Here is a 56752-nt window from a genome sequence, read left to right as displayed (position 1 = left end):
AATATGGCCTTCATCGGCGAGGCGCTGCTCGAGGCCACCGATCCACCGATCCGGGCGGTGTATGTCTACAACGCCAACCCGGTGGCAGTGGCGCCCGACAGTAACCGGGTGAAGGCCGGCTTCGCGCGCGAGGACCTGTTCTGCGTCGTTCACGAGCTGTTCCAGACCGATACTGCCGACTATGCCGATATCCTGCTGCCGGCGACGAGCCAGCTGGAGCATCGCGATGTCCATACCAGCTACGGCCATCTCAACGTGGTGGCGAACATGCCGGCGATTGCACCTCTGGGCGAGGCCAAGCCCAACACCGAGGTCTTCCGCCTGTTGGCGGCGCGCCTCGGGCTTGCCCATCCAGCTCTGTTCGAGTCCGACGACAGCATCGCCGCCAGGGCTTTCCGGCAAGACGATGAGCGTGCCCGCGGCCTCGCACCCGAACAGCTCGCCGAACACGGCTGGGCGAGACTGAACCTTGCGAGCCCCTTCGTGCCGTTCGCCAATGGCGGCTTTCGTACGCCGTCGGGGCGCTGCGAGTTCCATTCCGGCTTGCTTGCCGGCCTCGGGCTCGACCCCTTGCCGGCCTGGCATCCACCTGCCGAATCAGTGGTCAGCAATCCCGCGCTGGCGGCGCGCTACCCGCTGGCCCTGATCACGCCACCGGCACGCAACTTTCTCAACAGCAGCTTCGCCAACCTGCCGCGCTTCCGCGACGAGCAGGGCGGTCCCGTCCTCCAGATCCACCCCGATGATGCCGCCGGGCGCGGAATCGGCGACGGTCAGCGCTTACGCATCCATAATGACCGCGGCGAATTCCATGCGCGCGCCGTGGTGACGACCGGGGTCAGGCCGGGGGTCGTGGTCAGTCCCTCGGTGTGGTGGCACAAGCTGTCCGGCGACGGCAACAACGCCAACGCGGTGACGGCGTCCACGGCCACCGACATGGGCGGCGGGCCGATCTTCTACGATTGCCTGGTGGAGGTGTCTTGCGCATGAGGTCACATGAGGACGCGCTCGATGCCGTCGCCGGCTGCCTTGCCGAAGCGCAGCGCGTGCTCTTCATCACCGGTGCCGGGATCTCGGCAGATTCGGGGCTGCCGACCTATCGCGGCATCGGCGGTCTCTACCACGAGCGCCTTACCGAGGATGGCCTGAGCATCGAGCAGGCGCTGTCGGGCCAGATGATGGCTGCCCGACCGGCGCTGACCTGGAAATACCTGGCCGAGATCGAGGCCAGTTGCCGTGGCGCGCGGCCCAACGTCGCCCATGACATCATTGCCGCGCTCGAGCGCGAGCGTGGCGGGGTATGGGTGCTGACCCAGAACGTCGATGGCTTTCATCGCCTGGCGGGTTCGCGCAACCTGATCGAGATCCACGGCAACCTGCACCGCCTGCGCTGCACCGAGTGCCCGCACGCGCGCAGCCTGCCTGATTTCGAGGGCATGCAGATTCCACCCGCCTGCCCGGTTTGTGGCGGCGTGATGCGGCCCGATGTCGTGCTCTTCGGCGAGGCGCTGCCGACAGGCGCGGTGCAGCGGCTTGAGGCCCTGGTGATGCATGGGCTCGATCTGGTGGTGTCGATCGGTACGACCAGCGTCTTCCCCTACATCGCGGGGCCGGTGGTGCACGCCTGGCGCATGGGCGTGCCTACGGTGGAGATCAATCCGGGCGACACCGAGGTCAGCGCCATCGTTACCCATCGCCTGCGCATGCGGGCCGCGGAAGCCCTGCCGGAACTGTGGCGGCGCATGCGCCCGTGCGAGCCCGCCGAGGGCTGAGCCAGGACGCGGAACGGGCCGGGAGGCTCGCGCCCACCCGGCCCGTCCCTTCCTTTCCTGGTTTGTCCTAGAGCAGCACGCGCTCGATCCCGCCGTTGTTGGCCTTGGCGACGTAGTCGGGCAACCAGTTCTCGCCCAGCAAGTGTTTGGCCAACTCCACCACGATGTAGTCGGGTTCGATGCCGCCCGCATCGTTGGCGTAGCGGTGCATGCCCTGCAGGCAGCTCGGGCAGGAGGTCAGCATCTTCACCTTTGCGTTCGGGTCGTCACCACGCAGCTTGGCGGCGCCCTTCTCGATCTCCTCCTGCTTGCGGAAGCGCACCTGGGTCGAGATGTCCGGCCGTGCCACCGCCAGGGTGCCGGACTCACCGCAGCAGCGGTCGGACAGGTCGACACGCGTGCCCATCAGTTCGTTGGCGACCTTGATGCCGGAATGCACCTTCATCGGCGTGTGGCAGGGCTCGTGGTACATGTACTTCACGCCACTCACGCCTTCGAGCCTGACGCCCTTTTCCATCAGGTACTCGTGGATGTCGAGCAGGCGGCAGCCGGGGAAGATCTTCTCGAATTCGTATTTCTGCAGCTGGTCCATGCAGGTGCCGCAGGACACGATCACGGTCTTGATGTCGAGGTAGTTCAGCGTGTTGGCGACGCGGTGGAAGAGCACGCGGTTGTCGGTGGTGATCTTCTGGCCCTTGTCCTCTTCGCCGGCCGCGGTCTGCGGATACCCGCAGCACAGGTAGCCCGGCGGCAGCACGGTGTGCGCGCCGACGTGGTAGAGCATGGCCTGGGTCGCGAGACCCACCTGGCTGAACAGGCGCTCCGAGCCACAGCCCGGGAAGTAGAACACGGCCTCGGAGTCGCCATTGGCCTTCTGCGGGTCGCGGATCACCGGGATGACCTTGTCGTCCTCGATGTCGAGCAGCGCGCGGCTGGTCTTCTTGGGCAGGTTGCCGGGCATCGGCTTGTTGATGAAATGGATCACCTGGGCCTTGATCGGCGCCTTGCCGAGCGTGGCCGGCGGCGTCTTCACCTGCGGCTGGATGAGGCCGAACTTCTTGCCCATCTCATGCGCCCAGCGCTGCGCCTTGTAGCCCCAGTCCATCATGCCGACGCGCATCGCCTTGATGGTCGCCGGATCCTTGATGGTGAGGAAGGCCATCGCCGCGGCCTTGCCCGGGTTGAAGGACTTCTTGCCCTGCTTGCGCAGCAGGTTGCGCATCTTGATCGACACGTCGCCGAAGTCGATGTCCACCGGACAGGGTTTCTCGCACTTGTGGCAGATCGTGCAATGGTCGGCCACGTCCTCGAACTCGGCCCAGTGCGCGAGCGATACGCCACGGCGGGTCTGTTCCTCGTAAAGGAAGGCTTCGATCAGCAGCGAGGTGGACAGGATCTTGTTGCGCGGGGAGTAAAGCAGGTTGGCCCGCGGCACGTGGGTCGAGCACACCGGCTTGCACTTGCCGCAGCGCAGACAGTCCTTGATGTCGTGGGCGATGTCGCCAACGTCGGTCTGCTCCATGATGATGGACTCATGGCCCATCAGGTTGAAGCTGGGGGTGTAGGCGTTGTCGAGGTTGCCCTTGATCGGGCCCTTGCGCATGAGCTTGCCGCGGTTGAATCGACCGTCCGGGTCGACCTTGGCCTTGTAGTCCCAGAAGCTCGCCATCTCCTCGTCGGTGAGGTAGTCGAGCTTGGTGATGCCGATGCCGTGCTCGCCGGAGATCACGCCGTCCAGGCTGCGTGCCAGCGCCATGATGCGGTCGACCGCGCGGTTGGCGGTCTGCAGCATCTCGTAGTGGTCGGAGTTGACCGGCAGGTTGGTATGCACGTTGCCGTCGCCGGCATGCATGTGCAGGGCGACGAAGACGCGACCGCGCAGGATTTCGCGGTGGATCCCGGTGATGCGCGCGAGGATACGGGCGAACAGGGCGCCGTCGAAGATCTGCTCGAGCAGCGGGCGCAGTTCGGTCTTCCACGACACGCGAATCGAGTAGTCCTGGAGGCGGTGGAACAGCACAGGGTTGGCGGCGCGATTCGATAGCTCGGCGGCTTCGATGCCATAGGCCTCGAAGTGGCGCTCGGCCTCGGCCAGCGGCATGTCGAGGTTGTCGAGCAGCCACTGCCAGCGCTGGCGCACCTTGGCGACCTGTTCCAGCGCCTGGGCGCGGTGGTCGGCGATCAGGGTGTCGCTGTCGACCTCCGCGTCCTTCACGTCAAGCGGCAGTTCGCCGCCGAGGAACTCGGTGAGAGCGTCGCAGAGCTGGATCTTGTTCTGCGTCGACAGTTCGATGTTGATGCGCTCGATGCCGTCGCAGTACTCGCCCATGCGCGGCAGCGGGATCACCACGTCTTCGTTGATCTTGAACGCGTTGGTGTGGCGCGAGATGGCCGCGGTACGGCTGCGTTCCAGCCAGAAACGCTTGCGCTGCTCGGGGCTGACGGCGATGAAGCCTTCGGCGCCGCGGCTGTTGGTCATGCGCACGACCTCGGAGGCGGCGCTCATCACCGCGTTCTCGTCGAAGCCGACGATGTCGCCGATCAGCACCATCTTCGGACGGCCATGGCGCTTGGCCTTGGTGGCGTAACCGACGGCCTTGACGTAGCGTTCGTCGAGGTGCTCGAGGCCGGCCAGCAGCACGCCGGCAGCGTTGCCGGCGCCGCCCGGCTTGAAGTAGTCGGTGATTTCGACGATGGCCGGCACCGCCTCGCGCACCTGGCCGAAGAACTCCAGGCACACGGTGCGGGTGACAGGTGGCATCTTGTGCAGTACCCAGCGGGCGGCGACGATCAGACCGTCCGTGCCTTCCTTCTGCACCCCGGGAATGCCGCCCAGGAACTTGTCGGTGACGTCCTTGCCCAGGCCGTCCTTGCGGCAGTGCGCGCCTGGCATCGAAAGCAGCTCTTCGCCCAGCGGCCTGTAGCTGAGACCGTCGAAGCGGCGCAGGCGAAAGCGCGCGGTGTGCTGCTCGTGGATCTTGCCGAAATTGTGATCGAGGCGTTCGACTTCAAGCCAGTTGCCGTCGGGCGTGACCATCTTCCACCACGCCAGGTTGTCGAGCGCAGTGCCCCACAGCACGGCCTTCTTGCCGCCGGCGTTCATGGCGATGTTGCCGCCCACACAGGACGCGCTGGCCGAGGTCGGGTCGACCGCGAACACGCGGCCCGCCAGCCCCGCGGCTTCGGAGACGCGCTCGGTGACCACGCCGGCGCCGGTACGGATGGTGGCGTAGGGCGTGGCCATCGGCTGACCGTCGGCATCGGGCAGGGTCAGCTCCTCGACCGTGCCGATGGAAATCAGCTTCTCGGTGTTGATGACCACCGAGTTGGCGTCGAGCGGCACTGCGCCGCCGGTGTAGCCGGTGCCGCCCCCGCGCGGGATGATGGTCAGGCCCTGGGCGATGCATTCGCGCACCAGCGGCGCCATTTCCTCTTCGGTGTCGGGGTAGAGCACCACAAAGGGGTACTCGACGCGCCAGTCGGTGGCATCGGTGACATGCGAGACACGGGCGTGGCCGTCGAAGCAGATGTTGTCGCGCCGGGTGTGCCTGGACAGCGCCTTGAGCACGGCCTTGCGCCGGCGTGCGGTATCGTCGAACCAGCGCTCGAAGTCGGCCACGGCTTCACGGCCGCGCGCGATCAGCATCGCCACGCGGTCGTTGCCCTGGCGGCGCTTGTCGACCTCGGTCAGGCGATGGTTGAGCGCGCCGATGAGTGCTTCGCGCCGCTCCCGGCTGGTGAGCAGGTCGTCTTCGAGATAGGGGTTGCGACGAACGACCCAGATGTCACCCAGGACCTCGTAGAGCATTCGCGCCGAGCGGCCCGTGACGCGCTCGGCACGCAGTTCGTCGAGCACGGCCCAGGCATCGGTGCCGAGCAGCCGGATGATGATCTCGCGGTCGGAGAACGAGGTGTAGTTATAGGGGATTTCGCGCAGGCGTTGGGTCATGGGGCTACCGGAGGGGCTGCTGCAGGGGACCTTAGATTCTAGCGAACCGCAGTGCACCATGCAGCAAAAAACAAGACCTTATCGCCGAAGTGGCTTAGCGGCACGCGGGTGGACAAGCCCGTCGCGCCCCGCGGCTCGGGATCGTGGTGGCTGTTTCAAGGCTTGCGCGCAGCACTGAGTGCGATCTCGATGCGCCAGCCCGGATCGACCAGGCCCGCGACCCTGACGCATGCGCGCGAGGGTGCTGAGCCTGCTGGAAGCCAGGCCTCCCACACAGCGTTCATGCCTGCTACGTCCGCAAGGTCGGTGATGTAGATCGTTGCCGTCAGGATGCGCGAGCGGTCGCTGCCATGTGCGCTGAGCTGGCGCTCCAGACTGTCGAGGATCTCCCGGGTCTGCTGTTCGATCGGCCCGGTACTGCTCGGGACCTCGACGAGGTGGATCACGTCGCCGTAGATGACGGCGTCGGCATAGCGGGCGGTGACGCCGTGGCGTTCGATGTCGGACATGGGGCTCCCGGCTGAGTTGGCCAAACTCAAAGTATATGCGAGCCCGGGTGAGGGCGCTTGCTGAGCGCCGATATTGACATGGGCATATGACAAACGCAGAATCGTGGCACGCATTTCGCGTACAACTATGGAGCGTTGTCCATGAAGACTCTTCTCTCTGCCGGCCTGGTTGCCCTGGCCCTGACGTCCCTGAGTGTCGGTGAGGCAATGGCCAATCCGCAGCACGAACGCATGAAACGGTGCAATGCCGAGGCCAAGGAGCAGGCGCTCAAGGGTGATGAGCGCAAGGCCTTCATGAGCACTTGCCTGAAGGGTCGGCACGGTCCGGCCGCTGAGGATGCCGAGTCCGCCGCGGCGCCGGCTGCCAAGCCGGCGCTTGGTGATGAGGCGGCCGTGGAGCGCTCGGGCGCGCCCCTGGCTGCAACGGGTGAGGCGGTGGATGAAAAAGCGCGCACCCAGGCCTGCAATCAGGCCGCAACCGAGCAATCGCTCAAGGGGGCCAAGCGCAAGGCCTTCGTCAGCGAGTGCATGAAGGGGTGAGCGCGGGGCGCCGGCCTTGCGCCGGCGCAGTGCCGCCAGGGCGACGCTTCAGACGATGTCGAAGAAGACGAGGTCACGTTCGACCTCGTTGGCGGAGAAACCGCAGCCGATGCGGCCCTGTCCGTTGAGGACGATGCGGTCCTGCTTGATGCAGCGCTCGGCTTCGTTGTCGAGGGTGATGAAGGTGCCATTCGTGCTCTGGTCGAACAGCACGAACCCCTCTCTTCTGCGCTCGATGCGCGCATGCTGCCTGGAGGCGCGCGGGTCCATTATGGTGATGTCGTTACCGAGTTCGCGCCCGAGCAGCAGCACCGGGCGATGCTCCTCTACGAACAGCACGTCCTGCTGGTGACGCAGGCGCAGGCGCTGGGAGACGCGTGCGGCCGCCGGGATGGAGGTGATCAGCGGGCTGCGCAGGCCGATGCTGAAAACCTGGACGCCGAGCCGTGCAAAGGCGGGCCCGCCAAGCGCGCGCGTGCCGAGCAGCGCACGCGCGGCGCCGCCGAGCAGCATTGTGACGGCGGCAGAGGCGAGGGCTTGCTCGGGTTCGCACAGGTTGCCGATCTGGGTGGCGAGCGTAATGCCTTCGCCTGCCGTGCGCCCGCCGTCAAGGTCCACCACGCCGTAGTGCAGGCCGATCCGCACCGGTTGTCGCGCGCCGCGCAGTGGCGGCAGCCCATGTATGCGCTGCAAGGCGTCGCTGGCCGCCAGTACCGCCGAATCGCAGCGTTCGAAGACCGCGACCGTGGTGTCGGTCTCGGCGACCAGGATCTGCCCACTGTGAGCCGCGAGTGCGCGCTCGATGCGGTTCGCACAGCGTTCGGCCGCGTGCAAGGCCTCCTGCTCGCCCAGTTGGGCTGCCAGTTGCCCATCGCTTGGATGAAGGGCAACGAAGACGCAGAGGTTCTTGCGCTCCGACATCAGTCGTCGGCCCCGGGCATCATCAGGCGGATCGTTGCGCTTGCTGGCTGGGGCAGTTCAAGGGGGTCGAATGCGGTGTCGCCTTCCTCGACCACGGTCTGGCGGGTGAGACCGACGAAGTCGAACAGCCTCGAGTCGGCCAGGTGCGAGGGCACGACGTTCTTGAGTGCGGTCGCCAGCGATTCGATGCGCCCGGGATGCTCGCGTGCCCAGCCCTGCAGCATGGTCTTGATCTGCTTGCGCTGCGCGTTCTCCTGCGAGCCGCACAGGTTGCAGGGGATGATGGGGAAGTCCATTGCGCGCGCGAAGCGGGCGATGTCGGCCTCGGTGCAGTAGGCAAGTGGGCGGATCACGACATGGTTGCCGTCGTCGCTGACCAGCTTGGGTGGCATGGCCTTGATCTTGCCGCCGAAGAACATGTTGAGGAACAGGGTCTCGAGCATGTCATCGCGGTGGTGGCCAAGTGCGATGCGGGTCGCGCCGATCTCTTTCGCCGTGCGGTAGATGATGCCGCGGCGCAGGCGCGAGCACAGCGAACAGGTGGTCTTGCCTTCGGGGATCTTGTCCTTGACGATCGAATAGGTGTCCTCGGTGACGATGCGGTACTCGACGCCGATCGACTCGAAGTACTGCGGCAGGACGTGGTCCGGGAAGCCGGGCTGCTTCTGGTCGAGGTTCATCGCCACGATGCGGAAATCCACCGGGGCGCGCTCGCGCAGCGCGAGCAGGCATGACAGCAGGGTGTAGGAGTCCTTGCCGCCGGAAACGCACACCATCACGGTGTCACCGTTGCCGATCATGTTGTAGTCGCCAATGGCCTCGCCCACACCGCGCTCGAGCTTCTTCTTGAGACGCAGGAAGGTATTGGAGTGGCGGGTGTCTGTCTCGCCGGTGCTGGCAGGGCGGGATTCGACGGGGGCAAGGGCAGCGGTCACGGCAGAAGCTCGATCAAGGTTCAGGATCGCGAAATTATACCCTTGTCAAGAAGTTCTGCCTCAAAGATGTGCACTCCGCCCGCCGTCAACGGCGATGATCTGTCCGGTGATGTAGGGCGCATCGAAAAGCAGGAAGCGCACCGTGCGGGCGATGTCCGCGGCGCTGCCTACGCGCTTGAGCAGGGTGTGATCGATGATCTGCTGGCGTTCCGCAGGCGAGAACTGTTCGTCCTCCGGCCAGTCGATGGGCCCCGGCGAGACGCCGTTGACGCGCACCTGCGGTGCGAGCTCGATCGCCAGCGCGCGCGTCAGCGCGGCCAGCCCGGCCTTGGCCGCGCAGTACAGCGGGTAACGCTGCAATGGACGCTCTGCATGGATGTCCACGATGTTGACGATCGCGCCCGATGTCGCTCGCAACGCTGGAGCGAGCGCCTGGGACAGGAATAGCGGGCCCATCAGGTTGGAACCCATCAGTTCGTCCCATGCCGCGCGGTCGATGCTGCCAAGCGGTGTTGGGAAAAAGCTCGAAGCGTTGTTGACCAGGCCATCCACCCTCGTGCCGCGTGCAAGCACTTGCGCGGCGATGTCCTCGGCGGCGCCGAAACGGGCAAGGTCGCCGCCGACCGTGAATGCGGAGTCGGGGCGCGCAGCGTTGAGCGCAGCCGCGAGGGTTTCTGCAGCGTCCGCGCTGTGGCGGTAGTGCAGCGCCACGTTCGCGCCTGCAGCGTGCAACTGGCGGGCGATCTCGGCGCCGACGCGGCGTGCAGCGCCAGTGACGAGGATGAGGGGTGTCTCTGCGGCGTGGCGGGGGGCGTGTTGTGGTGGGGTCATCGCTCGGTCAACTGGGTTGTGCGGGCAGCGCTTACAATCGCGAACTTTAGTCGCACCGGATCAAGCCTGTCATGTCATCCCTGCCCGAACCGTCCGCCGAGGCGCGTGCCCAGAGTGCGCGCCTGCTCGAACTGATTGCCGCCGAGATCGGCCGCAGCGGGGGCTGGGTGCCCTTTTCGCGCTACATGGAACTGGCCTTGTATGCGCCGGGCCAGGGTTATTACAGCGGCGGCGCGAGAAAGTTCGGGCCCGGGGGAGATTTCATCACCGCTCCCGAGCTGACCCCGCTGTTTGGCCAGGCGCTCGCGACCCAGGTCGAGCAGGGCATGCGTGCGAGCGCGATGGCGCTGATCGAGGTCGGAGCGGGCACAGGCTTGCTCGCCGCGGACATGCTGCTCGAGCTCGAGCGCCGCGCTTGCCTGCCCGACACCTACGAGATCCTCGAGCTGTCGGGTGAGCTGCGTGAACGCCAGTTCGATACCCTGGCCACGCGGGTGCCCCACCTGGCCGGCCGCGTGCGCTGGCTGGACGCGCTGCCCGACCGCTTTGCAGGCGTGGTCGTGGCCAACGAGGTGCTCGATGTGATGCCGGTGCATCTGGTCGTCTCGCGCGCGCAAGGCCTGTTCGAGCGTGGCGTGGCGCTCGCCGCCGACGTCCCGGGTGCGAGCAGGCTGTGCTGGGCGGACCGCCCCGCCCGTGGCGCCGTGCTCGCAGGTGCGCAGGCGCTGGACCTGCCGGTGCCGGAGCAGGGCGAGTACGTGACCGAACTCAACCTGGCCGGCAACGCATGGGTGGCGGCCTGGGCCGAGCGCATCGAGCGTGGCCTGATGCTGCTGATCGATTACGGCTATCCGCGCGCCGAGTACTATCTGCCCTCACGCTCGGGCGGCACGCTGCTGTGCTATTACCGCCACCACGCCCACGGCGACCCCTTCCTGTGGCCCGGGCTCAATGACATCACCGCCTTCGTCGACTTCACCGCAGTCGCCGAGGCAGCGTATGGGGCCGGCCTGGATGTGCTCGGCTATGCCAATCAGGCGCAGTTCCTGTTCAACTGCGGTGTGCTCGATTGCCTCGAGCGACGCGGTGCGCGCGAGAGCGCGGACTACATCCGCGCCGCACGTGCGGCGCAGCGGCTGACGGCGCCGCATGAGATGGGCGAGCTGTTCAAGGTGCTCGCGCTCGGGCGCGGCGTCGAGCCGCCACTGCAGGGGTTTGTCCGCGGCGATCGCCTGCACACGCTGTGAGTGTGCGCAGGCGTTAAAGGCTGCGCTCGATCAACCAGGCTTCGACGCGGCGCGCGACCTGCTCCCAATCCTGCTCCAGCATCATGCCGTGGCCCATGTCGGGGAAGATCTCTGCCTGGCGGCCGTAGGTGGATGCCGTCATGTGCACCTGGTCGGGTGGGATGAGTGCATCGTGGCGGGCGCCCAGGATGAGCATCGGCGGCTGGTGCATGCGCGCGGGTTGGGGCAGGTTGAACAGCGACATGTCCCAGATCGCGCGGTGGGACTCTGGCTGGCTGAGCGTGTAGTAGCGGCGCAGGTCGGCCGCATCCACCGGCTGGTGGAAGAGGGCTTCGCGCAGGCTGTCGATGTTGACGTCGTTGCCGGTCATGATGGCGTTGAGGTCGGAGAGCAGCGTCGGACGCTTGAGCATGAGGCCGAAGGCCGAGCCCATCAGGCCCTGGGGCGGAACAGAGGCCATCAGTACGGTCGCGGGCGCGTCGTATTGCTCCAGGTACTTCTGCACCACCATGCCGCCCATCGAGTGGCCGATCAGCACGGGTGCAGCGGGCAGGCGGGCGACGACCTCGGCGACGTCGCGCACGTAGTCGTCTATCGAGTACGAGTCGAGCAGCGCGCGCTTGCGGCTTGCCCCGTGTCCGGACAGCGACAGCGCATAGGCGGCCCAGCCGCGTTCTGCGAACCAGGGCAGGAAGTGCTCTTCCCAGCACCAGGCCGATATGTAGGCGCCGTGAATGAAGAGCAGCGGCGTGTCATGCGTGGGGCGCGCGGGTGCGTGGCACAGCACCTCGAGTTCGCCGAAGCGGGTGGCGTTCATGCGGAATCCTTGCTGTCGAGGGCCTTCACGGCCGCCACGCGGGCGGCGTGCAGGGCTTGCGGGATCGATGCCTTGTCCCGGCAGTTGCGGGCGATTGTACACGCGTCGATGCTGCGGACCGCGTGAAGCACTGCCTCCCAGCGCAACAAGGGCGGCCAGTCGGCAGGGGTTGTGATGGTGCCGGCGCCGGCACCGCGTCCGCTATGGTCGCAGGCTGCGCCCTGGAGCATGAGCAGGAAGCGTTCCGGCCTGCGCAGCGCGTCGCAGCGCTCGATCAGCTTGACCATGGTGTCTGCGCGCAGCACTGCGGCCTGGCCAAGGATGCCGTGCTCGCGGGCGAGCATCTCGGCAAGGTCGCGGCAGTCCGCCGGTGCCTTCAGGCGTTCTGAGACTTCGCGCGCACGGCGGGTGCTCGCTGCCTCGTGGCCGTAGTGATGCGGCAGGACGTGCGCGGGTGTGTCGCCCTTGCCCAGGTCATGAAGCAGACAGGCCCAGCGCACGGCGAGTGGCTGGCCGCTGGTGGCGGCCTGGTCGATCACCATCAGCACGTGTTCGCCGGTGTCGATCTCGGGGTGGTACTTCGCTGGCTGCGGAATGCCGAACAAACGGTCGAGTTCGGGGAGGAGGCGGGCGAGCGCGCCGCTCTCGCGCAGGACGCGGATCATGCGCGAGGGGCGCTGTTCCATCAGACCGCGGGCAAGTTCCTGCCACACGCGCTCGCTCACGAGGTGGTCGACTTCACCTGCTGCCACCATCTGCCGCATCAGTGCCAGCGTCTCGGGAGCGACGCTGAAGTCGGTGAAGCGGGCCGCAAAGCGTGCGACGCGCAGGATGCGCACCGGGTCTTCGGCGAAGGCCGGAGAGACATGGCGGAAGACGCGGGCCTCGAGGTCGGCGACGCCGCCGCAGGGGTCGATCAGCCGACCGTCGTGGTCGCGCGCGATGGCGTTGATGGTGAGGTCGCGACGCAGCAGGTCCTGTTCGAGGGTGACATCGGGTGCGGCGTGGCAGACGAAGCCGGCGTAGCCGTGGCCTGACTTGCGTTCGGTGCGCGCGAGCGCGTATTCCTCCTGGGTCTGCGGGTGCAGGAAAACGGGGAAGTCGCGTCCCACGGGCCTGAAGCCCTCGGCCAGCATCGCCTCTGGCGTGCTGCCTACGACGACCCAGTCGCGATCCTTGACCGGCAGCCCGAGCAGGGCGTCACGTACCGCCCCGCCAACGACATAGGCCTGCATCAACCGTACAGATCCTCTTCGGGAATGGACTCGGTCTCCGCACGTGCGGCGGCGGCCCAGTCCTGCATGTGGGGATTGGCGAGCAGGGTGGCGAGGTAGGCGCCGGCATCGCCTTCAGGCTTGACGCCGTAGGTCTGGAAGCGGAAGGCGACGGGGGCGTAGGCGGCGTCGGCGAGGCTGAAGCGGCCAAACAGATAGGGGCCGTCATGGCCGAAGCGGCTGCGGCAATCGGTCCAGATGGCGACGATGCGGGCGATGTCGGCATCGACCTCGGGGCTGTGGCCGAAGCCGGTGTAATCCTTGCGGACGTTCATTGGCATGCGGCTGCGCAGGTTCTGAAAGCCGGCGTGCATCTCGGCCGTCACTGCACGGGCGATCGCGCGTGCGGTGGGGTCGGTGGGAAGCAGGGCTGGCTGCTTCTCGGCGAGGTACTCGCCGATTGCCAGCGAGTCCCACACCGCGAAGCCATGGTCGTTCAGGCAGGGCACCTTACCCGAGGGCGAATGCGACAGGATGCGCTCGCGGCTGCCGGGGATGAACAGCGGGATGCGGATTTCCTCGAAGGTGAAGCCGCCCTCGCGCGCCGCCAGCCAGGCGCGCAGGGACCAGGACGAATAGTTCTTGTTGCCGATGATGAGCTTCATCGCGGACTCCGGGTCACGGTGGTGGAAAATGGCAGCAGCGGCGCCTGTGCCCGGCGCCGCAACCGTTCAGCGCCGCGCCAGGCGGCGGAACGGGTAGTAGTGCGCGCGCGTGCCCTGCTGGCCAAGCCAGGCGGGGGCGACCGACTCGAGTGCGGTCGGGGGGAGCCCGAAAGGAAGGGGCTCGCCGCTGGCGACGTTGTCCACCTTCATCGAGCGCACGTTGTCGCGGCTCATCAGCGGCTGCGGCGCAAGCTCCATCAAGCGGGCCTGGACCATGGCGAGGCCGTCGGGAAGCGCAATGACCGGGCGCGGCTTGTCGACAAGTGCAGAAACGTATTCGACGAGCTGACGCAGGGTATAGACCGTCGGTCCGGCGAGTTCGTAGGTCTGCCCTTCGGCTTCGGGGCGGGCAAGGCTCTGGCACACCGCCTCTGCGACATCCTCGACATACACTGGCTGGAAGCGCGTGCCCGCGCCGGCAAGCGGCAGCACCGGGAACACTGCGGCCAGCCCGGCGAAGAGATTGAGGAAGCTGTCGCCGCGGCCGAACACGACCGAGGGGCGCAGGATGGTCCATGCTACGTCCGGGCCGGCAGCGCGGATTGCCGTCTCTCCGGCGGCCTTGGAACGCTGGTACTCGGAGGGGGCGTCGGCAGCAGTGCCCAGTGCGCTGATATGGATCAGGCGGCGCACGCCAGCGTTGCGGCAGGCGGTGACGATCTTTTGTGGCAATTCGACGTGGTTGCGCGCGAAGTCGGGGCCGAAGGGCGTGCCCGGCCGCGAGTGCAGTACACCGACCAGGTTGACCACGGCGTCAGCGCCGGCAAGGAGGGCGTCGAGTGCTGCGGGGTCATGGACGTCGACCTCGACGACCTCCACGTTGGGCAGCAGCAGGACATGGCCGGCACGGCTGCGGCGTCGGGTCGGGATGATGACCTTGGCGTCTGCCGCGGACAGGCGGTTGGCAAGGGCGCTGCCGATGAAGCCGGCGCCGCCGATGAGGACGATGCGTCTTTGATTCATGGTTCCACTCGTCTGTGCTTGGACTGTTTATTCAGGCGCATGTCGGCAAGCTTACTCGTTGATCGTGCCGGGCGCGATCGTGCCGAGGCGCGCCTTGAGCGATTGTGGCCGTTTCTCAAGCATCGCGGAGTATATGACTGCGTTCGCGAGCACCTTCTTGACATAGTCCCGGGTCTCGTCGAAGGGAATCGTCTCGGTATAGATCGCGCCCTCGATCGGCATGCTGTCGCGCCAGCGCCGTGCCCGGCCGGGCCCGGCGTTGTAGCCTGCGCTCGCCAGCACGGGATGATCGTCGAGGCCTTCCATGATCAGGCGCATGTAGCTGGTGCCGAGCAATACGTTGGTGTTCGGGTCGGTGAGCAGCCGTGGATGGTAGTTCGCCATGCCGATGCGGTTCGCCACCCACTTGCCGGTGTCCGGCATGACCTGCATCAGTCCCTGGGCGCCTGCACTCGAGCGTGCCGGGATGACGAAGCGGCTCTCCTGGCGCATGATGCCGTAGACCCAGCCGAGGTCCAGGCCCTGGGCGCGCACCTGGGGTTCGATGAGATCGCGGTACGGGGTCAGGAAGCGCAGCTCGAAGTTGCTGTTCGGGTTGGCCAGTTCTGCGGTGTTGATAGTGCGGTCGTACAGTTCGTGGCGCAGTGCGAGATGCGCGGCGGCGACGCGGAAGGCTTCGTCGCGATTGCGCACGCCCCAAACCCACTCGCGCAACGCCTCGGTGCGCATGTCGAGCTGGTAGAGGGCGAGCGCACGCCTCAGGCTGGGGTCGCGCTCGGCCTCCTCGAGCTTGGCACGCGCCAGCGCTGCGGTCGCGGGGGGTGGCATGAAGGGCTGGCCGAATTCTTCGGCGGCGAGCATGCCATAGAAATGTGCCTCGCCAGCGATGCGCAGGTAGAGCGATTCGGCCTGGTCACGGTTGCCTGTGGCGGCGTGTGCCCTGCCCAGCCAGTAGATCCACTCCGGGGCTTCGCGTTCGGCTGCGGGCAGGGCCTCGATCGCACTGCGCACTGCGCGCCAGTCCTGGGCGCGCAGTGCGGCGCGCACCCGCCATGCGCGCTGCATCGGCGTGGTCTCGATGCTGCCGGCCGCGGCGTAGAGTGCAAGCGCGTCCGGGCGCCGCCCGATCGCCGCATGCATCGCCATCACCAGATGGACGTAGTTGCGCTCCTCCGCGCCCAGGCGGTCCTGGATGCGGAGCAGACGGACCTGGGCCGCTGCTGCATCCTCGCGCACGAGGCGTACCAGCGCGGCCAGGGCAAGTTCGCGCCCGGCGCGGGTGACGGCGAAGTTGGCAGGCAGGCGGTCCAGCCATTGCGAGGGCGAGCGGATGGCCTGGTCAAGGTCCGCGCGCGCAGGCGCCACGCCCGCGGGCAGCAGCGCAAGGCTGGCGAGGGCGTCGTTCGGGCTGCGCGTATCGATCTGGCGGCGGATGCGCCACCAGACGCGATCTTCGCTGACGACGCCGCGTTCGACGGCGGCACGCATCGGCAGTTCGCAGGCCGCGGGCGCAGACTGCAGGGTGTCCCATTGCGCAGCAAGCTCGTGCAGGCCGCTGTCGTCGCCGGTGAAGAGGCGCGCGCTCCAGCCCGTGCAGCGCAGTTCGGCGTCCGGGTTCTGCAGCGCTGCATGCAGGCGTAGCGCGCCCGCCCAGTCGCCGTCGCGCGCCAGCCGGCGCAGCCAGTCGGCGCGCAGGCGCTCTGCGAGGTGGCTGCCGTCATGCTCGGCGATGAACGCGTTCAGCGCATCGGACGGCGGCGGCTCGCTGCGGGCGAGGCGGTTCACCAGCAGCCAGTAGCGCGGGTAGGGGTCGAGCACGTGCGTGTCGCGTATCGCAGCGAGGCGCTCGAGTCGTGCCTGATCCCCCTTGCGCAGCGCCTCGCGCGCGGCGACGATACGGTCCGCTCCGGTCTCGCCCGGTGACTGTGCGGACACGCTTCCGGGCAGCAGGAATGCTGCGCTGAACAATGTTGCCCAGAATGCTTTTCTCATGCTGTTGCCTGCTCCCATTTCAAGGCTGAACATACCACAGTGACGGATCATCCATTGGCCCCCGCAAGCGCGCTCGACGTCGACTCTGCTGCACAGCGCAAACGCCTGCGCGAGGCGGCATTGCGTGCCCGGCAGGCAATGCCGGAGGCGCAGCGCGCCTGCCTGACATTGCGCCTGGCGGCGCATCTCGATGGGTTGATGGCGCTGCTCCAGCCCCGACGGCTTGGCTTTTGCTGGCCCTATCGCGCAGAGCCCGATCTGCGTCAGTGGGTGTGCGGCTGGCGCGTTGCCGCGCCCGGGCGTGTGGCCGCCTTGCCCGTGGTCTTGGAGCGCGATGCCGCGATGGTGTTCCGCGCATGGGAGCCGGACCAGCCGATGGTGCTGGACCGCCACGGCATCCCGCACCCGGCCGCGGGCGACAGCCTGATACCCGACGTCGTCCTCGTTCCGCTCAACGCCTTCGATACCTGCGGCTACAGGCTGGGCTACGGCGGCGGCTACTTCGACCGCACCCTGGCTGGCATGGACACTGTTGCAGTCGGTGTCGGCTTCGAACTCGGGCGCGTACCGAGTACGCTGCCACAGCCCCATGACAAGCCTATGGAGTGGATCGTCACCGAGGCGGGGGCGGCCAGGGCGCTGCCCTGAGCCTTCCGCCGTGGGGGGTCAGCCGGTGCTGGCCGACAGGAACATGCGATAAGCGGGATTGTCGCTCTCGGCGGCGTATTCGTAGCCGAGGCGCTGCAGGAAGTCGTCGAAGGCGGCCTTATCCTGCGGAGGTACCTGCATGCCGACCAGGACGCGGCCGAAGTCCGAGCCATGGTTGCGGTAGTGAAACAGGGAGATGTTCCAGTCCGAGCGCAGGTTGGAGAGGAAGTTCATCAGTGCGCCGGGGCGTTCGGGGAAGATGAAGCGGTAAACCACTTCGTTCTCGGCCTGCGGCGAGCGGCCGCCGACCATGTAGCGCACATGGGTCTTGGCGAGTTCGTCGTCGGTGAGATCGATGGCCGGCAGTTCGTGGCGTTCCAGCATCTCGACCAGGCGCGCAACCTCGTTGCGGTTGTGTACGGTGACGCCGACGAAGATGTGTGCCTGCTGCGGGTGGGCGTAACGGTAGTTGAACTCGGTGATGTTGCGGTTGCCGAGGACACTGATGAACTTCTTGAACGAGCCCGGCTTCTCCGGAATCGTCACGGCGAGCACGGCTTCGCGCTGTTCGCCGAGTTCGGCGCGTTCAGCCACGAAACGCAGACGATCGAAGTTCATGTTGGCGCCTGAGGCTACGGCGACCAGGCTCTTGTCGCGCAGCTTGTGGCGGCGGGCATATTCCTTTGCGCCTGCGACCGCGAGTGCGCCGGCCGGCTCGAGGATCGAGCGGGTGTCTTCGAACACGTCCTTGATCGCGGCACAGATGGCGTCGTTATCGACCACGATCATCTCGTCCACATATTGCTGGCACAGGCGGAAGTTTTCGGCGCCGACCTCCTTCACTGCGGCGCCGTCGGCGAAGATGCCGACCTGTTCCAGGGTGACGCGCTTGCCCGCCGCCAGCGACTGGGTCATCGCGTCGGCGCCTACCGCCTCGACGCCGATGATCTTCGTCTCCGGGCGCAGGCGCTTGATGTAGGCCGCCACGCCGGCGATCAGGCCGCCGCCGCCGACACAGCAGAATACCGCGTGGATCGGCTTTGAATGCGCGCGCAGGATCTCCAGGCCCACGGTGCCCTGGCCGGCGATTACGTCGGGGTCGTCAAAGGGGTGGACGAAGGTGAGCTTTTCGCTCTTCTCGAGTTCGAGCGCATGCGCATAGGCGTCGGAATAGGACTCGCCGGCGAGCACCACTTCGCCGCCACGCGCCTTGACCGCATCGATCTTGATCGCCGGCGTGGTGCTCGGCATCACGATCACGGCACGCACGCCAAGCTTTGCCGCCGAAAGCGCCACGCCCTGCGCATGGTTGCCGGCGGAGGCACAGATCACGCCGCGCTTGAGGGCCTGGGGCGAGAGCTTGGCCATCTTGTTGTAGGCGCCGCGGATCTTGAAGCTGAACACGGGCTGCATGTCCTCGCGCTTGAGGAAGATGCGGTTATGGGTGCGTGCCGACAGGTTTGCAGCAAGGTCAAGCGGGGTCTCGACGGCGACGTCGTACACCTGCGCGTTGAGGATGCGTTCCAGGTAATCCGAGGGGGTGGTCATGGGCGGCCGAAATTCTGCTGCAAAGCGGACGAGGGTATCAGCCGCGGCGGCTGGGTCGCAAGGGGCGGCAGCGTTCAGCGCAGCAGGTCGCGAAGGCCGCGGCGTAGTGTGTCCTGCACGCCCTCGGGTACGCGCTCGCGGATGCGCTCATCGATGCGCTCGGCTGCGCGTTCGCGCAAGCTGTCCGCCACCAGCGATTCGATGTCGAGTGCGAACCTGGGCTCGGCAAACGGGCCGCTGATGCGGATGGGGATGGTGAGTCCGCGCAGGCTGGCGAGTTCGTCACCGCCTTGTCCGGCCAGGGTTGCGACGGCGCTGGCGCGCAGCCGGTAGTCGATGGTCTCGTTGATCAGGCTGGCGCTGCCGGCGCCGGTGAGTCTGAGCAGGGGCGCGCGCAGCGCGAGGTCGTCATTGCGGACCTGGCCGTTGGCGATGCGAAGTGTCGCGCTCAGATCCGTGAAGTCGGTCTCGTTTCGCCCGCTCGGAGAGGGCGCTGCCGTTCCACGTATGCGGGCGGACGCCTCGCGCATCATCTGGGCGATGTTGATGCCCTTCAGCGCGCCATCGACGATGCGCAGGTCCACCTGGCCGGTGATGCTGCGGCGCAGGCTGTCGGTGCTGTCGGCGTTGCCCTGCAGGCGGGCCTGCACCGTGGCGCGGCCTGCGATGCGTGCTTCCGTGCCGCTGAAGTCGCGCAGGAAGGGGGCGAGCTGAATGTCCTCGAGACGCTCATCGAGCGTGAGCCGAAGCGGGCTGCGGCGCGCATCGATGCCGACCTTGCCGCTGTAGCGTCCGCCGTAGAGCGAGGCCGACAGTGGGGCGAGCCTGAGCTGTCCGTCCTCGGCCTGCAGGACGAGGTCGACCTCGCTCAGCTGCAGGCCGTGCGCGCGCAGGCGGCCGACACGCAGGCGACCGTCGGCAGCGAGCGTGACGAGCGCGCTGGGGTTGCGCGCTGCCGCGGTTGCGGCGCCCGCCGGGGCGGGCGCGACCTGTGCGCCGGCGGGCAGGTAGGCGTCCAGGTCGAGGTTGTCGATGTCGAGATCGAACTGAATTGCGGGGCGCGTGGGCTCGGTGACGGCAACGCGGCCTTCGATCCGGGTGTCGTCGACGATGGCATGCAGCCGTTCGAACACGATCGAGTCGGCGTCTGCGCGCAGCGCCGCTTCGATCTGCCCCCGGGGCCGAATGCCGTCGCTACGGCCGAAGCGCACCGACAGGTCCGATAGCTCGACCACCTCGTCCTGGATGCTGATGCGGACACGCGAGTCGATTGCGATGTCCATGGTCGCGCTCATCCCGCTGCTGCCCAGCGTGAAGCTGGATTGCAGCGGGAAGGGTGCTCCCGGCCTGATCTCGCTTGCCTGAAGCTGGAGCTTGGTGAGTTGCAGCTGGGTGTTGTCGCGGAGATCGGTCCACGACACGCTCGCCCCCTGGATGTCGATGCCCCCAATCGCGAGTGCGAGTGCGCCGGCCGTCGTCGCGGTGTCGCCCCGGGGCGCTGCGGCTGGCGCGCTCCCCGCAGTGTCCGCGTCCGCCGTCGACCAGTTCGTACGCCCGTCGGCCGCACGCACCAACTTGAGGGCGAGGCCGTCGATGGCGATGCGGTCGATGTCGAGTTCGCCGCGCAGCAGCGGCAACAGGCGTGCGCGGGCCTGCAGCCTGGCAATGCGGGCAAAGGGGGCGTCGCCGAAACCTGGCGCATCGGCAAGGACGGCATCCCTTGCCTCGATGCCCAGCCATGGATAGAACGAGAGATTCAGGGTGCCATCGATCTGCAGCGACCGACCGGTGTGGCGCATGAACTCGGCGGCGATGCGCTCGCGGTGGTCGTTGGCGTCGAAGCGCAGTGCGATCCAGGCGGCAAGTGCAGCGACGAGCGCGATGAGGATGCCGATCGTGATCAGCAGATAGCGTATCGGCGTTCTCATCGCGCCGCCTGCATCAGTCTTCCGGCGGCGTCATCGCCCGCGTCTGGCGTTCGATGAAGTCCTGGGTCGAATCGATGCCACGCAATTGCAGGATGGTCGAGCGCACCGCCGCCTCGAGCAGAACGGCCAGGTTACGGCCAGCCGCAACCGGCAGCACGACGCGTGCAATTGCAACGCCCAGGATGTCCTGGACCTCTTGCTGCAAGGGCAGGCGGCTGGGATCGCCGGGGCCCGGCTGGCGGCGCTCGAGGTGGCAGATCAGGCGCAGGCGCATCTTCCGGCGGCACGCCGTTTCACCGAAGATGGTGCGGATGTTGAGAATGCCCAGGCCGCGCACTTCGATGAAGTCCTGCAGCATCTCGGGGCTGCGCCCCTCGAGTACGGTGGGAGCGATGCGCGACAGTTCGACGACGTCATCGGCCACCAGGCCGTGACCGCGGGAAATGAGCTCCAGCGCGAGCTCCGATTTGCCTGCACCCGAGTCGCCGGTGATCAGTACGCCCAGTCCGAGCACATCCATGAACACGCCGTGCAGCGAGGTCTTCTCCGCCAGCTCGCGCGACAGGTAGAGCCGCAACTGGTCGATCACGCTTGCCGATGGGTGGGCTGCGCTGAACAGTGCGACGTCGTGTGCCACGCAAACCCCATGCACGATATTGGGAACTTCGCAGCCGTCGGCGACGATCAGGGCTGGCGGGTGCGCGGAGCAGATCTCGTTGAGGTGGTGAGCAACCTTGTCGTTTGACTGGCGGCGCGCCCATTCGAGCTCCGCAGCGCCCATGACCTGCAGCCGTGTGGGGTGGATGAGGTTGAGGTGGCCGACGAGATCGGCCGGCCACATGCGGTCTTCGGCGACCGCGAGGCTCGCGCCGAGGTTGCCGCTGATGTGGTTCAGCTGCAGGTTGTCGCGATGCGCCTCATACAGCCGCGCGACGCTGGTCTGCCGCATCGGCGCCCCAGTTCATGAACATCTGGTGGATATGGTCTGCATCCGGCGCGGCTTGCAGCGCTTCGCGGAAGCCGCGGTCGCTGAACATCTGAGCCAGCTCGGAGAGCAGTTGCAGGTGGGTCTCGTTGGCTTGCTCGGGGACCAGCAGCACGAACAACATGTTCACCGGGCGGCCATCGGGCGAGTCGAACTGCACCGGGCTCGCAAGGCGCAGGAACGCACCTGCCGCCTCCTTGAGACCCTTGATGCGCCCGTGCGGAATCGCAATGCCCTGGCCGAGGCCAGTGGAGCCGAGGCGCTCTCTCGCGAACAGGCTATCGAACACGGTGCTGCGCCCGATGCCCTGATTGTTTTCGAACAGCAGGCCCGCCTGCTCGAAGACGCGCTTCTTGCTGCTCGCGTCGAGGTCGACCACCACATTGGACAGTGGCAGGAGTTGGGATATCAGGCTCATTCGCTGGAGGGTTCGCGCAATATCGCAGGCATTCCGGTCGCAGGGTGCGACCGGCCGTCCCGGGGCATGCTGGCGCCGCGTCTTGGAAACGGGCGCATTATAACCATACCCCGGACGTGGGGCTGAAACGAAAGCGTCAGGCTTCGGGGGCCTGGTGCTTGATCGTCTCGTGGTTGTGGTCGGCCAGTTTCTGCTTGTACTTCTGCACCTGGCGGTCGAGCTTGTCGGTCATCGCGTCGATGGCCGCGTACAGGTCGGCATCATCGCTTTCGACGAAGATGTCCTTGCCGCGCACGTGCAGGGTGACCTCGGCCTTCTGCTTGAGCTTCTCGACCGAGAGGATCACCGCGACACTGGTGACGTTGTCGAAGTGACGGATGACGCGATCAAGCTTGGAGGTGACGTAGTCGCGAATGGCCGGAGTGACTTCGACGTGGCGCCCGGTGATGTTGAGATTCATGTTGACTCCTGTTTTTGTCAGATGGATTTGCGCAGGCTGACCGGCGGGATATTGAGGGATTCGCGATACTTGGCGATCGTGCGCCGTGCGACCACGATACCCTGCTGGCCAAGGACTTCGGCAATCTTGGCGTCGGACAGCGGTTTCTTGCTGTCCTCGGCGTCGACCAGTTGGCGAATCAGCGCGCGAATCGCCGTGGACGAGGCCGCTCCACCGGTGTCGGTGGCGACGTGACTACCGAAGAAATACTTGAGTTCGAACACCCCGCGCGGACTCGCCATGTACTTCTGCGTGGTCACGCGCGACACGGTGGACTCGTGCAGCTCGAGTTGGTCCGCGATCTCCCGGAGGGTGAGTGGCCGCATTGCCACCTCCCCATGATCGAAGAACTGCCTCTGCTGGTCAACGATGGCCTGGGACACCCGGAGGATGGTGTCGAAGCGCTGCTGCACGTTCTTGATCAGCCAGCGTGCCTCCTGCAACTGTCCGCTCAGGCCGCCACCCTGGCCGCGGTTCTGCTGCAGCAGGCTGGCATACAGGCGGTTGATGCGCAGACGCGGCATTGCCTCCTGGTTCAGGCTGACCGTCCACCGCCCGCGCAGCTTGCGTACGACCACATCCGGCAGTACGTAGCGCGTCTCGGCGTTCGAGTAACGCGAGCCGGGGTGGGGGTCGAGGCTGCAGATCAGGGCATGGGCGGCGCGCAGGGCTTCGTCGTCGCAGCCGGTCAGCTTCTTGAGCTTGACGAAGTTGCGCTCGGCGAGCAGCTCGAGGTGCTTGTCGACGATCTCGAGCGCGAGCGTGCGCGTCGCCGAAGCCGGCAGGGTACGGAGCTGCAGCGACAGGCATTCGCTGGGGCTGCGCGCGCCGATGCCTGCGGGCTCGAGGTTCTGTACGTGGCGCAGCGCGATGTTCAGGTCATCGACATCGACGTCGGCGTCGTCCGGAAGCAGTTCGAGGAGCTCATCGAGCGGCTGGTGAAGGTAGCCGTCGTCATCCAAGGCTTCGATGATGAAGCGCACGAGGGCGCGGTCGCGGTCTGACAGCGGCGACAGCGACACCTGCTGGTCGAGATGTTCACGCAGGGAGACGCCAGCCGCCTGCAGTTCCTGGTAATCGACGTCGTCGTCGTCCTCGCTGCGGCTCGATGCGCCGCTGCCGACATTGGACCAGTCCATGCCTTCGTCGGCGCTGCCATGGTCGGCATGGTCGCCGGCCTCGCTGTCCGCAGCGCTGGCTGGCGCCTCGGGGGTGTTTGCCTGTTGCTGTCTGGCCTCGTGCTCGGGGGGGCTGCCCGGTGGTAGCGGTGGTACGAACTCGACACCGTCGCCGTCGCTGCGCTCGAGCATCGGGTTCTCGAGCAGGAAGCGCTCGATCTCCTGGTTCAGCTCGATGGTCGACAGCTGCAGCAGCTTGATCGACTGCTGCAGCTGCGGCGTCAGGGTAAGGTGCTGGGAGAGCTTGAGCTGGAGGCTTGGTTTCATCGCTGTCGACGCGCGCGCGGATTCACAGGCGGAAATGCTCGCCCAGGTAAACCTGGCGCACCCTTTCGTTGTCGATGATCTCGGCCGGTTCGCCGCTTGCCAGTACCCGGCCTTCGCTGATGATGTACGCACGATCGCAGATGCCGAGCGTCTCGCGCACGTTGTGGTCCGTGATCAGCACGCCGATGCCGCGCTCCTTGAGGAAGCGGATGATCTTCTGGATGTCGATGACCGCGATCGGGTCGACCCCTGCGAAGGGTTCGTCGAGGAGGATCAGGCGCGGGTCGGTTGCAAGTGCGCGCGCGATCTCGCAACGTCGGCGCTCGCCGCCGGAGAGTGAGACGGCGGTGTTGTCGCGCAGGTGGTTGATGCCAAGCTCGAGCAGCAGTTCGTCGAGCCGGGTCTTCACCTGGTGCGCCTCGAGCCCCTGGAGCTCGAGCACGGCACGGATGTTTTCGGCCACGGTGAGCTTGCGGAAGACGCTCATCTCCTGCGGCAGGTAGGACAGGCCCAGACGCGCACGGGCGTGGATCGGCAGGTGGGTGAGGTCGGTGCCGTCGAGGTTGATCTGGCCGCCGTCGGCACGGACCAAGCCTACGATCATGTAGAAACAGGTGGTCTTGCCGGCGCCGTTGGGGCCGAGCAGGCCGACGACCTCGCCCGAGCCGACCTCGAAGCCGACGTCGTGGACCACGGTGCGCGCCTTGTAGCGCTTTTGCAGGCTGGAGACCTTAAGCAGACTCATCGCGGGGTTCTTTCAGCAGCTTGCGGATCAGTTCGGGTGCAAAGCCGCGGGTTTGCAGGAAACGGGCCTGGCGCGCCCATTCGCGCGCATCCGCCGGGGCCGCCTGGAAGCGGCTGCGCAGCACTGCGCGGGCACGCTCCAGTTCCGATTCTACGCACTCCGTGGCGAGTGTTGCCTCGATCAGTTCACGGTCGATCCCGCGCCGCGTCAGCTCGCTGCGCAGGCGGCTGCCGCCGAAGCGGTTGGCACGGGTGCGCACGTAGGCTTCGGCGTAGCGGCTGTCGGACTGCAGGCCGAGCTCGCCCATGCGCTCGATCACTGCCTGCACCTCGTCGGCCTCGCCGTGGGCGGCCAGCTTGCGCGCCAGCTCCGCGCGCGAGTGGTCGCGGCGGGCAAGATGGCGAAGCGCGCGTTCGCGCAGGCTGGGGGCGCCCATGGTGTCCTGGCTAGGCTCAGCTTTCCGTGGCCGTTGCCGGTGCCGCTGGCGGCAGTTCGGGCAGGCCGACGGCGACGCGGACCTTGTTTTCGATTTCGCGCGCAAGCGTCGGATTCGCACGCAGGAATTCGCGTGAGTTGTCCTTGCCCTGGCCGATCTTGTCGCCCTGGTAGGCATACCAGGCGCCGGACTTGTCGACGATCTTGTGTGTCACGCCCAGATCGATGATCTCGCCCTCGCGCGAGATGCCTTCGCCGTAGAGGATGTCGAAGTGGGCTTCCTTGAAGGGGGGCGAGACCTTGTTCTTGACGACCTTGACTCGGGTTTCGGAGCCGACCACCTCGTCGCCCTTCTTGATCGTGCCGGTGCGGCGGATGTCCATGCGCACGGAGGCATAGAACTTGAGTGCATTGCCGCCCGTGGTGGTCTCCGGGCTACCGAACATGACGCCGATCTTCATGCGGATCTGGTTGATGAAGATCACCAGCGTGTTGGTGCGCTTGATGTTGGCGGTGAGCTTGCGTAGCGCTTGCGACATCAGGCGCGCCTGCAGGCCGGGGAGCTGGTCGCCCATCTCGCCCTCGATCTCGGCCTTGGGGGTGAGCGCGGCGACCGAGTCGACGACGACCACGTCCACGCCGCCGGAGCGCACCAGCATGTCGGCGATCTCGAGCGCCTGCTCGCCGGTGTCGGGCTGCGAGATGAGCAGGTCCTGGATATTGACGCCAAGCTTCTCCGCGTAGCCGACGTCGAGCGCGTGCTCGGCGTCAATGAAGGCTGCCGTGCCGCCCAGCTTCTGCATCTCGGCGATCACCTGCAGGGTCAGCGTGGTCTTGCCCGAGGATTCCGGGCCGTAGATCTCGACGACCCGGCCGCGCGGCAGACCACCGAGGCCGAGCGCGATGTCGAGGCCGAGCGAGCCGGTGGAGACGGTCTGGATGTCACGTTCGACGTTGCCGTCGCCCATGCGCATGATCGACCCTTTGCCGAACTGCTTTTCGATCTGGGAGAGCGCGGCGGCGAGGGCCTTGGCCTTGTTGTCGTCCATGGAGGTGCGTCCTGTGTGATTGGCGGATTATGGCACAAAGATTGCAGGCATGCGGACGGCCGCGCCTGGTGCCGCTAGTTTAAGACGTGTATGAAAATACAGCAAACGGCGGAGTTGCCGAAGCGGACGGGGCAGGCTCGCGTCAGTGCGCCAGTGCAAGTACGCCCTGCAGTGCGCGGATCACGGTCTGTCTGCGCACGGCGCTACGATCGCCGGCGAAATGCAGGGTCAGGGCGCTTTGCTCGCCGGCGCGCAAGGCCCAGCCGATGCACACCGTGCCCACGGGCTTGGCCGGGCTGCCGCCGCTGGGGCCGGCAATGCCGGATACGGCGACGGCGACCGTGGCGATGCTGCGATCAAGTGCCCCGGCGGCCATCTCGCGAACGGTGGCCTCGCTGACCGCACCTTGGGTTGCGAGGGTGTGGGCGGATACGCCCAGCATGTCGATCTTGGCTTCGTTGGAGTAGGTGACGAAGCCGCGGTCGAACCAGGCCGAGCTGCCGCCGATCGCGGTAACGGCCTCTGCGATCCAGCCGCCGGTGCAGGACTCGGCGGTCGCCAACCGCCATCCGCGTGTGCCGAGCGCCTGGCCGACCTGTTGGGCGAGGGTGTCGAGTTCGGTGTCGGTCATGGCTTTACGCGCCGACGATGGCAACCAGGATGGCGAGTGCGAGCAGGGTATAGCCGGCCGCGACCAGGTCGTCGAACATCACCCCGAAGCCGCCCTTGAAACTGCGATCGGCCCAGCGTACGGGGGGCGGCTTGACGATGTCGAAGAAGCGGAACAAGGCCACCGCGACCGCCTGCCAGAGCAGGGTTGGCGGCGTGAAGGCCAGCACCAGCCAGGTGGCGACCATTTCGTCCCACACGATACCGCCGTGGTCGGGCACGCCGAGTGCGCGCCCCGTGCGCTCGGCGGCCAGTACGCCGGCGATGAACAGGGCTGCGAGCAGGGCAAGGAAGACGAACTCGGACAGTGGGACGCGGATCAGCGGGTAAAGCGCCCATGCGAGCAGCGTGCCCATGGTTCCCGGCGCCCAGGGCGACAGGCCGGAGCCGAAACCCAGCGAAATGAAGTGGGCGGGGTGGCTCATCATCAGGCGAAGAGTGGGGCGCATCTCGTGATCCGATCTGTGTTGTTCGACGCGTGCCTGCGTACCAGGAGGGATTGATTCGGGCGAAATGGTTCGCAGTGCATCAGGCAAAGTGATCGTAGCCGTTGGGCGCGAGGGGGGCCAGCGTGCCGTCGGCTTCGCGCATGTGGATGCTGCCGCTATCAGCGGTGAGGCTGCCGATGCGGTGCACGGGCAACTCGAGCTTTGTGGCGAGCGCCCGTACGGTGTCACGTCGCGCAGCGGGGGCGCAGAAAAGCAGTTCGTAGTCGTCGCCCCCTGCGAGCAGGCAGTGTCTGCACAAGACCGGGTCGGCGCCGGTTGCAAGCAGGCGGGCGAGCGGCAGCGCCGCGGTTTCGATCAGCGCACCGGTGTGCGAGCGTTCCAGAATGTGGCGAAGATCGCCGAGCAGGCCGTCGGAGACGTCCAGCATGGCACTGGCCACGCCGCGCAGCGCGCGGCCGAGGGCGAGCCGGGGTTGTGGGCGTTGCAGTGCGGCGATGCAGGCGCGCCGGCCGTCGGCGTCGAGCCTGGTCCGCCCTTGCAGGGCGGCGAGCCCGAGTGCAGCCAGGCCGGGCTGGCCCGATACCCACAGGTCGTCACCGGCGCGACCGCCGTCGCGGGTGACGGCCTCGCCGGCGGCCGTCTCGCCAATGATGGTTACCGACAGCGTGAGCGGCCCGCGTGTGGTGTCGCCACCGGCGAGGTCCACGCCATGCGCATCGGCACAGGCGAAGAAGCCGCGCGCGAAAGCCTCGATCCAGGCTTCGTCGGCAGCTGGTAGGGACAGCGCAAGGAAGGCCCAGCGCGGTTCCGCGCCCATCGCTGCGATGTCGGAGACGTTCACCGCCAGGGTCTTCCAGCCGAGATCTTCGGGGTCGGTGTCGGCGAAAAAATGGGTGCCCGACACGAGCATGTCGGTCGATACGGCGAGCTGCATGCCTGTGCGCGGCTGCAGCAAGGCGGCATCATCGCCGACGGCGAGCGCGGTGTGCCGTGTGGCGCGAGTGAAGTGACGCTGAATGAGGTCGAATTCGGAAGGCATGACGCGAAGTGAGGCGGCTGCCCGCATGCGGGCGGGCGCCAAGCTTAGCGCACAAGTGCGCTGCGCGCGCCGTTGCCGGGCTCAGCGTGCGCGCAGACCCAGGCGCGCCTTCAGACTGTCCCAGTCCACCGCGTCGAGCGTGTTCTTGACCAGCAGGCCGAGGTCGGTGTCGCCTTCCATGCGCAGGCGGCGGCTGAAGAACAGCGTGTCGGGATCTTCCTCGCGCAGTGCGAGCGCGATGAAGTCGCGCGTGGTGGCGGAGATCACCAGGTCCGGCTTGCGTCCCGCAGCTGGAACAGCGCGGCGGAAGCCGCGCTCGCCGAGGCCGAAATCGAGCGTGAGTCCGGCATCGAGCACGCGCATCTGCAGGTGGCGTCCGCCGAGCGGTGCCAGCGTGTCGCGCGGCAGGATGCGGCCGAGCGCGAGGTTGAGCGCTGCGATCAGGGCATGCGTCGGCGGCTGCTGCGGCAGGCGCGAGATCAGCCTGGCCAGTGCCGTTGGCACCGTGAAGTCCGGAATGCGGAAGTCTGCCAGGCTTTGGGCAATGCGCTGGCGCAGGCTGCCGGGCAGGAGTTCGGCAGGCAGGGGCGGGCGCGGCAGGGTGGGCAGGGCGGGCATGTGTGTACTCCGGGGAGGCGGGTGTGCTGGCTCAGGCCGCGACGTATTGTTCGGCACCGGCGCGGCCGTGCCAGAAGCCGTTGCAGGGCGCCTCGATCATCAGTGCGCGGCTTGCCGCGAGGGCTTCGGCGGGCGAACTCTGGGCATCGATGGTGGTGCGGAACAGTTCGACGATGGCGCGCGTGTTGGCGCCCTGTGGGCTGATGCGCAGGACTTCGGCGTTGCCACGTACCGCGGCGAGGTCGCCGAGCAGGTTATGCACCCGTGCCGACTGGGTCTGCACGCCGTTCAGGGTCAGGAAGGGTTCGCCTTCGCGGGTGCGCAGCGTGATGCCGTCCATGATCGACAGACAGCGGAACTCGCAGGTGTCCTTCTGCAGGTTGAAGTGGCGGGCGGTGAAGCAGCGCGCCGAATGCGCGAGCGGCAGGCGGCCGTAGGCGAAGACCTCGGTTTCGATCGGGGCTGCGAGCGCTTCGCGCACCTCGGCAAGCGCGGCACCCGACATCTCCGGGGCGACGGCCCAGCGCGTGGCGCCCGAGTCGATCATCAGCTGCAGCGTGTTCGGGTTGAAGATGTTCAGTGTGGGGCCAGCGACCCAGTCGGTGATGCCGGCCTCGGCGAGCAGTCGCACCGCGCCCATGTCGTTGGCCTCGACGCGGAAGCCGGTCTCGCCCTCGCTGTGCTGGCGCACGATGCGGCGCAGTACCTTGAGGTCGGATTCGGATTCGATCAGGCCCTGGGTACTGATGACCACTTCCTTGCCGGCCGCGGCGAGCACCTTGCCGACCTCGAGCCAGTCGTCGAGGCGCAGTTCGTGGCGGCGCGAGCACACCGTCTCGCCCAGGTAGACGCTGTCGATCGGTGCTTCGACCATGTCGGCGTAGAAGTCGAGCACGCTCTGGTGCGGCCAGTAATAGAGCAGGGGGCCGAGGGCGAGTTTCATCGGGCGGGTCTCAGTTCGTTCGGGTGATGCGGTGCGAGGCGGCTTGCGCGACGCTCACTTCCACGGGCGGTAGTAGGCGCCCAGCGTATGGCTCTGGCCTTCGGAGACCTTGTTGAGCTCGGCCATCCACGCCGGCAGCACTGCGAAGCCTTCGGCGCCGCCGGCCTTGAGCTTGTCGAGCGCGGCGCGCCACACCTTGGTGACCTGGGCGACATAGGCTGGGCTGCGCTGGCGGCCTTCGATCTTGATCGCACGGATGCCGATGCGGGCGAGCTCGGGCAGCAGTTCGAGCGTGTTGAGGCTGGTCGGCTCCTCGAGCGCGTAGTAGGTCTCGTCGTTGACCTCGAAGCGGCCCTTGCACAGGGTCGGGTAGCCGGCGCGCTCACCGTCGGCGAAACGGTCGATGAGGATGCCGTTGAGGCGCGTCTCCATGCCGCGCGGCGTGTCTTCCCAGCGTACGTGCTTGCCCGGCGAGCAGGCGCCATTGCAGTTGGGCGACTCGCCGGTGGCGTAGGCCGACAGCGCACAGCGGCCCTCGACCATCACGCACAGGCCGCCGAAGCCGAAGACCTCGATCTCGACCGGTGTGTTGGCGACCACGCTCTCTACCTGGGCCATGGACAGCACGCGCGGCAGCACCGCGCGCTGGATACCGAAGCGCTCATGGTAGTAGTTGATCGCCTCGTAGCTGGTGGCCGAGCCCTGCACCGACAGGTGCAGGCGCAACTGCGGATGCGTTCTGGCGGCGTAGGCCATAAGACCGGGGTCGGCGAGGATCAGGGCATCGAGACCGAACTCGGCAGCGCGGTCGATGGCCTGCGTCCAGCTCGGCCAGTTGCCGGTCTGCGGATAGGTGTTGAGTGCGAGCAGCACCTTCTTGCCACGGGCGTGGGCGTAGGCGATGCCTTCGCGCATCTGCGGCGGGTCGAAGTTGAGGCCGGTGAAGTTGCGCGCGTTGGTGGCGTCCTTGAAGCCGAGATAGACGCAGTCTGCGCCGTGGTCGACGGCGGTTTTCAGGGCGGGGAGGCTGCCGGCTGGGCAGACGAGCTCGATCGTATTGGGTGCGGACATTGGCGGCCGGGCGGGCAGGGAAGAACCCGGGCACCATAGTGCGTGGTCGCTGAGGTGGCTTTGACGAGTGTCAAACGCCCGTTGTGCACCATCGTGCGGTGCGCAAAAAAACCTTATGATTCGGGCCAATGACATTCGGCCGCGATGGCGTCTGCACGAAGTGGTGCAGGCGAGCATCGGTGTGCTCAACGCAATGGAGCGTGCGTGGATCTTGCAACACTGATTGGGCTGCTGGGCTCGCTGGGCATCGTCGTCTCGGCCATCGTGCTCGGTGCGTCGGCAATGATCTTCCTCAATGGACCATCCTTGCTCATCGTTGTCGGCGGCAGCCTGTTCGTCGTACTCAGCAAGTTCACGCTGCAGCAGTTCCTCGGCGCGTTCAAGGTGGCGGCGAAGGCGTTCAAGTTCCGCCTGCCCGACACCGAGGAGGTCATCAAGGAGGTGATGGAGGTTGCGCAGGTGGCGCGCAAGGAGGGCATGCTGGCGCTCGAGAGCCGGCCCTCTTCCATCCCTTTCTTCCAGCAGGGCATCCAGCTCATGATCGACGGCCAGGCACCCGAGACGGTGCGCGAGATCCTGCAGAAGGAGCGCCTTCTCACGCTCGAGCGCCATCGCTGGGGGGCAAAGGTGTTCAGCGCCATGGGTGACGTCGGCCCGGCGATGGGCATGATCGGGACCCTCATCGGCCTGGTGCAGATGCTGTCGAACATGGAAGACCCGAAGTCGATCGGCCCGGCGATGGCGGTGGCGCTGCTGACCACGCTGTATGGCGCGATGATGGCAACGATGATCTTCCTGCCCATGGCGGACAAGCTCAACCTGCGCATGACCGAGGAGGCACGCCTCAACGCGATGCTCATCGATGCGATCTCGGCGATCCAGAACGGCACCAATCCGCGCGTGATCGAGACCCTGCTCACGAGCTACCTGCCGCCCGCCAAGCGCAAGTCCGAAGGCGGCTGAGGGCGCGCACATGGACATGCCCGAGGAGGAGAAGGCCGGCATCCCCGCCTGGGTGATGACATTTGCCGACCTGATGTCGCTGCTCATGTGTTTTTTCGTGCTCCTGCTCTCGTTTGCCGAGATGGATGCGATGAAGTTCAAGCAGATCGCCGGCGAGCTCACCAAGGCCTTCGGTGTGCAGCGCGATGTGCCGGCGATCGAGTCGCCGATGGGGACGACGCCGATCTTCGACAAGTTCTCGCCGGGGCCGCCCAAGCCCACCCCGATAGATACCGTGCGGCAGGAGACCTCCAAGGAGGATCCCAAGCTCAAGACCTACACCTCCAACGCGAGCAACGAGGCGATGGTGCGCGAGGTGTCCGAGCGCCAGGTCAGCAAGAGTGCCGACGAGTTGCGCAAGACGCTCGAGAAGGAGCTCGGCCAGGGCACGCTCCAGCTCGACGAGGAGAAGAAGCGCATCGTCATCCGTATCGAGGAGCGCGGCGCCTTTCCGTCCGGCTCGGCTGACCTCGCGCCGGCATTTGCCGACGTGGCGCGCAGGATCGGCGAGTCGCTGGCCGATATCCCGGGGGAGATCGCGATCGAGGGTCATACCGACGACATCCCGATCAGCACTGCGCGTTTCCGCTCCAACTGGGATCTGTCGGCAGCGCGCGCGTCATCAGTGGCGAACGCGCTGCTCGCGACCGGCACCGTTGCGCCGGGACGGCTGCGTGTGCATGGCTTTGCAGAGACGCGTCCGCGGGTCGAGAACACATCGGCAGCCCTACGCGCGCAGAACCGGCGGGTCGAGATCGTGATCGACATGTCCGGGCCGATCGAGGTGCTGGAGAACCGGGCGCGCCAGCTGATCGGTGGCGGCCATTCCGAGTTGCTGCCCTTCATGGGCTGGCAGGCGGAATAGCCCTATGGCCCTCCGAGGCCGGGCTCAGCGCCGCAGGGCCTGAGTCAGACGGGTGAACTCGGCGCCAAAGTGGCGAATCATGTGCTTGAATTCCGCATGGCGGTTGGCGTCGAGCACGGGGTCGGCGTCGCCGCCGTCGGCCCAGATCACGCCAACCGGACGATCACCGAGGTGGATGGCGCCAAGCAGGAAGCCCGCCGGCCGCACATGCGCGCGCAGGACCTCGGGGAGTTGGCGGCGACCGGCCGCGAGCCGTGTGCGGTCGATGCAGGTAGATCCCGCCGCGTGGCGGAACAGGCGTGCGAGCAGGTTGTCGTCACCCGCAGGCACCCAGAGGGCTTTCGCATTGTCCTCGGGGGCAAAACCGTAGGCGAAGTAGCAGCTCAGGCGGTCTGCGGCAGAGGCTTTCAGGAACAGCAGGCAGCGCGCAAGGCCAAGGCCTTGCTCAAGCGTGTGCGCCGTGTCCGCAAAGAACGCGCGCAGGTCGCGATAGCGGCCGTGCTGGCAGTTCTGCATGAAGGCCTCGATGATCTCGGTGACAGGCTCACCGCCGATGCCGCCATGGGCCTTGGGCTGCGTCGCCTTGGGTGCTGCGCTTGAAGGCTCGTCGGCCTGTGTCTCGCCTTCTAGCCTCGTTGTCACCAGTCGGGTGCGGTCGTCGCCGGCGTGTTGTGAGCGAGCATGCCATCCGTCAGTGTGCGCGTCGCTGTCAGCCGGTCGCGCGGGCGCTCGGCTTGCGGGCATCTGCGCGCCGGGGCTGCGCGGTGGCGGTGGCGGCCAGAAAAAGCGCTCGCATGCGACCGGGCGATGGTCGATGAACGCAGCGGCATGGCTGATGCGTACTGCGACGCGACGCGTGCTTGCGACGATTTCGTCGAGCGGCAGGTTCGTCATCGCCGACGCAGCGTGCAGCAGTGTCGTGGTGTGGCCACCATACCAGTTGTCATGTGTCGCCCAGGCGATGAGGTGGGCAAGGACGGCATCCGCGCCGCGCTGGTGCAGATAGCGGGCGAGTGCGATCGGCAGCTCGGGGGCCATGCCCCCTTGCCAGGCGTAGCGGCCCGCGTGCGCAAGCATGGTGCCCGCCCTGTCCATGATCGTCGTCAGCGCCGGGCTCGCCGGCAGGCCAAGATCCTGCAGGTGGGCAGCGTTCAGTTCGACGGGGGAGCAGCCCAGCAGAGCCTCCTCCACCCGCGCACGCCGCTCGCCGGCCGCGGCGCGCACTTCGATCTCCTGGTGCAGTTCGGGGGCGGCGAGGGGGAGCTTCCAGCGCGCCACGCCGAGCAACAGCGTCAGCCATTCGAGATACTCGGCATGCTCGCCGCCGTGGTGGTGCGCCCAGTCGGCCTGCAGGACACGGCCGAACTGGCTCGTTGCCATCGCCCGTACCGCCTCGTGCCGGGCAGCGGCGCTTGCATCCAGGCCCTGGTCAGCACACCGTCTGGCCAGGGCCTGGACCTTGTCGACGCCAAGCATGTTGAGCGCATGCTGAAGGCCTTGCACCTCGCCGTCGATGCGCGGTTCGCGGGCGGCGAGCAAGATGACCTCGAGCGCAAGCGGGATGTCGCCGTGCAGCATGGTGCGCAGCGTGTCCATGCCGATCCCGGGGTCGAGCAGGGTCTCGAGCGCCTGTGCTGTCGACAGCACAGGCATGCGCACGGCGGCCAGTTCGCGCCGCCAGTAGTCCAGCCCCTTGGCCGTGCCATTCATGACTGCCGCCCCCTTGGCCTGGCCTCAGGACGCGCTGGCCGTGGGGTCAACGCGCGGTGTGGTAGGTGCCTGCGGCGGCGCGATGACCACCGACCTGCGGCCTGTGGTGCGTCTTGGGTCCGATCAGGCCGCCGACCAGCATGCCGAGCGCGCTTGCCGCCAGGCCGTAGAGCTGGGGCTCGACGTCGCCCTCGGTGACGAAGATCTCCAGCAGTAGCCAGGTCGACAGGCCGAGGATGATGGCCAGCGCTGCCCCCAGGTTGTTGGCGCGCTTCCAGAACAGGCCGGCGGCCAGGGGCACGAAAGCGCCGGCTAGCGTCACGCGATAGGCGCTCTCGACCATGTGGTGGATGGTGGCCTCTGTGGTGGTGGCGTACCAGGTCACGAGGACGGTGAACACCACCACGGTGACCCGCGTGCTGAACAGGAAGGCGCGGTCGCTCATGCCCGGGATGAAGCCGCGCAGCACGTTCTCGGAGAAGGTCACCGAGGGCGCGAGCAGGGTGCCCGAGGCGGTGCTCATGATCACCGACAGCAGGGCGCCGAAGAAGATCACCTGGGCGAAGAAGGGCATGTGCTGGAGGATCAGCGTGGGCAGGATGAGCTGCGAGTCCTGCTCCATCAGGCGCTCGACCATGCCGGGGTCGATGATGTTGGCGGTATAGGCGAGGAACAGCGGCACCGCAGCAAAGAAGAAGTAGCTCACCCCCCCCAGTGTGGTACCCCATACGGCGACGCGCTCGTTCTTCGACGAGTTGACACGCTGGAAGACGTCCTGCTGCGGGATCGAGCCCAGCGCCATGGTGGCGAAGGCAGCGAACCAGGCGATCATGTCGATGAGGTCGAGCGAAGGCAGCCACTCGAACTTGCCCTCGGCCGCGGCCTTGGCGATGACGAGTTCGAAGCCGCCAGCCTTGTCGCCGGCAAGCCAGGTGACCCACACCAGGCCGATCACGATCACGATCATCTGCACGAAGGTGGTCAGTGCCACCGACCACATGCCGCCGAACAAGGTATAGACCAGCACGACGGCGGCGCCGATCAGCATGCCCTCGTTCATGCTCACGACGTCGTTCGACAATACATTGAACACCAGTCCGAGCGCGGTGATCTGCGCCGCTACCCAGCCAAGGTAGGACAGCACGATGCAGATCGACAGCACGAGCTCGGTCGTGCGGTTGTAGCGCATGCGGAAGAAGTCGCCCAGCGTGAGCAGGTTCATGCGGTAGAGCGGGCGGGCGAAGATGAGGCCGAACAGGACCAGGCAGGCTGCCGCGCCCAGTGGGTCGGAGATCAGCCCACGGAAGCCTTCGTCCAGGAAGGTGGCCGAGATGCCGAGCACGGTCTCGGCGCCGAACCAGGTTGCGAACACCATCGCCAGCACGATGTACATCGGCAGGTTGCGACCCGCAGTGATGTAGTCGCGCGCATTGTGTACCCGGGTGGCGGCATACAGTCCGATGCCGATGGAAATGACCAGATAGGCGACGACAAGCCAGAGCAGCATCAGGGAGCCCTTCGTTGAGGCGCACGCACGCGCACGGTTGGAAAAACAGGCGCGAGTTTAGCAACAGGAGGCGTTGCGATGGGGGGCGAATGTGGTCGATCCGTGCGCGAACACGCCTGCTTCATTGCAGATCTGCAACGCTGTCGGCGAGCCGTGTCCGTTTCGCCGCGAACGCACGCAGCGTGGTCACGATGGTGGTGATCGCCTGCTCCAGCGTCTCCTCGTCGATGATCAGCGGTGGCGCCAGGCGCAGCACGTTGCCGTTGGTGTCGCGAGTGGCGATGGCGTGTGCGAGCAGGCGCTCGGCAATGGCGCCGGCGTCGGCGAAGTTCGGCTCGAAGGCGACCCCGACCAGCAGGCCCCGGCCACGGATCGCGCGCACGCCGGGCAGGTCCGCGTCGCGCAGGGACTGGATCAGGTGTGTGCCGAGCCGCTCGGCGCGCTCCCAGGGCCGGAGCTGTTCGAGCAGCGCCAGCACTTCGGTGCCTACGGCCGCTGCCAATGGGTTGCCGCCGAAGGTCGAGCCATGGTCGCCGGGGCCGAACACGTCCATGAGCGCGCGATCGGCAAGGAAGGCCGATACCGGCAGCAGTCCGCCGCCCAGGGCCTTGCCCAGGATGAGTCCGTCGGCACGCACGCCCTCGTGGTCGCAGGCGAGCAGGCGCCCGGTACGGCCGAGGCCGGTCTGCACCTCGTCGGCGATCAGCAACACCTTGTGCCGGCGGCAGATCTCGGCGCATCGGGACAGGTAGCCAGCCGGCGGCACCACGATGCCGCCCTCGCCCTGGATCGGCTCGACCAGAAAGGCAGCAGTGTCGGGGGTGATTGCCGCTTCGAGGGCGTCGGCGTCGCCGAAGGGGATGCGCTCGAGCCCCGGCGGGAAGGGGCCGAAGCCGGCGCGATAGTGCGCATTGGAGGAGAGTCCGACGATGGCGATGGAGCGGCCATGGAAGTTGCCATCGCAGGCGATGATGCGGGCCTTTCCGGGGGCGATGCCCTTGACCTGGTAGCCCCATTTGCGTGCCGCCTTCAAGGCCGTCTCCACGGCTTCCAGGCCGGTATTGACGGGCAGGGCGCGCTCATAGCCGAAGGTCGCGCACAGGCGCTCGAGGAAGACCGGCAGACGGTCGCTGGAGAAGGCGCGCGAGGTCAGCGCCAGGCGCTGGGCCTGCTCGGTCAGGGCCTGGACCAGGCGCGGGTGGCTGTGGCCGAAGCTCACTGCCGAGTAGGCGCTCATCATGTCAAGGTAACGCCGGCCGTCGGTGTCCCACAGCCAGACGCCCTCGCCACGCTGGAACACGGCGGGGAGCGGGGCGTAATTGGCGGCGCCGTAGCGGCGTTCCTTCTCGCGCAGCCAGGCGGTCGATGGGCCGAGCGCAGCAGCGGCAAGCTCGCGTACCCAGCGCATGCCGCTGCCGTCGGCATCCAGTTCGGGACGGTATTCGACGATCTCCAGCGCGATGAAGTCGGCGCAGGCGCGCAGACTGAACAGGCAGTCGGTGAGCGCACGGGGTGCCAGGCCGCCGGGCTCGGGGCAGCTCACCGCCGGGAAATGGCCCGGATCGAGGGCGTCGAGGTCGAGGCTGACGCCGAAGCCCGCCTGCTCGTCTGCGCGCACGATGCTCAGTGCATCGCAGAACACGGCCGCCAGACCGCGCTGCGCAATCTCCTCCATGTCGAAGATGCGCACGCCCAGACGCCTGAGCAGGTCGCGCTCCTCGGCCTCCCAGGCGCGTGCGCCGAGCACGCAGGTGCGCGCGGGATCCAGCGTCGGCCCGGGGATGTCGCACAGTTGCGGGTGGCCGACCCCCAGCAGCGCAGCCAGAGGCATGCCGTGGATGTTGCCGGAGTGGGTGCTGGTGTCGGTGTGGCTGTCGAGGTGGGCGTCGATCCACAGCAGCCCGGGGGAGCGTCCGCAGCGTCGGCCTACGCCTCGCCAGGTGCCTGCGGCGATTGCATGGTCACCACCGAGCACGAGCGGGAAGCTGCCGGGTGGCACTGCTGCCACATGGTCGGCGAGGCGACGGGCAAAGCGGCCATTGTCGTCGAGGCGCCGGGCCATGTCGGCGACTTCCGTGTTCTCGGCAGTGCTTGCCGGATCGGCTCCTGTCTGAGCTGCCGCCTGTGCAGGTACGCCGGCAGCGAGGGGGCGCAGGGTCTCGAGCCAGTCGACGCCGAGTCCGATTGCGTGCAGATGGGCGCAAAGGCCACCGCTTTGCAGACTGTCGGGGCTGGCCGCCGTACCTGGGGCAGGGGCGCCGAGCGCGCTCGCGGCGCCGATCACCCGGATCATCGAGTGAGGTACGTGCGGCGCCATGCCATCCATGCGTGTCGTCGTCATTACGGCACCTCCATGCATCCTGGTCGCGCCCGCACGCGGCGGGCCGAATCATGTGTGCATGAGTTGGATGCGGGGGCGCCCGATTCGTTCAGCCTCCGCTCGGCTCAGCCCAGCAGGCGATGCAGCTCGAGGCCGAGCAGGGTGGCTGCGACCGCGCCGACCAGCAGCAGCAGGCGGGTGAGCCGGCGCTGGCCGGCTGCCAGGTCGTCCAGGCGCTGCTGTTGCGCGCTCTGCTGGCGGCCGGATTCGGTCAGCGCATGGTGCACCAGGCGAGGCAGCTGCGGCAGCGTGCCGGCCCAGGCCGGTGCTTCTTCCTTGACGCCGCGCACCAGCGCACGCATGCCCATGCGCTCATCCATCCAGCGCTCCAGGAAGGGCTTGGCGGTCTTCCACAGGTCGAGCTCGGGGTCGAGCTGGCGGCCGAGGCCTTCGATGTTGAGCAGGGTCTTCTGCAGCAGCACGAGCTGGGGCTGCACTTCCATCTCGAAACGGCGTGCGGTCTGGAACAGGCGCAGCAGGGTCTTGCCGAAGGAGATGTCCTTGAGCGGCTTGTCGAAGATCGGCTCGCACACGGTGCGGATCGCGGCCTCGAACTCGTCCACGCGCGTCTTCGCCGGCACCCAGCCGGCTTCGATGTGGGCAAGCGCCACGCGCCGGTAGTCGCGCTTGAAGAAGGCGAGGAAGTTGGTGGCGAGGTAGTTCTTGTCCACCTCGTTGAGCGTGCCCATGATGCCGAAGTCGAGCGCGATGTAGCGCCCGTCGCGGTGCACGAAGATGTTGCCCGGGTGCATGTCGGCATGGAAGAAGCCGTCGCGGAACACCTGGGTGAAGAAGATCTCCACGCCGGCGCGCGACAGCGCCGACAGGTCGGTGCCCTGGGCGAGCAGCGCGGGCGTCTGCGAGATCGGCACGCCGCGCATGCGCTCCATCACCATGACCTTGCTGCCGCACCAGTCCCAATGCACTTCGGGCACGATGAGCAGCGAGGACTCCGTGAAGTTGCGCCGCAGTTGCGAGCAGTTGGCGGCTTCGCGCATCAGGTCGAGTTCGTCGTGCAGGTACTTGCTGAACTCGGCGACGACCTCGCGCGGCTTCAGGCGACGGCCCTCGGGCCAGATCTTCTCGAGCAGCACGGCAGCGACCTCGAGCAGCGCAAGATCGTGCTCGATCACGCGCTCGATGCCGGGGCGCAACACCTTGACGGCGACCTCGGTGCCGTCGGGCAGGCGGGCGAAGTGCACTTGCGCCACCGAGGCAGAGGCGACCGGGGTTCGCTCGAAGTCGTCGAAGACCTCGTCGATCGGTTTGCCGTAGAAGCCTTCCAGTACCGCCAGCGCCTGCTCGGTGGGGAAAGGGGGGACGCGGTCCTGCAGCAGCGCCAGCTCGTCGGCGAGGTCGGGGGGCAGCAGGTCGCGCCGGGTGGACAGCATCTGGCCGAACTTGACGAAGATCGGTCCCAGCGACTCGAGCGCCTGGCGAAGGCGTGCGCCGCGCGGCTGGGAAAACGTCCGCCAGAAGAAGATCGTATGCCATATGCGTGCAAGGCGTCCGCTGCTGTCGGCGTCGAGGACCATGCGGTCGAGGCCGAAGCGCAGGCTCACGGAGACGATCTTGGCGAGGCGGAAGAGGCGCACGTTGGGAAGCCGGGCAGACGCAAACCCGGGACTTTAGCCGGAAAGCGACGGCGGGGGAACGCCGCCTGTGCGTGACGCCTGCCACGGCGCGCAATCTGCGCTCACATCCTCGACCGGGCCCGAGGCTGCCTTCCGCTATAATCGCGCGTTTCGAATCCATCCCGAGTGCCATGAGCGCCGACCCCAAAGTCCTGTTGACCGACCTGCTCAAGACCGCGCTGAAGAGCGTGGCGCCCGACCTGGTCGATACGCCCATCCTGCTGGAGCGCCCGAAGCAGGCGAGCCACGGTGATTTCGCCACCAACCTCGCGCTGCAACTGGCCAAGCCGCTCAAACGCAATCCGCGCGAGCTCGCTGGTCTGCTGCTCGCCGAGCTTCCGGCCTCGAAGCTGGTCGAGAAGGCGGAGGTTGCCGGAGCCGGTTTCATCAACTTCACCCTGGCCGCAAGCGCCAAGACAGCGGTCGTGCGCGAGGTGCTTGGCAAGGGCGCGGGGTTTGGCCGTGGCGACGTCAAGGGCGTCAAGGTGCAGGTCGAATTCGTCTCCGCCAACCCGACCGGCCCGCTTCATGTCGGCCACGGCCGCGGTGCGGCCTACGGCGCCTCGTTGTCGGACGTGCTGGCGTTTGCCGGCTATGACGTCACCCGCGAGTATTACGTCAACGACGCCGGACGCCAGATGGACATCCTGGCGCTGTCGACCTGGCTGCGCTACCTGGCTTTCTTCGGTATCGAGATTCCGTTCCCGCCGAATGCCTACCAGGGCGACTACGTGATCGACATGGGCCGTGAGATGCGCGACGCGCATCAGGATCGCTTCGCCAGGGTCAGCGCCGAGCAGATCCTCGCCGGCACCCCCGGCTTGCCGCCGGCTGAGCGCAAGGACGACGAGGCCAAGCAGCAGCGCGAGGAACACCTCGATGCGCTGATCGCCAACGCCAAGAAACTGCTCGGCGAGGATTACCCCTGGGTGCATGGCTTCGCGCTCAACGAGCAACTCGGCGACGGCCGCGAGGACCTTCAGGAATTCGGCGTGCGTTTCGACAAGTGGTTCTCCGAGCAGAGCCTGTTCGACACCGGCCTGGTCGAGCGCGCGGTGACCCAGCTCGAGCAGCAGGGCCACATCTACCTGCAGGACGGTGCCAAGTGGTTTCGCTCCACTGCCTTCGGCGACGAGAAGGACCGCGTCGTGCAGCGCGAAAATGGCCTCTACACCTACTTCGCCTCGGACATCGCCTACCACCTCAACAAGTACGAGCGTGGCTTCGACCGCATCATCGACATCTGGGGCGCCGACCACCATGGTTACATCCCGCGCGTGAAGGGCGCCATCGCCGCGCTCGGCCTGCCGCCCGAGAAGCTCGAGGTGGCGCTGGTGCAGTTCGCAGTGCTGTACCGCAACGGCCAGAAGACCTCGATGTCCACCCGCTCGGGTGAGTTCGTCACCCTGCGCGAGCTGCGCCGCGAAGTCGGCAACGACGCCTGCCGCTTCTTCTACGTGCTGCGCAAGTCCGATCAGCACCTGGATTTCGACCTCGATCTTGCCAAGAGCCAGAGCAACGAGAATCCGGTGTACTACGTGCAGTACGCCCATGCCCGGGTGTGCTCGGTGCTCAACCAGTGGGGTGGCGAGGCGGTCGAACTGGCCGCGGCCGATCTCGGCCTGCTGCAGAACGAGCGTGAGCTTGCCCTGTGCGCCCGTCTGGCGAGCTTCCCCGAGCTGGTGCAGAACGCGGCTGCGGACTACGCACCGCACCAGATCGCCTTCTACCTCAAGGATCTCGCTGCCGACTTCCACAGCTGGTACAACGCCGAGCGCATGCTGGTCGAGGACGAGGCGCTCAAGCTCGCCCGCCTGGCGCTTGCCGCCGCGGTGCGCCAGGTGCTCGTCACCGGCCTGAAGATGCTGGGCGTGTCCGCGCCCGAGTCGATGTGATGCGGGGAGCGCAATCGTGAGTCGAGACCGCAAGCCGGCGCGTGCCGCCCGCGCGCCGGCCAGGAGCGCCGGCGGGACGCTGATCGGCATTTTCATCGGCTTGGTCTTCGGTGCGCTGATCGCAGCCGGTGCCGCCTGGTACTTCACCCGTGCCAACCCTTTCCAGCCCGCGCCGGTCGCGCCGCGCGTGCAGGCGCCCGACAACGGCCCCGCCGCCTTGCCGGGCAAGCCGGGCGATCGCCCGGTGGTCAAGCAGGATTTCGAGTTCTACCGCATCCTCCCGCAGGGTGAGAACGTGCCGGCCCAGGCCCCGACCCCGACCACCCCGCCGACCCTCCAGGCGCCGGTCGAGGATGCAGTCGCGCGACCGGTCGAGCGTCTGTACCTGCAGGTCGGAGCATTCGAGAATCCGAGCGAGGCCGACAATCTGAAGGCCCGCTTGGCCCTGTCCGGCATCCAGGCCAGCGCCCAGCGCGCCCAGCTCGAAGATGGGCGGGTGGTGCATCGGGTCCGGATCGGCCCCTTCGCGCGCCCGGAAGACATGAACCCGATGCGCGCGCGTCTGGCCGAGGCCGGCTTCAATGCCTCGGTAAGCCGCGGCAACCCTTGATCTCCAGATGTGGCGGCCGGGAACACCCGGCACACCGCAGCGTCTGATTGACCTGACAGCCAACGGAGCACAGCATGAATCGTCGTGATGCACTCAAACTCAGCGCCCTCGCCCTTGCCTTGCCGACCGCATCCGTGAGCTGGGCGCAGAGCCCGTTCACCGTGTTGAATCCGCCGCAGAAGGGGGATGATCCGAGCAAGATCGAGGTCGTCGAGTTCTTCCACTACGGCTGCCCGCACTGCCGTGATTTCGATCCGCTGATCAGCGACTGGAAAAAGAAGCTCCCCGAGGACGTTTCCTTCCGCGCAGTGCCGGCGATCTGGAACAACGCGCAGCTCACCGGGCTTGCGCGCCTTTACTACGCGGCCGAGGTGTCAGGTCAGCTCGACGCCATTCACGGTGCGGTGTTCGTGGCCGTTCAGGAGGAAAAGCGCCCGCTGTTTACCGAGGAGCAGGTGCGTGAGTGGGTGAGTGGCAAGGTGGCCGACCCGGCCAAGTTCATGGATGCCTACAAGTCCTTCGGGGTGAATTCGCTGGTGCAGCGCGCGGACCAGCTCGCGCGGGCGATGAAGGTCCAGGGTGTTCCCACCGTGGTCATCGATGGCACATATGTGACGTCTGCCTCGCTCAGTGGCAGCCACGTCAATACGCTCAAGGTGACCGACCAGCTCATCGCCCGTGTGCGCGAGGAGCGCAAGGGTAAATGAGCGTCGTCCAGTCGGGCGTGCCCAGTCCCGCTCAGCCGTCGGCGGGTGAGTCCGGCGAGGACAGCGGCGAGCGCAGGCGCATCCAGCGCTTCCTTGCGCTGCGCCGTGGCGAGCCCTGCTTCTGGGTCGATATCGACGGCCTGGGCCGCCGGGCCTTGCGCGACATCTCGGTCGAGGGCTTCTCGGTCGGTGCCGAAGCCGGCTTGGCCGAGGGGGCCTTGTTCGGCTTCGTGCTGCATCGAGAGGGGGTGCCTGATCTGATCAGGGGGCGCGCCCAGGTCGTCAATTGCATCGCCGCGACGGCGCAGGCGGGTTGCCGCTTCGTTGCGCTCGAGGGCGAGGATCGTGAGCGCCTGCACGACTGGCTGATCGCCCTGGTCATCATGAACGCAAGCGTGCGCATCACCGAGAAGGATGCGGCGGCAATCGTCGATGGCCCTTCGCTGATCTCAGCGCCCGCGCTTACTGCACATGAAAAGGCCGCCCGCTCCAACCGGAGGGGCGGCCTTTCTGCGTAGCGGGCTCAGGCCTCGGCTTCGGTTTCCCGGCGCCGCTGTCTGGGTTTCTGCATTGCATAGACCAGGCCCAGGAGCACGAAGGCCGGGACGAACATCCACTCCTTGGCGGGGCGCTCACCCGCGGGCAGCTCGATCGTCGTGATGGTGAAGCCCTGCTCGAGGCCCAGCTTCTCCGCCTGGCTGCCGAAGCGCACCGCGGCAATCTGGACATCGTCGCCAAGGGACATCACGGTCAGGCCCATCGCGTTGAGCCGTTCGCGTGCCGGGCCGCGCTCGCCCAGCGGCAGCAGCACACCCTTGGAGATGTCGCGGCCTTCCAGGCTCATGCCTTCGATCCATATCCGCAGCTTGCCGTTGCGCGGTGCCTCCTCCACCAACCGGCTGAGCTCGGTTGGCGCGACCTCGTCGTAGGGCGGATAGAGCATGTCCATCCAGAACCCGGGCCGGAACAGGGTGAAGGTGACCAGCAACAGCAGGATGGTCTCGTGGATGCGGTTCCTGGCGATGAAGAAGCCCTGGGTCGCCGCGGCGAACATCATGCTTGCCACCGTGGCGGTGACGATCGTCAGCACGAGCTGGAAGCTGCTGTCGATGCCGATCAGCAGCAATTGCGTGTTGAAGATGAACATGAAGGGCAGTACTGCGGTGCGCAGGCTGTAGCCGAATGCGGTGAGGCCGGTGCGTATCGGGTCGCTCTTGGCGATGCCGGCCGCGGCATAAGAGGCCAGGCCCACAGGCGGCGTCACGTCGGCCATCAGACCGAAGTAGAACACGAACATGTGCACCGCGATCAGCGGCACCAGCAGCCCGCTCTGCGCCCCCAGCTCGACGATCACCGGCGCCATCAGCGACGACACCACGATGTAGTTCGCCGTGGTCGGCAGCCCCATGCCGAGGATCAGGCAGATGACTGCGACCAGCACCAGCATGATCATCAGGTTGCCGCCCGAGAGTACCTCGACCAGCTCCGTCATCGCCAGGCCGATCCCGGTCAGGGTCACTGTGCCGACGATCACGCCTGCGGTGGCGGTGGCGATGCCGATGCCGATCATGTTGCGCGCGCCGGTGACCAGACCCGACAGCAGGTCGTGGAAGCCCTGGCGGGTTGCGGCGCCGAGCGCACCGGTGCCGCGGAACAACGCGAACAGCGGGCGCTGGGTGACGAGAATGAACATCAGGAACAGCGTCGCCCAGAATGCCGACAGCGCGGGCGAGAGCTGCTCGACCATCAGGTTCCAGATCAGCGCTGCTACCGGCAGCAGGAAGTGCAGGCCGGACTTGAGCGTGGGGCCGATCTCGGGCAGGTACTCCATGGTCTCGCCCGGCTTCTCGAGGTGCAGTTCGGGGTACTTCGCGCCATGGCGGACAATGAAGATGTAGGCAATGAGCATCAGCACGCCGACCACGATGAAGGCGCCGTCGCCAAAGAGGTCCTTGATCCAGCCAAAGCCCCAGTAGATTACCGCGGACAGGATCACCAGCCCGGAGAAGGTCATCAGCGTCGTGATCACCGCCTTCTGCCAGGGCAGCGGCTCGCGTCGCGGCAGGCCCTTCAGGTCCATCTTCAGGGCCTCGAGGTGCACGATGTAGAACAGCGCGATGTAAGAGATCAGCGCGGGCAGGATGGCGTGCTTCATCACCTGCACGTAGGTGATGCCGACGTACTCGACCATGAGGAAGGCCGCGGCGCCCATCACCGGGGGCATGATCTGGCCGTTGACCGAGGAGGCGACCTCGACCGACGCCGCCTTGTCGGCACGGTAGCCCACGCTCTTCATGAGCGGGATCGTGAAGGTGCCGGTGGTGACCACGTTGGCGATCGACGAGCCGGAGATCAGGCCGGTGCTGGCCGATGCGACCACGGCGGCCTTGGCCGGACCGCCGCGCATGTGGCCGAGAAGCGCGATCGCCGACTTGATGAAGTAGGCGCCCGCGCCTGCGGTCTCGAGCAGCGCACCGAACAGCACGAACAGGAAGATGAAGCTGGTCGACACGCCGAGTGCCACGCCGAACACGCCCTCGGTGGTCAGCCACATGTGGCTCATGCCCTTGGCCAGCGAGGCGCCGCGGTGGGCGATCACGTCGGGCATGTACGGGCCGAAGAAGATGTAGCACAGGAACACGACGGCGAGGATCACCATCGGCAGGCCAAGTGCGCGGCGCGCGGCCTCGAGCAGCAGGGTGAGGCCGACCACGGCGGTGGCAATGTCCATGTCGGTGGGCAGGCCGGGGCGGGTCGACAGCTCGCGGTAGAACAGGAACAGGTAGGCCGCACAGTAGGCCCCTGCGCCGGCGAGGATCCAGTCCTGGATCGGCACGCGGTCGCGTGGCGAGCGCTTGAGCGCGGGGTAGGCAGCAAAGGCCAGGAACACGGCGAAGGCGAGATGGATTGCACGTGCCTCGGTGTCGTTGAACACGAACACGCCTAGCGAGAAGGGCAGCGGCGAGGCAATCCAGAGCTGGAACAGCGACCATGCCAGCGCCACCACGAGCAGCACGTTGGCGGTCAGGCCGGTGGGCTTGCGTCCGCCGGTATCGGCTTCGGCAACGATTTTCTGCAGTTCTTCGTCGGACAGCTCGAAGTTGTCCTTGTTGTCATTTTTGCGGGTCATGAGCAGCGCCCCTCGAAGTCGGATCGGAGACGACAACGGCGGGGGGCTGGGCGCCCGCCGCCGTTGTCTGAAGAGCATCCGGCACCGCCCGAAGGGTGCCGGCCGGCGGACTTACATCCAGCCCTTCTCCTTGTAGTACTTCACCGCACCCTCATGCAGCGGGGCCGACAGGCCGTCCTTGATCATGTGCGCGGGATCGAGGTTGGCGAAGGCAGGGTGCAGCTTCTTGAAATCCTCGAAGTTCTCGAACACGGCCTTGACCATCGTGTAGACGGTGTCAGCCGGTACCTTGGCCGAGGTCACGAAGCTCGCCACCACGCCGAAGGTTTCAGCCGGATCGGGGTTGTTGGCGTACATCCCGCCCGGAATCGAGACCTTGGCGAAATAGGGGTGCTCAGCCACAAGCTTGTCCACGCCGGCTCCGGTGATCGACACCAGCTTGGCGCCGCAGGTCGTGGTCACGTCCTGGATGTTCGCCGCCGGGTGGCCGACAACGAAGGCAAAGCCGTCGATCTTGTTGTCGCACAGCGCCGAGCCATGCTCATCCGGGCGCAGCTCGGACACCAGCGAGAAGTCCGAGGTCGACATGCCGATCGCGGGCAGCAGCATGTCCATCGTGGCGCGTTGACCCGACCCCGGGTTGCCGACGTTGAAACGCTTGCCCTTGAAGTCTTCCATCTTCGCGACACCGGCTTCCTTGCGGGCGAGGATGGTGAGCGGCTCAGGATGCAGCGAGAACACCGCGCGCAGGTCGGACACGGCGCCACCTTCGGCGAACTGTGCCTTGCCGTTGATGGCGTTGAACTGCACGTCGGACTGGGCGACGCCGAAGTCGAGCTCGCCAGTCTTGATGGTGTTTACGTTGTATACCGAGCCGCCGGTGCTCTCCACCGAGCAGCGCAGGCCGTGCTGGGCGCGGTCCTTGTTGATCAGACGGCAGATTGCGCCGCCTGCGGCGTAATAGACGCCTGTGACCCCACCGGTGCCGATGGTGACGAACTTCTGCTGCGCCTGGGCCGGTGCGGCACCGAGGGTGCCGACGAGGGCAAAGGCAGCGGCAATGGCGGTCAGTTTCTTCATGGATTCCTCCTGGGTCGTGTCAACGAGGGTGAGAGCGTGGTCGCCCGTACGTGCAGGGGGTGTCCGTCACGAGGGCGTGCGCGGCAGGACACCAGATCATGGCGTGACAGGCTGTCGATCGGCCAACGCAAGAGCCGACAGCTTTTCACAACCTGCGTTTCGGCGCTAGTCGGGTTTCCCGCAGGGCGCAGTGGAGCGCGCTTTGAGGCGTACTACAATGCGCTGCCGGATGTGGAGGACATACGTTGATTGCACAGCAGCCAGGAGTGACGAGGAGGGAGGCTTGGGACGACGATGGCGGGCAGCGCCATGAACGGGCGGACGGTGGTGCGCGCATCGTGTCGCTGGTGCCCTCGCTCACCGAGCTGCTGTTTGCGCTCGGCCTTGGCGGGCAAGTGGTCGGTCGCACGGGGTTCTGTGTGCACCCGCGCGAAGCGCTGCGTGCGGTGCCGAAAGTAGGGGGCACCAAGGACGTCCGGCTGGAGCGAATTCGCGAGCTCGAGCCCACCCATGTGCTGGTCAACATCGACGAGAACAGGCGTGAGACGGTGGACGAGCTTGCCGCCTTCGTGCCCCACATCGTCGTCACGCATCCCTGCTCCCCGCAGGACAACTTGCGCCTCTTCGATCTGCTGGGCGGGGTGTTCTCGGCCGCGCAGCGTGCAGCGCTGCTTGCCGCCGAGTTGCGCGCAGCCCTCGACGAGGCTGCTGCGCTGCGTGCGGAGCTCGATGATGAGCGCGTTCTTTATCTGATCTGGCGCGAGCCGTGGATGACGGTGGCGCGTGACACCTATATCGCGGCGACGCTCGCCGAGGTCGGTTGGGAGACCCTGCCGGCGCGCCATGGCGGTGCGCAGGGCGCAGCGCGCTACCCCGCCTTCGAGTGGGGTGAGCCCTGGCTCGCGCAGGTGGAGCGCGTGCTGCTGTCGAGCGAGCCCTACAGGTTTCGCGACCTGCATGTGACCGAAGTTGCCGGTCTGTCCGCCCTCCCGGCGCAGCTCGTCGACGGCGAGATGGTTTCCTGGTACGGCAGTCGGGCCGCGGAGGGGCTGCGCTACCTGTGTGCCCTTCGCCGCAGCCTCAGGGAGCGAGCTGGCGGCTGAACGCCTCGGGCGTGACGATGGCGAGAAGGCCGGAGATACCGCGCCTGCGCGCCATCTTCAGCAGTGCGCGGTCGCGCGTGAGCAGGTGGGTCGCGCCGGCGCCCACGGCCAGTTCGAGGAACTTCTGGTCATCGGGATCCTTGCAGGCCGGCAGTGTCGGGGCAGGCGGCATCGCGATCTCGCGAATCCGTCCGCGGTAGGCCGACAGCAGTGCTTCGCGGGCCTCGAGGCCCTGGCCGAACTGGGCGTAGCCGAGCACGGCACGCAACTCGCCGAGCGTGTCTGCACACGCCAGCAGAGGCGGCCGGCTGCGTTCGATCCAGTCGCGCAGCGCGGCGAGCGCTGGGTCGCGGAACATCCACAGTGCGAGCACGGTATTGGTGTCGAGTACCAGGCGGACGTCTGGATGCGTCATCGGGTCGATCGTCAACGAAAAAGGGGAGGGTTCCCCCTCCCCGGAGTGGCTAGGCAAGGCTCAGGCGGCAGCCTTGGCGTCCACGCGGATCTTCACGAAGCTGCCAGGAGCGTCCTCGATCGGCTTGATCTTGCCCTTGGCCGGATCGCGCGCCTCGACCTGTTCGCCGTCATGCGACGTGACCCAGGCTTGCCAGTCGGTCCACCAGGAGCCCGGGTGCTGCTGCGTGCCTTCGAACCAGGCGTCCGCGGTTTCGGCCAGCTTGGCAGCCGGGTTGATCCAGTAGCCGTACTTGTTGGCGGCAGGCGGGTTGACGATGCCGGCAATGTGGCCGGAACCGCCGAGCACGAAGCGCACCGGGCCACCGAAGCGGCGCGCACCCATGTAGGTGCTCTTCCACGGTGCGATGTGGTCTTCGATCGTGGAGATGAAGTAGCACGGCACCTTGATCTTGCCGAGGTCGATCGGCACGCCGTCGATCTCGATGCCGCCCGGCTCGATGAGGCGGTTCTCCATGTACATCCTGCGCAGGTAGAAGCTGTGCATGGTCGCCGGCATGCGCGTGGAGTCGGAGTTCCAGTACAGCAGATCGAACGGGAAGGGGTCCTTGCCCATCAGGTAGTTATTGACCACGAAGGACCAGATGAGGTCGTTGGCGCGCAGCATATTGAAGGTGCCGGCCATCTCCGAACCTTCCAGATAGCCGCGCTCGAACATCTTCTTCTCGAGGCTGGTGACCTGGCCTTCGTCGATGAACACGCCGAGCTCGCCCGGATCGGTGAAATCGGTCATCGTGGTGAAGAAGGTCGCCGAGGCGATACGCTTCTGGCGCTTGCCGGCAAGGTAGGCCAGGGTGGTGGCGAGCAGGGTGCCGCCCAGGCAGTAGCCGGCGGCGTTGACTTCCTTCTCGCCGGTCTGCTTCTCGATGGCTTCGAGTGCGGCCACGACGCCTTCCTGCACATAGGCGTCGAAGCTCTTCTCGGCCAGGCGCTCGTCCGGGTTGACCCAGGAGATCACGAATACGGTATGGCCCTGGTCCACCGCCCACTTGATGTAGGAGTTCTTCTCGCGCAGGTCGAGAATGTAGAACTTGTTGATCCAGGGCGGAACGATCAGCAGCGGCTTCTTGAGCACCTTGTCGGTGCTCGGCGTGTACTGCAGCAGCTGCATCATCTCGGTCTGGAACACGACCTTGCCCGGCGTGGTGGCGACGTTCTTGCCCAGCTCGAAAGCCGTGGTGTCGGTCATCTTCACGCGCAGGTTGCCGCCGCCGTCCTCGACGTCGCGCAGCAGGTTGTTGAGGCCCTTGAGCAGGTTCTGGCCGTGGCTCTTGACCGTTTCGCGGAAGACCTCGGGGTTGGTCATCGCGAAGTTCGACGGCGACAGGGCATCGATGTACTGGCGGGTGTAGAAGTTGACCTTCTTCTGCGTCTGGTCGTCGAGACCATCGACACAGCTCACCGTGTCATGGATGTGACGGGCGGCGATGAGGTAGGACTGCTTGATGAAATCGAACAGGAAGTGCTGTTCCCACTCCTCGTCCTTGAAACGCTTGTCGGACTTCTCGGGTGCGGCGACCGGCGCGGCATTGAGGCCGGCGAAGCGCATCATCGAGTGCTGCCACAGCGAGAAGTAGTCCCACACCAGGTTCATCTGCGCCTGGGCGAGCTTGTAGGGGTTCGACAGCAGCTTGGCCATCATGTCCATGAAGGCTTGGGCGATGCCGAGCTCGTCGGCTGGCGCAGAGACGCCTTTCTTGAGCTGGCGTTGCACATGGTCGCTGATCAGGTGCGAGGCGCGGCGCGCCACCTCGGCGTAGGTCTTGGCGACTTCTTGCGGATCGGGCAGTTCTGCCTTCTGGGGGTCGTTGCTGGGTGCAGCCATGTTGTTTGGGCTCCTGTGGTCGCGCGGGGCGGGCTAACGGCAAGTGGTGAAGCGGACCAGGCCGCTCGCATCGACCTCTCTCGAGAGTGCTCCCTGCCTCTCGAGATGGTTGAGGTGGGCAATGGCCTCCCCCATGGCGAACATGACCTGATGGGTATCGAGTTCGCGGGGAAACAGCGTCCCGAGCAGGTCGCCCGCGCTGCTGGGCGTGCTGCAAGCATTGAGCAGCGCGCCACAGCGCTCGCGGTGATGCTCGATGAGCTGGTCCACGCGGACCCTGATGCCCTTGAAAGGTTTGCCGTGCGATGGTAGCACGAGCGTGTATTCGGGCAATGTGCATAGTGCCCGTAGCGAGTCGATGAACCAGCCCAGCGGGTCGTCGTCGGGCGTAGCGGCGTAGACGCTGATGTTGGTCGAGATGCGCGGCAGCAGCATGTCGCCTGAGATCAGGATCCCGAGCTCGGCACAGTGCAGGCTCGCATGTTCCGGGGCATGACCGTGGCCGACGATGACACGCCAGTTGTGGCCGCCGATCTGCAGCTCGCTGCCGGCGAACAACCGGCTGAACGTGCCGGGCAGTTCGGGCACGCCGCGCCGGTAGGCGTTGCCACGTGCGCCAAGGGCTTCGAGCCGTGCTGCGTCGAGGCCATGGCGGCGGAACTGAGCGACCATGTCCGGTACACAGTAGCCCGGCAGCTGATGCCAGATGGCGTGGGCGGCGAGGAATTCCCCCTGTGTCATGTGGATCGTGGCACCATCGCGCGCCGCCAGCCAGGTCGCGAGGCCGAGGTGGTCGGGGTGGTGGTGGGTGACGATCACCCTGCGCACCGGGCGCGGGTCGGCAGCGAAGATCGCCGTCCATGCGGCACGCGTGTCGTCCTGTCCGTAGCCGCAGTCGATGACGGTGAGCGCGTCGCCGTCATCGAGCAGCCACAGGTTGATATGATCGAGGGCGAAGGGCAGCTTCATGCGTACCCAGCACACGCCGGGTGCAATTTCGAGCGTGTGGCCGGCGTCGGGAAGTTGGTCGATCGGGTAGCTAAGCATGGTTCGCGTTCTTGCGCTCAGGTTGTGGTCGGGGGCGTGGCCGGTGGGTGCCGATTGAAGAATGGCCAGGAATCTGTTTAACTTTTGCGATTGTGTTGTTATTTTCAGACAAAACAAGGGTTTGATGTCGGTCTGCGCAGCTGTTGCCTGCGCCGCGGGCATAACTGAACATGGGTAACGAAGAAACCTATTCCATCACCGAACTTGCGCGCGAGTTCGACATCACCCCGCGTGCCATCCGATTCTACGAGGACCAGGGTTTGTTGACCCCGGCTCGCGCAGGCCGGGCGCGTGTCTATACAAAGGCCGATCGCACCCGTCTCAAGCTCACCTTGCGCGGCAAGCGGCTCGGCCTCTCGCTTGCCGAGATCCGCGAACTGCTCGACATGTACGGCGGCGTGCGCAACTCGAGCACGCAGCTGCAGCGCTTTCTGGGCGTACTTACTGTGCGCCGCGCAGCACTCGAGCAGCAGCGCAAGGACATCGAGGCTGTGCTGGACGAAATCGACATGCTTGAGCAGCAGTGCCAGGCATTGCTCGGCGACAACGCGGAGGGCGCCGCCGCTGCACGCGCCGAACTCGCGCGTCGCATCCAGCGGGCAAGCGTGAGCTGAAAGCGCTCGCCCGCTTTTTTTGCGCTGCAGTTTACGTTAACGTAAACGTCAAGCTCGGGAAAGAGCCCCCAATCGACTGAAGAGGTGACGCATGAGACCGGAGATGCCCCAGTTCCAGCCCAAGGACCCGGGCTACGCTGCGCGTGTGCGTGCCAGCTTTGGCCTGCAGCAGGCAATGCAGCTGATCGGTGCAGAGCTGGCGATCGTCGAGCCCGGCTACACCGAGATCCATCTGCCGTTCAAGGCCGAGATCTCGCAGCAGCACGGCTATATCCATGGCGGGGTGGTCGGCATGATCGCCGATTCGGCCGCGGGCTATGCCGCCAACACACTGACCCCCGCTGATACCAGCGTGCTCACCGTTGAGTACAAGCTCAACCTCGTTGCCCCTGCAGACGGCCAGCGCCTGGTAGCACGCGGTGAGGTGATCAAGCCGGGCCGCACGCTGATCATCACGCGTGCCGAGGTGTTCGCCATCCGTGACGAGCAATGGACCTTGTGCGCGATCATGCAGCAGACCATCATGGCCATGCAGGGCAAGAGCGAGCGATCCGGCTGAGGGCAGCCGGGCGTAGCGCCGCCTGAAGAAACCCAGGGGGAAAGTTGAATGAGCAGTCGCATCATCGCACTCGGCGCGTCGGATACCGTCGAAATCGGCCATGTCCGCCAGTTTTTCCGCAACTATGCGGCGTGGCTGGGCGTTGACCTGAGCTACCAGGGCTTTGCTGACGAGGTTGCCAACCTGCCCGGGGCGTATGGAGAAGCCGATGGCCGGCTGTTCTACGCCGAGCTCGATGGCCGGCCGGCCGGTTGCGTAGGCGTTCGCCGCTTCTCGGAGGGTGTGTGCGAGATGAAGCGGCTCTATGTCGATCCCGATGCGCGTGGTCATGGCCTTGGCCGCCAGCTCGCGATGGAGGCGATCAAGGCGGCCCAATCCTTGGGCTACCGGCGCATCCTGCTCGACACCCAGCCGGCGATGCGCATTGCGCTGAAGCTTTACCGCGAGCTCGGCTTCACCGAGGCGCCTGCCTATTACCCCTCACCGATCGAAGGCACGATCTTTCTCGCCCTCGACCTTGCCACCTGGTCCGAGGACGAGGTCCGCAACGAGAACCTGTTCCACCTCTTCGACTACAACCAGGCCTGGTCACGTCAGGTACAGCAACTCGACCCTGGCTTCTTCGAGAAGCTGTCGCATCTGCAGACGCCGGACTATCTGTGGATCGGCTGTTCCGATTCGCGTGTGCCGGCAAACCAGATCGTCGGCTTGCTGCCGGGCGAGGTCTTCGTCCATCGCAATGTCGCCAATGTGGTGGTGCATACCGACCTCAACTGCCTTGCCGTGGTCCAGTACGCGGTCGATGTGCTCAAGGTCAAGCACATCATGGTCGTCGGCCACTATGGCTGCGGCGGCGTCAAGGCCGCGCTCGAGCGTGCCCGCGTCGGCCTCGTCGACCTCTGGCTGCGGCACGTGCAGGACGTCCACGTCCGCCATCTGGACGAGGTCAACGCCTTGCCGCCCGAACTGCGCCACGACCGCCTGTGCGAGCTCAACGTGCTCGAGCAGGTGCTCAACGTTGCCCAGACCGTGGTGGTGCAGGACGCCTGGCAACGCGGCCAGCCACTCACCGTCCACGGCTGGATCTACGGCCTCAAGGACGGCCTGATCCGAGATCTCGGCCTCAACGTCAGTCGTCGCGAAGACCTGCTGCCGCGCTACATGGCAGCGCTCGAGACGCTCGGTAGCTGAGCCTATCCACACTTCATTCGAACAGCCTCAACAGGAGAACTGCATGTCCGATCCCGTCGTCATCGTGTCCGTCGCCCGCACGCCGCTGGGCGGCTTCCAGGGCGAGCTGTCCAGCCTGACCACGCCGCAGCTCGGCGCTATCGCCATCAAGGCGGCGGTGGAGCGCGCCCGCCTGGCACCCGAGCAGGTACAGGAAGTGATCATGGGTTGCGTGCTGCCTGCCGGCCTCGGTCAGGCGCCCGCCCGCCAGGCCGTGCTCGGTGCAGGGCTGCCGCTGTCGGCCGGCTGCACCACCATCAACAAGGTGTGCGGTTCGGGCATGAAGGCCACCATGCTGGCACACGATCTCATCCTCGCCGGCAGCAACGAGGTGATGGTCGCCGGCGGCATGGAGTCGATGTCCAACGCCCCCTACCTGCTGGCGAAGGCGCGTGGCGGCTACCGCCTCGGCCATGGTCAGATGTTCGACCACATGTTCCTCGACGGTCTGGAAGACAGCTACTCGAAGGAAAACAAGGGGCGCCTGATGGGCACCTTTGCAGAGGACTGCGCCAGCCACTTCAGCTTCAGCCGTCAGGCCCAGGACGAGTTCGCAATCGCCTCGACCACCCGTGCCCAGGCAGCAATCAACAACGGAGACTTCACCTGGGAGGTGGCACCGGTCACCGTGCCAGGCCGCAAGGGCGATGTCCTCGTCGACAAGGACGAGCAGCCGCTGAAGGCGCAGATCGACAAGATCCCGGGCCTCAAGCCCGCATTCAAGAAGGACGGCACGGTGACCCCGGCCAACTCGAGCTCGATCTCCGACGGTGCCGCCGCCCTCGTGCTGATGCGGCGGTCCACCGCCGACAAGCTCGGCCTCAAGCCGGTCGCCACCATCGTTGGCCATGCCACTCATGCGCAGGAGCCGCAGTGGTTCACCACCGCGCCGGTGGGCGCGATGCAGAAGGTGCTGGCGAAGGCCGGCTGGAGCACCGACGACGTCGACCTGTGGGAAATCAACGAAGCCTTCGCGGTCGTCACCATGGCCGCGATGCACGAGATGAAGCTGCCGCACGACAAGGTCAACGTGAACGGCGGCGCCTGCTCGCTCGGTCACCCGATCGGCGCCTCGGGTGCGCGCATCCTGGTCACGCTGATCGGCGCGCTGCGCAAGCGCGGCCTCAAGCGCGGTGTGGCCAGCCTGTGCATCGGCGGTGGCGAGGCCACGGCGATGGCGATCGAGGTCGATACCGCGGTGGCCTGCGGCTGATTCCGAACGACGGCAGTGGGGACGCCCACGAGGTGGCCCTGCTGCGCTCCCAGCAGAGATTTCTACAAGGACAGCAGTGCAATGATTCTTACCCCGGAACAGGAACTCATCCGCGACTCGATGCGCGCCTTTGCGCAGGAGCGCCTGGCCCCCTTCGCCGCCGAATGGGACCGCAACCACACCTTCCCGCGCGAGGCGCTGAATGAGCTCGCTGAACTCGGCGCGCTCGGCATGGTGGTGCCCGAAGAGTGGGGCGGCGCCGGCATGGACTACATGAGCCTGGTGCTGACGCTGGAAGAGATCGCGGCTGGCGACGGCGCCACCTCGACCATCGTCAGCGTGCAGAACTCGCTGCCCTGCGGGATCATCAACCGCTTCGGCAACGATGCGCAGAAGGAGGCCTGGTTGAAGCCGCTCGCCCGTGGCGAGAAGCTCGGCTGCTTCTGCCTTACCGAGCCGCATGTCGGCTCCGATGCCTCGGCGATCCGCACCAGCGCGGTCCGCGAAGGCAACGAATGGGTGCTCAACGGCGTCAAGCAGTTCATCACCACCGGCAAGCATGCCGATGTCGCCATCGTGTTCGCGGTGACCGACAAGAGCGCCGGCAAGAAGGGCATCACCTGCTTCCTGGTGCCGGCTGATGCGCCTGGCTACCAGGTCGGCCGCATCGAGGAGAAGATGGGCCAGAAGGCTTCCGACACCACCCAGATCCTGTTCGAGAACTGCCGCGTCCCGGCCGACTCGGTGATCGGCGCCGAAGGCGAGGGCTACAAGATTGCGCTCTCCAACCTAGAGGCCGGCCGCATCGGCATCGCCGCGCAGTGCCTGGGCATGGCGCGCGCCGCGCTCGAGGCGGCGGTCAAGTATGCGCAGGAGCGCGAGAGCTTCGGCAAGCCGATCTTCGAGCACCAGGCGGTCAACTTCCGCCTCGCCGACATGGCGACTCAGCTCGAAGCCGCGCGCCAGCTCGTGTGGCACGCCGCCACCCTCAAGGACGCCGGTCGCCCCTGCCTCAAGGAGGCTTCGATGGCCAAGCTGTTCGCCTCCGAGATGGCCGAGCGCGTCTGCTCGGATGCCATCCAGGTGCACGGCGGCTATGGCTACGTCACCGACTTCCCGGTCGAGCGCATCTACCGCGACGTGCGCGTGTGCCAGATCTACGAAGGTGCGAGCGACATCCAGAAGCTGGTGATCGGGCGCGCGCTGACGAGCTGATCGCGGCGCCGTCGGCGGCGCGGAGCGGGGGGGGGGGGGGGGGGGGGG

At 66.6% G+C, this 56752-nt stretch carries 51 protein-coding genes (1 of these 51 cut by a window edge); 17 read left to right on the top strand and 34 right to left on the bottom strand.

Annotated features, from left to right (window positions below):
* Both B447_RS11130 and B447_RS11125 read left to right on the top strand, forming a co-directional pair.
* On the top strand, positions 1-990 hold the 3' portion of the coding sequence (locus B447_RS11130) for a molybdopterin-containing oxidoreductase family protein (RefSeq protein WP_083491444.1). It extends 1092 nt beyond the left edge of the window; the window shows 990 of its 2082 coding nt (coding positions 1093-2082); the start codon falls outside the window, past its left edge; it ends in the stop codon at positions 988-990.
* Positions 987-1772, top strand: a complete 786-nt coding sequence (locus B447_RS11125) for an NAD-dependent deacylase (protein ID WP_002939857.1) — start codon at positions 987-989, stop codon at positions 1770-1772. The genes B447_RS11130 and B447_RS11125 overlap by 4 nt, the downstream gene beginning before the upstream one ends.
* 67 nt (positions 1773-1839) lie before the next feature.
* Here the strand turns inward: B447_RS11125 and B447_RS11120 are convergent, their stop codons facing one another.
* Together B447_RS11120 and B447_RS11115 are read right to left on the bottom strand one after the other, a co-directional pair.
* Positions 1840-5721 carry a DUF3683 domain-containing protein gene (locus B447_RS11120; RefSeq protein WP_002939855.1) on the bottom strand — a complete coding sequence of 1294 codons (3882 nt, stop codon included), beginning with the start codon at positions 5719-5721 and terminating at the stop codon, positions 1840-1842.
* Positions 5722-5876: 155 nt separating this feature from the next.
* Positions 5877-6230 (bottom strand): RidA family protein, encoded by a 354-nt coding sequence (locus tag B447_RS11115; RefSeq protein WP_002931516.1) that lies wholly within the window; start codon positions 6228-6230, stop codon positions 5877-5879.
* A 141-nt stretch (positions 6231-6371) separates the two neighbouring features.
* On the opposite strand from B447_RS11115, the gene B447_RS11110 reads away from it, so the two are divergent.
* A complete protein-coding gene (locus B447_RS11110) occupies positions 6372-6770 on the top strand; it encodes a PsiF family protein (RefSeq protein WP_002931518.1) in 399 nt (132 codons plus the stop codon).
* A 48-nt stretch (positions 6771-6818) separates the two neighbouring features.
* Here the strand turns inward: B447_RS11110 and B447_RS11105 are convergent, their stop codons facing one another.
* The 3 genes from B447_RS11105 to B447_RS11095 are packed head-to-tail and all read right to left on the bottom strand — an operon-like array spanning position 6819 to position 9457.
* Positions 6819-7691 carry an FHA domain-containing protein gene (locus tag B447_RS11105; RefSeq protein WP_002939853.1) on the bottom strand — a complete coding sequence of 291 codons (873 nt, stop codon included), beginning with the start codon at positions 7689-7691 and terminating at the stop codon, positions 6819-6821.
* Positions 7691-8626, bottom strand: coding sequence for a tRNA 2-thiocytidine(32) synthetase TtcA (gene ttcA / locus B447_RS11100; RefSeq protein ID WP_002939848.1), 936 nt, complete (start codon positions 8624-8626; stop codon positions 7691-7693). The genes B447_RS11105 and ttcA overlap by 1 nt, the downstream gene beginning before the upstream one ends.
* Before the next feature lie 60 nt (positions 8627-8686).
* Positions 8687-9457 (bottom strand): pteridine reductase, encoded by a 771-nt coding sequence (locus B447_RS11095; protein WP_002939840.1) that lies wholly within the window; start codon positions 9455-9457, stop codon positions 8687-8689.
* 71 nt (positions 9458-9528) lie between these two features.
* Here B447_RS11095 and B447_RS11090 point away from each other — a divergent pair, with 71 nt between their 5' ends.
* Complete coding sequence (locus B447_RS11090; protein ID WP_002939838.1) at positions 9529-10704, top strand: class I SAM-dependent methyltransferase; 1176 nt, start codon at positions 9529-9531, stop codon at positions 10702-10704.
* Positions 10705-10717: 13 nt separating this feature from the next.
* On the opposite strand, the gene B447_RS11085 is transcribed toward B447_RS11090, so the two are convergent.
* The 5 genes from B447_RS11085 to B447_RS11065 all read right to left on the bottom strand — a co-directional run bounded on the left by B447_RS11085 (position 10718) and on the right by B447_RS11065 (position 16415).
* Entirely contained in the window at positions 10718-11521 is an 804-nt protein-coding gene (locus B447_RS11085) for an alpha/beta hydrolase (protein ID WP_002931523.1), read from the bottom strand.
* Positions 11518-12756: a multifunctional CCA addition/repair protein gene (locus B447_RS11080; RefSeq protein ID WP_002939836.1), complete on the bottom strand. Its 1239-nt coding sequence runs from the start codon at positions 12754-12756 to the stop codon at positions 11518-11520. The genes B447_RS11085 and B447_RS11080 overlap by 4 nt, the downstream gene beginning before the upstream one ends.
* Positions 12756-13400, bottom strand: coding sequence for a glutathione S-transferase family protein (locus tag B447_RS11075; protein WP_002939834.1), 645 nt, complete (start codon positions 13398-13400; stop codon positions 12756-12758). Before B447_RS11075 ends, B447_RS11080 begins: the two co-directional genes overlap by 1 nt.
* A gap of 66 nt (positions 13401-13466) precedes the next feature.
* Positions 13467-14423, bottom strand: a complete 957-nt coding sequence (locus tag B447_RS11070; protein WP_002939830.1) for a complex I NDUFA9 subunit family protein — start codon at positions 14421-14423, stop codon at positions 13467-13469.
* Between the two features lie 51 nt (positions 14424-14474).
* Complete coding sequence (locus tag B447_RS11065) at positions 14475-16415, bottom strand: lytic transglycosylase domain-containing protein (RefSeq protein WP_037982723.1); 1941 nt, start codon at positions 16413-16415, stop codon at positions 14475-14477.
* 54 nt (positions 16416-16469) lie between these two features.
* Between B447_RS11065 and B447_RS11060 the strand changes: the two genes are divergently transcribed.
* A complete protein-coding gene (locus B447_RS11060) occupies positions 16470-17063 on the top strand; it encodes a 5-formyltetrahydrofolate cyclo-ligase (RefSeq protein ID WP_002939826.1) in 594 nt (197 codons plus the stop codon).
* An 18-nt stretch (positions 17064-17081) separates the two neighbouring features.
* Here B447_RS11060 and ilvA read toward each other — a convergent pair whose 3' ends face one another.
* The 15 genes from ilvA to ubiU all read right to left on the bottom strand — a co-directional run bounded on the left by ilvA (position 17082) and on the right by ubiU (position 30904).
* Positions 17082-18611: a threonine ammonia-lyase, biosynthetic gene (gene ilvA / locus B447_RS11055; protein ID WP_002931530.1), complete on the bottom strand. Its 1530-nt coding sequence runs from the start codon at positions 18609-18611 to the stop codon at positions 17082-17084.
* A gap of 74 nt (positions 18612-18685) precedes the next feature.
* On the bottom strand, positions 18686-20539 hold the full coding sequence (locus B447_RS11050) for an AsmA family protein (RefSeq protein ID WP_002939825.1): 1854 nt from the start codon (positions 20537-20539) through the stop codon (positions 18686-18688).
* A gap of 13 nt (positions 20540-20552) precedes the next feature.
* A complete protein-coding gene (hprK, locus tag B447_RS11045) occupies positions 20553-21488 on the bottom strand; it encodes an HPr(Ser) kinase/phosphatase (protein ID WP_002933626.1) in 936 nt (311 codons plus the stop codon).
* Positions 21457-21942, bottom strand: coding sequence for a PTS IIA-like nitrogen regulatory protein PtsN (gene ptsN / locus B447_RS11040; RefSeq protein ID WP_002933632.1), 486 nt, complete (start codon positions 21940-21942; stop codon positions 21457-21459). Before ptsN ends, hprK begins: the two co-directional genes overlap by 32 nt.
* Before the next feature lie 136 nt (positions 21943-22078).
* Positions 22079-22402: a ribosome hibernation-promoting factor, HPF/YfiA family gene (hpf, locus tag B447_RS11035; protein ID WP_002933639.1), complete on the bottom strand. Its 324-nt coding sequence runs from the start codon at positions 22400-22402 to the stop codon at positions 22079-22081.
* Between the two features lie 17 nt (positions 22403-22419).
* Positions 22420-23886 (bottom strand): RNA polymerase factor sigma-54, encoded by a 1467-nt coding sequence (locus B447_RS11030; RefSeq protein ID WP_002939824.1) that lies wholly within the window; start codon positions 23884-23886, stop codon positions 22420-22422.
* Between the two features lie 22 nt (positions 23887-23908).
* The gene (lptB, locus tag B447_RS11025; RefSeq protein ID WP_002933647.1) at positions 23909-24631 is read right to left on the bottom strand and encodes an LPS export ABC transporter ATP-binding protein; all 723 of its coding nucleotides are present in this window, start codon (positions 24629-24631) and stop codon (positions 23909-23911) included.
* Positions 24618-25067, bottom strand: a complete 450-nt coding sequence (recX, locus tag B447_RS11020; RefSeq protein ID WP_002939817.1) for a recombination regulator RecX — start codon at positions 25065-25067, stop codon at positions 24618-24620. Before recX ends, lptB begins: the two co-directional genes overlap by 14 nt.
* 16 nt (positions 25068-25083) lie before the next feature.
* Positions 25084-26115 (bottom strand): recombinase RecA, encoded by a 1032-nt coding sequence (gene recA, locus B447_RS11015; protein ID WP_002939814.1) that lies wholly within the window; start codon positions 26113-26115, stop codon positions 25084-25086.
* A gap of 142 nt (positions 26116-26257) precedes the next feature.
* A complete protein-coding gene (pncC, locus tag B447_RS11010) occupies positions 26258-26746 on the bottom strand; it encodes a nicotinamide-nucleotide amidase (RefSeq protein ID WP_002939811.1) in 489 nt (162 codons plus the stop codon).
* 4 nt (positions 26747-26750) lie between these two features.
* Positions 26751-27233, bottom strand: coding sequence for a phosphatidylglycerophosphatase A family protein (locus B447_RS11005; RefSeq protein WP_198291786.1), 483 nt, complete (start codon positions 27231-27233; stop codon positions 26751-26753).
* 79 nt (positions 27234-27312) lie between these two features.
* Entirely contained in the window at positions 27313-28272 is a 960-nt protein-coding gene (thiL, locus tag B447_RS11000; protein ID WP_198291785.1) for a thiamine-phosphate kinase, read from the bottom strand.
* Between the two features lie 81 nt (positions 28273-28353).
* Complete coding sequence (gene ubiT, locus B447_RS10995; protein ID WP_002939806.1) at positions 28354-28890, bottom strand: ubiquinone anaerobic biosynthesis accessory factor UbiT; 537 nt, start codon at positions 28888-28890, stop codon at positions 28354-28356.
* A gap of 31 nt (positions 28891-28921) precedes the next feature.
* Positions 28922-29833 (bottom strand): U32 family peptidase, encoded by a 912-nt coding sequence (locus B447_RS10990; RefSeq protein WP_002939802.1) that lies wholly within the window; start codon positions 29831-29833, stop codon positions 28922-28924.
* A gap of 54 nt (positions 29834-29887) precedes the next feature.
* Positions 29888-30904, bottom strand: a complete 1017-nt coding sequence (ubiU, locus tag B447_RS10985) for a ubiquinone anaerobic biosynthesis protein UbiU (protein ID WP_002931343.1) — start codon at positions 30902-30904, stop codon at positions 29888-29890.
* Positions 30905-31108: 204 nt separating this feature from the next.
* Between ubiU and pomA the strand changes: the two genes are divergently transcribed.
* Both pomA and B447_RS10975 read left to right on the top strand, forming a co-directional pair.
* Positions 31109-31867, top strand: a complete 759-nt coding sequence (pomA, locus tag B447_RS10980) for a flagellar motor protein PomA (RefSeq protein WP_002931341.1) — start codon at positions 31109-31111, stop codon at positions 31865-31867.
* Between the two features lie 10 nt (positions 31868-31877).
* Positions 31878-32771 carry a flagellar motor protein MotB gene (locus tag B447_RS10975; RefSeq protein WP_002931340.1) on the top strand — a complete coding sequence of 298 codons (894 nt, stop codon included), beginning with the start codon at positions 31878-31880 and terminating at the stop codon, positions 32769-32771.
* Positions 32772-32795: 24 nt separating this feature from the next.
* Here the strand turns inward: B447_RS10975 and B447_RS10970 are convergent, their stop codons facing one another.
* From B447_RS10970 to ubiB, 4 genes are all read right to left on the bottom strand, one after another.
* Positions 32796-34481 carry a hypothetical protein gene (locus B447_RS10970; protein WP_002939800.1) on the bottom strand — a complete coding sequence of 562 codons (1686 nt, stop codon included), beginning with the start codon at positions 34479-34481 and terminating at the stop codon, positions 32796-32798.
* Positions 34482-34527: 46 nt separating this feature from the next.
* On the bottom strand, positions 34528-35988 hold the full coding sequence (locus B447_RS10965) for a sodium:solute symporter family protein (protein ID WP_002939799.1): 1461 nt from the start codon (positions 35986-35988) through the stop codon (positions 34528-34530).
* A 121-nt stretch (positions 35989-36109) separates the two neighbouring features.
* A complete protein-coding gene (gene rocD, locus B447_RS22985) occupies positions 36110-38329 on the bottom strand; it encodes an ornithine--oxo-acid transaminase (RefSeq protein ID WP_002939798.1) in 2220 nt (739 codons plus the stop codon).
* 104 nt (positions 38330-38433) lie between these two features.
* Complete coding sequence (gene ubiB, locus B447_RS10955; RefSeq protein ID WP_002939797.1) at positions 38434-39963, bottom strand: ubiquinone biosynthesis regulatory protein kinase UbiB; 1530 nt, start codon at positions 39961-39963, stop codon at positions 38434-38436.
* Positions 39964-40133: 170 nt separating this feature from the next.
* Between ubiB and argS the strand changes: the two genes are divergently transcribed.
* From argS to B447_RS10935, 4 genes are all read left to right on the top strand, one after another.
* Positions 40134-41897 (top strand): arginine--tRNA ligase, encoded by a 1764-nt coding sequence (gene argS / locus B447_RS10950; protein ID WP_002939794.1) that lies wholly within the window; start codon positions 40134-40136, stop codon positions 41895-41897.
* Positions 41898-41913: 16 nt separating this feature from the next.
* Positions 41914-42507: an SPOR domain-containing protein gene (locus B447_RS10945; protein WP_002931314.1), complete on the top strand. Its 594-nt coding sequence runs from the start codon at positions 41914-41916 to the stop codon at positions 42505-42507.
* Between the two features lie 74 nt (positions 42508-42581).
* Positions 42582-43214, top strand: coding sequence for a thiol:disulfide interchange protein DsbA/DsbL (locus tag B447_RS10940; protein ID WP_002931313.1), 633 nt, complete (start codon positions 42582-42584; stop codon positions 43212-43214).
* On the top strand, positions 43211-43732 hold the full coding sequence (locus B447_RS10935) for a PilZ domain-containing protein (protein ID WP_002939792.1): 522 nt from the start codon (positions 43211-43213) through the stop codon (positions 43730-43732). The genes B447_RS10940 and B447_RS10935 overlap by 4 nt, the downstream gene beginning before the upstream one ends.
* Positions 43733-43737: 5 nt before the next feature.
* Here the strand turns inward: B447_RS10935 and B447_RS10930 are convergent, their stop codons facing one another.
* A complete protein-coding gene (locus tag B447_RS10930) occupies positions 43738-46344 on the bottom strand; it encodes a TRAP transporter permease (RefSeq protein WP_002939785.1) in 2607 nt (868 codons plus the stop codon).
* A 111-nt stretch (positions 46345-46455) separates the two neighbouring features.
* The gene (locus tag B447_RS10925; RefSeq protein ID WP_002939783.1) at positions 46456-47424 is read right to left on the bottom strand and encodes a TAXI family TRAP transporter solute-binding subunit; all 969 of its coding nucleotides are present in this window, start codon (positions 47422-47424) and stop codon (positions 46456-46458) included.
* Positions 47425-47690: 266 nt separating this feature from the next.
* Here B447_RS10925 and B447_RS10920 point away from each other — a divergent pair, with 266 nt between their 5' ends.
* Positions 47691-48527, top strand: coding sequence for a helical backbone metal receptor (locus B447_RS10920; protein WP_002939781.1), 837 nt, complete (start codon positions 47691-47693; stop codon positions 48525-48527).
* Here the strand turns inward: B447_RS10920 and B447_RS10915 are convergent.
* From B447_RS10915 to B447_RS10905, 3 genes are read right to left on the bottom strand one after another with little or no spacing between them, the layout of a single operon-like run.
* Positions 48505-48942, bottom strand: a complete 438-nt coding sequence (locus tag B447_RS10915; protein WP_002931307.1) for a putative toxin-antitoxin system toxin component, PIN family — start codon at positions 48940-48942, stop codon at positions 48505-48507. The genes B447_RS10920 and B447_RS10915 overlap by 23 nt on opposite strands.
* Positions 48943-49002: 60 nt before the next feature.
* Positions 49003-50826: a class I poly(R)-hydroxyalkanoic acid synthase gene (phaC, locus tag B447_RS10910; protein WP_002939779.1), complete on the bottom strand. Its 1824-nt coding sequence runs from the start codon at positions 50824-50826 to the stop codon at positions 49003-49005.
* Positions 50827-50859: 33 nt separating this feature from the next.
* The gene (locus B447_RS10905) at positions 50860-51873 is read right to left on the bottom strand and encodes an MBL fold metallo-hydrolase (protein WP_002939776.1); all 1014 of its coding nucleotides are present in this window, start codon (positions 51871-51873) and stop codon (positions 50860-50862) included.
* Between the two features lie 170 nt (positions 51874-52043).
* Here B447_RS10905 and B447_RS10900 point away from each other — a divergent pair, with 170 nt between their 5' ends.
* From B447_RS10900 to B447_RS10880, 5 genes are all read left to right on the top strand, one after another.
* On the top strand, positions 52044-52487 hold the full coding sequence (locus tag B447_RS10900) for a MerR family transcriptional regulator (RefSeq protein WP_002931301.1): 444 nt from the start codon (positions 52044-52046) through the stop codon (positions 52485-52487).
* Between the two features lie 91 nt (positions 52488-52578).
* Complete coding sequence (locus B447_RS10895) at positions 52579-53046, top strand: PaaI family thioesterase (RefSeq protein WP_198291784.1); 468 nt, start codon at positions 52579-52581, stop codon at positions 53044-53046.
* 48 nt (positions 53047-53094) lie between these two features.
* A complete protein-coding gene (can, locus tag B447_RS10890; RefSeq protein ID WP_002931298.1) occupies positions 53095-54237 on the top strand; it encodes a carbonate dehydratase in 1143 nt (380 codons plus the stop codon).
* A 43-nt stretch (positions 54238-54280) separates the two neighbouring features.
* Entirely contained in the window at positions 54281-55489 is a 1209-nt protein-coding gene (locus B447_RS10885; protein WP_002939774.1) for an acetyl-CoA C-acetyltransferase, read from the top strand.
* An 81-nt stretch (positions 55490-55570) separates the two neighbouring features.
* A complete protein-coding gene (locus B447_RS10880; RefSeq protein WP_002931296.1) occupies positions 55571-56704 on the top strand; it encodes an acyl-CoA dehydrogenase in 1134 nt (377 codons plus the stop codon).
* The last annotated feature ends 48 nt before the right edge of the window (positions 56705-56752 follow it).

It is taken from the genome of Thauera sp. 27 (genome assembly GCF_000310125.2).
Lineage (GTDB): Bacteria > Pseudomonadota > Gammaproteobacteria > Burkholderiales > Rhodocyclaceae > Thauera > Thauera mechernichensis.
The sequence above is the reverse complement of the archived record's forward strand: the minus strand, read 5'-3'. Positions and strand labels throughout refer to the sequence as shown.

Coding starts and splice junctions, on each gene's coding strand:
- recA (WP_002939814.1), bottom strand. CDS start 26,115: ATGGACGACAACAAGGCCAAGGCCCTCGCCGCCGCGCTCTCCCAGATC.
- B447_RS11030 (WP_002939824.1), bottom strand. CDS start 23,886: ATGAAACCAAGCCTCCAGCTCAAGCTCTCCCAGCACCTTACCCTGACG.
- B447_RS10970 (WP_002939800.1), bottom strand. CDS start 34,481: ATGAATGGCACGGCCAAGGGGCTGGACTACTGGCGGCGCGAACTGGCC.
- hprK (WP_002933626.1), bottom strand. CDS start 21,488: ATGCGGCAGACCAGCGTCGCGCGGCTGTATGAGGCGCATCGCGACAAC.
- argS (WP_002939794.1), top strand. CDS start 40,134: ATGAGCGCCGACCCCAAAGTCCTGTTGACCGACCTGCTCAAGACCGCG.
- B447_RS10975 (WP_002931340.1), top strand. CDS start 31,878: ATGGACATGCCCGAGGAGGAGAAGGCCGGCATCCCCGCCTGGGTGATG.
- B447_RS11120 (WP_002939855.1), bottom strand. CDS start 5,721: ATGACCCAACGCCTGCGCGAAATCCCCTATAACTACACCTCGTTCTCC.
- lptB (WP_002933647.1), bottom strand. CDS start 24,631: ATGAGTCTGCTTAAGGTCTCCAGCCTGCAAAAGCGCTACAAGGCGCGC.
- B447_RS10935 (WP_002939792.1), top strand. CDS start 43,211: ATGAGCGTCGTCCAGTCGGGCGTGCCCAGTCCCGCTCAGCCGTCGGCG.
- pncC (WP_002939811.1), bottom strand. CDS start 26,746: ATGACCGACACCGAACTCGACACCCTCGCCCAACAGGTCGGCCAGGCG.
- B447_RS10915 (WP_002931307.1), bottom strand. CDS start 48,942: ATGACGCATCCAGACGTCCGCCTGGTACTCGACACCAATACCGTGCTC.
- B447_RS10990 (WP_002939802.1), bottom strand. CDS start 29,833: ATGAAACTCGCCCTCGGCCCCCTGCTCTATTACTGGCCGCACCAGAGC.
- thiL (WP_198291785.1), bottom strand. CDS start 28,272: ATGCCTTCCGAATTCGACCTCATTCAGCGTCACTTCACTCGCGCCACA.
- B447_RS10880 (WP_002931296.1), top strand. CDS start 55,571: ATGATTCTTACCCCGGAACAGGAACTCATCCGCGACTCGATGCGCGCC.
- B447_RS10925 (WP_002939783.1), bottom strand. CDS start 47,424: ATGAAGAAACTGACCGCCATTGCCGCTGCCTTTGCCCTCGTCGGCACC.
- B447_RS11125 (WP_002939857.1), top strand. CDS start 987: ATGAGGTCACATGAGGACGCGCTCGATGCCGTCGCCGGCTGCCTTGCC.
- B447_RS10905 (WP_002939776.1), bottom strand. CDS start 51,873: ATGCTTAGCTACCCGATCGACCAACTTCCCGACGCCGGCCACACGCTC.
- ubiT (WP_002939806.1), bottom strand. CDS start 28,890: ATGCCCGCCCTGCCCACCCTGCCGCGCCCGCCCCTGCCTGCCGAACTC.
- B447_RS11090 (WP_002939838.1), top strand. CDS start 9,529: ATGTCATCCCTGCCCGAACCGTCCGCCGAGGCGCGTGCCCAGAGTGCG.
- B447_RS11080 (WP_002939836.1), bottom strand. CDS start 12,756: ATGCAGGCCTATGTCGTTGGCGGGGCGGTACGTGACGCCCTGCTCGGG.
- B447_RS10885 (WP_002939774.1), top strand. CDS start 54,281: ATGTCCGATCCCGTCGTCATCGTGTCCGTCGCCCGCACGCCGCTGGGC.
- B447_RS11105 (WP_002939853.1), bottom strand. CDS start 7,691: ATGTCGGAGCGCAAGAACCTCTGCGTCTTCGTTGCCCTTCATCCAAGC.
- recX (WP_002939817.1), bottom strand. CDS start 25,067: ATGGGCGCCCCCAGCCTGCGCGAACGCGCGCTTCGCCATCTTGCCCGC.
- B447_RS10930 (WP_002939785.1), bottom strand. CDS start 46,344: ATGACCCGCAAAAATGACAACAAGGACAACTTCGAGCTGTCCGACGAA.
- B447_RS10900 (WP_002931301.1), top strand. CDS start 52,044: ATGGGTAACGAAGAAACCTATTCCATCACCGAACTTGCGCGCGAGTTC.
- rocD (WP_002939798.1), bottom strand. CDS start 38,329: ATGACGACGACACGCATGGATGGCATGGCGCCGCACGTACCTCACTCG.
- hpf (WP_002933639.1), bottom strand. CDS start 22,402: ATGAATCTCAACATCACCGGGCGCCACGTCGAAGTCACTCCGGCCATT.
- B447_RS10965 (WP_002939799.1), bottom strand. CDS start 35,988: ATGCTGCTCTGGCTTGTCGTCGCCTATCTGGTCATTTCCATCGGCATC.
- B447_RS11070 (WP_002939830.1), bottom strand. CDS start 14,423: ATGAATCAAAGACGCATCGTCCTCATCGGCGGCGCCGGCTTCATCGGC.
- B447_RS11050 (WP_002939825.1), bottom strand. CDS start 20,539: ATGAGAACGCCGATACGCTATCTGCTGATCACGATCGGCATCCTCATC.
- B447_RS11075 (WP_002939834.1), bottom strand. CDS start 13,400: ATGAAGCTCATCATCGGCAACAAGAACTATTCGTCCTGGTCCCTGCGC.
- B447_RS11065 (WP_037982723.1), bottom strand. CDS start 16,415: ATGAGAAAAGCATTCTGGGCAACATTGTTCAGCGCAGCATTCCTGCTG.
- phaC (WP_002939779.1), bottom strand. CDS start 50,826: ATGGCTGCACCCAGCAACGACCCCCAGAAGGCAGAACTGCCCGATCCG.
- B447_RS11085 (WP_002931523.1), bottom strand. CDS start 11,521: ATGAACGCCACCCGCTTCGGCGAACTCGAGGTGCTGTGCCACGCACCC.
- can (WP_002931298.1), top strand. CDS start 53,095: ATGAGCAGTCGCATCATCGCACTCGGCGCGTCGGATACCGTCGAAATC.
- B447_RS11005 (WP_198291786.1), bottom strand. CDS start 27,233: ATGCGCCCCACTCTTCGCCTGATGATGAGCCACCCCGCCCACTTCATT.
- B447_RS11095 (WP_002939840.1), bottom strand. CDS start 9,457: ATGACCCCACCACAACACGCCCCCCGCCACGCCGCAGAGACACCCCTC.
- ilvA (WP_002931530.1), bottom strand. CDS start 18,611: ATGACCACCCCCTCGGATTACCTGGAACGCATCCTCAACGCGCAGGTG.
- B447_RS11110 (WP_002931518.1), top strand. CDS start 6,372: ATGAAGACTCTTCTCTCTGCCGGCCTGGTTGCCCTGGCCCTGACGTCC.
- B447_RS10895 (WP_198291784.1), top strand. CDS start 52,579: ATGAGACCGGAGATGCCCCAGTTCCAGCCCAAGGACCCGGGCTACGCT.
- B447_RS11115 (WP_002931516.1), bottom strand. CDS start 6,230: ATGTCCGACATCGAACGCCACGGCGTCACCGCCCGCTATGCCGACGCC.
- ptsN (WP_002933632.1), bottom strand. CDS start 21,942: ATGAGCCTGATATCCCAACTCCTGCCACTGTCCAATGTGGTGGTCGAC.
- ubiU (WP_002931343.1), bottom strand. CDS start 30,904: ATGTCCGCACCCAATACGATCGAGCTCGTCTGCCCAGCCGGCAGCCTC.
- B447_RS10940 (WP_002931313.1), top strand. CDS start 42,582: ATGAATCGTCGTGATGCACTCAAACTCAGCGCCCTCGCCCTTGCCTTG.